At 67.2% G+C, this 55329-nt stretch carries 54 protein-coding genes (1 of these 54 only partly in view); 29 read left to right on the forward strand and 25 right to left on the reverse strand.

Annotated elements, in window-relative coordinates; all coding sequences use genetic code 11:
* Nucleotides 1-69 precede the first annotated feature (69 nt).
* From AC5P6A_RS11860 to AC5P6A_RS11875, 4 genes are read right to left on the reverse strand one after another with little or no spacing between them, the layout of a single operon-like run.
* Complete coding sequence (locus AC5P6A_RS11860; RefSeq protein WP_005414428.1) at nt 70-720, reverse strand: response regulator; 651 nt, start codon at nt 718-720, stop codon at nt 70-72.
* Between the two features lie 28 nt (nt 721-748).
* Nucleotides 749-1804, reverse strand: coding sequence for an ABC transporter substrate-binding protein (locus AC5P6A_RS11865; protein WP_155030096.1), 1056 nt, complete (start codon nt 1802-1804; stop codon nt 749-751).
* Nucleotides 1801-3192: a sensor histidine kinase N-terminal domain-containing protein gene (locus tag AC5P6A_RS11870; RefSeq protein ID WP_207048961.1), complete on the reverse strand. Its 1392-nt coding sequence runs from the start codon at nt 3190-3192 to the stop codon at nt 1801-1803. The genes AC5P6A_RS11865 and AC5P6A_RS11870 overlap by 4 nt, the downstream gene beginning before the upstream one ends.
* The gene (locus tag AC5P6A_RS11875) at nt 3185-3874 is read right to left on the reverse strand and encodes a response regulator transcription factor (protein WP_019662067.1); all 690 of its coding nucleotides are present in this window, start codon (nt 3872-3874) and stop codon (nt 3185-3187) included. Before AC5P6A_RS11875 ends, AC5P6A_RS11870 begins: the two co-directional genes overlap by 8 nt.
* A 232-nt stretch (nt 3875-4106) precedes the next feature.
* On the opposite strand from AC5P6A_RS11875, the gene AC5P6A_RS11880 reads away from it, so the two are divergent.
* The 3 genes from AC5P6A_RS11880 to phbB all read left to right on the forward strand — a co-directional run bounded on the left by AC5P6A_RS11880 (nt 4107) and on the right by phbB (nt 7414).
* A complete protein-coding gene (locus AC5P6A_RS11880) occupies nt 4107-5246 on the forward strand; it encodes an OprO/OprP family phosphate-selective porin (protein ID WP_134735771.1) in 1140 nt (379 codons plus the stop codon).
* 74 nt (nt 5247-5320) lie between these two features.
* Nucleotides 5321-6649, forward strand: a complete 1329-nt coding sequence (locus tag AC5P6A_RS11885) for a CitMHS family transporter (protein WP_029550722.1) — start codon at nt 5321-5323, stop codon at nt 6647-6649.
* A 24-nt stretch (nt 6650-6673) separates the two neighbouring features.
* Nucleotides 6674-7414: an acetoacetyl-CoA reductase gene (gene phbB / locus AC5P6A_RS11890; protein ID WP_021204361.1), complete on the forward strand. Its 741-nt coding sequence runs from the start codon at nt 6674-6676 to the stop codon at nt 7412-7414.
* 107 nt (nt 7415-7521) lie between these two features.
* On the opposite strand, the gene AC5P6A_RS11895 is transcribed toward phbB, so the two are convergent.
* The 4 genes from AC5P6A_RS11895 to rsgA form a co-directional block, all read right to left on the reverse strand.
* Complete coding sequence (locus tag AC5P6A_RS11895) at nt 7522-8517, reverse strand: DUF4274 domain-containing protein (RefSeq protein WP_180877772.1); 996 nt, start codon at nt 8515-8517, stop codon at nt 7522-7524.
* 96 nt (nt 8518-8613) lie between these two features.
* Nucleotides 8614-10905: a TonB-dependent receptor domain-containing protein gene (locus AC5P6A_RS11900; RefSeq protein WP_180877771.1), complete on the reverse strand. Its 2292-nt coding sequence runs from the start codon at nt 10903-10905 to the stop codon at nt 8614-8616.
* Between the two features lie 496 nt (nt 10906-11401).
* Entirely contained in the window at nt 11402-12655 is a 1254-nt protein-coding gene (locus AC5P6A_RS11905) for a flavohemoglobin expression-modulating QEGLA motif protein (RefSeq protein WP_058983574.1), read from the reverse strand.
* 126 nt (nt 12656-12781) lie between these two features.
* Entirely contained in the window at nt 12782-13891 is a 1110-nt protein-coding gene (rsgA, locus tag AC5P6A_RS11910; protein WP_021203922.1) for a ribosome small subunit-dependent GTPase A, read from the reverse strand.
* 114 nt (nt 13892-14005) lie between these two features.
* On the opposite strand from rsgA, the gene AC5P6A_RS11915 reads away from it, so the two are divergent.
* From AC5P6A_RS11915 to AC5P6A_RS11925, 3 genes are read left to right on the forward strand one after another with little or no spacing between them, the layout of a single operon-like run.
* Entirely contained in the window at nt 14006-15280 is a 1275-nt protein-coding gene (locus AC5P6A_RS11915) for a pyridoxal phosphate-dependent aminotransferase (RefSeq protein ID WP_058983579.1), read from the forward strand.
* Nucleotides 15281-15283: 3 nt separating this feature from the next.
* On the forward strand, nt 15284-15901 hold the full coding sequence (locus AC5P6A_RS11920) for an SGNH/GDSL hydrolase family protein (protein ID WP_019662073.1): 618 nt from the start codon (nt 15284-15286) through the stop codon (nt 15899-15901).
* 4 nt (nt 15902-15905) lie between these two features.
* A complete protein-coding gene (locus AC5P6A_RS11925) occupies nt 15906-16622 on the forward strand; it encodes a class I SAM-dependent methyltransferase (RefSeq protein ID WP_111098055.1) in 717 nt (238 codons plus the stop codon).
* Between the two features lie 75 nt (nt 16623-16697).
* Here AC5P6A_RS11925 and AC5P6A_RS11930 read toward each other — a convergent pair whose 3' ends face one another.
* Nucleotides 16698-17477: a polysaccharide deacetylase family protein gene (locus AC5P6A_RS11930; RefSeq protein WP_111098054.1), complete on the reverse strand. Its 780-nt coding sequence runs from the start codon at nt 17475-17477 to the stop codon at nt 16698-16700.
* Nucleotides 17478-17536: 59 nt separating this feature from the next.
* Here AC5P6A_RS11930 and grxD point away from each other — a divergent pair, with 59 nt between their 5' ends.
* The gene (gene grxD / locus AC5P6A_RS11935) at nt 17537-18463 is read left to right on the forward strand and encodes a Grx4 family monothiol glutaredoxin (protein ID WP_026347276.1); all 927 of its coding nucleotides are present in this window, start codon (nt 17537-17539) and stop codon (nt 18461-18463) included.
* Between the two features lie 108 nt (nt 18464-18571).
* On the opposite strand, the gene AC5P6A_RS11940 is transcribed toward grxD, so the two are convergent.
* Entirely contained in the window at nt 18572-19111 is a 540-nt protein-coding gene (locus tag AC5P6A_RS11940; RefSeq protein WP_006384394.1) for a DUF924 family protein, read from the reverse strand.
* A 43-nt stretch (nt 19112-19154) separates the two neighbouring features.
* A complete protein-coding gene (locus AC5P6A_RS11945) occupies nt 19155-19931 on the reverse strand; it encodes an AMP nucleosidase (RefSeq protein WP_058983588.1) in 777 nt (258 codons plus the stop codon).
* Between the two features lie 158 nt (nt 19932-20089).
* On the opposite strand from AC5P6A_RS11945, the gene AC5P6A_RS11950 reads away from it, so the two are divergent.
* From AC5P6A_RS11950 to AC5P6A_RS11970, 5 genes are all read left to right on the forward strand, one after another.
* Nucleotides 20090-21499, forward strand: a complete 1410-nt coding sequence (locus AC5P6A_RS11950) for an amidohydrolase family protein (protein WP_164144677.1) — start codon at nt 20090-20092, stop codon at nt 21497-21499.
* Nucleotides 21499-22761 (forward strand): amidohydrolase family protein, encoded by a 1263-nt coding sequence (locus AC5P6A_RS11955; RefSeq protein WP_019662079.1) that lies wholly within the window; start codon nt 21499-21501, stop codon nt 22759-22761. The genes AC5P6A_RS11950 and AC5P6A_RS11955 overlap by 1 nt, the downstream gene beginning before the upstream one ends.
* Nucleotides 22762-22786: 25 nt before the next feature.
* Nucleotides 22787-23419, forward strand: a complete 633-nt coding sequence (locus AC5P6A_RS11960; RefSeq protein WP_346715096.1) for a 2-hydroxychromene-2-carboxylate isomerase — start codon at nt 22787-22789, stop codon at nt 23417-23419.
* 94 nt (nt 23420-23513) lie between these two features.
* Entirely contained in the window at nt 23514-24455 is a 942-nt protein-coding gene (locus tag AC5P6A_RS11965; RefSeq protein WP_021203930.1) for a DegV family protein, read from the forward strand.
* A gap of 77 nt (nt 24456-24532) precedes the next feature.
* Nucleotides 24533-24871, forward strand: coding sequence for a hypothetical protein (locus AC5P6A_RS11970; RefSeq protein ID WP_006469105.1), 339 nt, complete (start codon nt 24533-24535; stop codon nt 24869-24871).
* A 153-nt stretch (nt 24872-25024) separates the two neighbouring features.
* Here AC5P6A_RS11970 and AC5P6A_RS11975 read toward each other — a convergent pair whose 3' ends face one another.
* From AC5P6A_RS11975 to frmR, 5 genes are all read right to left on the reverse strand, one after another.
* Nucleotides 25025-26470 (reverse strand): GGDEF domain-containing protein, encoded by a 1446-nt coding sequence (locus AC5P6A_RS11975; RefSeq protein ID WP_171952647.1) that lies wholly within the window; start codon nt 26468-26470, stop codon nt 25025-25027.
* A gap of 191 nt (nt 26471-26661) precedes the next feature.
* Nucleotides 26662-27492, reverse strand: a complete 831-nt coding sequence (gene fghA / locus AC5P6A_RS11980; protein WP_180878059.1) for an S-formylglutathione hydrolase — start codon at nt 27490-27492, stop codon at nt 26662-26664.
* A gap of 63 nt (nt 27493-27555) precedes the next feature.
* Nucleotides 27556-27912 (reverse strand): YqcC family protein, encoded by a 357-nt coding sequence (locus tag AC5P6A_RS11985; protein WP_346715097.1) that lies wholly within the window; start codon nt 27910-27912, stop codon nt 27556-27558.
* 8 nt (nt 27913-27920) lie between these two features.
* Nucleotides 27921-29030: an S-(hydroxymethyl)glutathione dehydrogenase/class III alcohol dehydrogenase gene (locus AC5P6A_RS11990; protein WP_019662086.1), complete on the reverse strand. Its 1110-nt coding sequence runs from the start codon at nt 29028-29030 to the stop codon at nt 27921-27923.
* A gap of 59 nt (nt 29031-29089) precedes the next feature.
* Nucleotides 29090-29365: a formaldehyde-responsive transcriptional repressor FrmR gene (gene frmR, locus AC5P6A_RS11995; RefSeq protein ID WP_180878058.1), complete on the reverse strand. Its 276-nt coding sequence runs from the start codon at nt 29363-29365 to the stop codon at nt 29090-29092.
* Nucleotides 29366-29552: 187 nt separating this feature from the next.
* Here frmR and AC5P6A_RS12000 point away from each other — a divergent pair, with 187 nt between their 5' ends.
* The gene (locus AC5P6A_RS12000; protein ID WP_019662087.1) at nt 29553-29972 is read left to right on the forward strand and encodes an Imm70 family immunity protein; all 420 of its coding nucleotides are present in this window, start codon (nt 29553-29555) and stop codon (nt 29970-29972) included.
* 10 nt (nt 29973-29982) lie between these two features.
* On the opposite strand, the gene AC5P6A_RS12005 is transcribed toward AC5P6A_RS12000, so the two are convergent.
* Nucleotides 29983-30888 (reverse strand): LysR family transcriptional regulator, encoded by a 906-nt coding sequence (locus tag AC5P6A_RS12005; protein WP_227844078.1) that lies wholly within the window; start codon nt 30886-30888, stop codon nt 29983-29985.
* A 130-nt stretch (nt 30889-31018) separates the two neighbouring features.
* Between AC5P6A_RS12005 and AC5P6A_RS12010 the strand changes: the two genes are divergently transcribed.
* On the forward strand, nt 31019-32122 hold the full coding sequence (locus AC5P6A_RS12010) for an oxidoreductase (protein WP_180878057.1): 1104 nt from the start codon (nt 31019-31021) through the stop codon (nt 32120-32122).
* 50 nt (nt 32123-32172) lie between these two features.
* Here the strand turns inward: AC5P6A_RS12010 and AC5P6A_RS12015 are convergent, their stop codons facing one another.
* Nucleotides 32173-32850, reverse strand: a complete 678-nt coding sequence (locus tag AC5P6A_RS12015; RefSeq protein WP_134731670.1) for an SMI1/KNR4 family protein — start codon at nt 32848-32850, stop codon at nt 32173-32175.
* A gap of 114 nt (nt 32851-32964) precedes the next feature.
* Here AC5P6A_RS12015 and AC5P6A_RS12020 point away from each other — a divergent pair, with 114 nt between their 5' ends.
* Nucleotides 32965-33381 carry a VOC family protein gene (locus tag AC5P6A_RS12020; RefSeq protein WP_180878056.1) on the forward strand — a complete coding sequence of 139 codons (417 nt, stop codon included), beginning with the start codon at nt 32965-32967 and terminating at the stop codon, nt 33379-33381.
* 12 nt (nt 33382-33393) lie between these two features.
* Here the strand turns inward: AC5P6A_RS12020 and AC5P6A_RS12025 are convergent, their stop codons facing one another.
* Complete coding sequence (locus tag AC5P6A_RS12025; protein WP_180878055.1) at nt 33394-34089, reverse strand: DAPG hydrolase family protein; 696 nt, start codon at nt 34087-34089, stop codon at nt 33394-33396.
* Nucleotides 34090-34165: 76 nt separating this feature from the next.
* On the opposite strand from AC5P6A_RS12025, the gene AC5P6A_RS12030 reads away from it, so the two are divergent.
* Nucleotides 34166-34828: a TetR family transcriptional regulator gene (locus AC5P6A_RS12030; protein WP_180878054.1), complete on the forward strand. Its 663-nt coding sequence runs from the start codon at nt 34166-34168 to the stop codon at nt 34826-34828.
* 77 nt (nt 34829-34905) lie between these two features.
* Here AC5P6A_RS12030 and AC5P6A_RS12035 read toward each other — a convergent pair whose 3' ends face one another.
* The gene (locus AC5P6A_RS12035; RefSeq protein ID WP_019336462.1) at nt 34906-35790 is read right to left on the reverse strand and encodes a LysR family transcriptional regulator; all 885 of its coding nucleotides are present in this window, start codon (nt 35788-35790) and stop codon (nt 34906-34908) included.
* Nucleotides 35791-35897: 107 nt separating this feature from the next.
* Between AC5P6A_RS12035 and AC5P6A_RS12040 the strand changes: the two genes are divergently transcribed.
* The gene (locus tag AC5P6A_RS12040; protein ID WP_061479602.1) at nt 35898-36956 is read left to right on the forward strand and encodes an NAD(P)-dependent alcohol dehydrogenase; all 1059 of its coding nucleotides are present in this window, start codon (nt 35898-35900) and stop codon (nt 36954-36956) included.
* A 92-nt stretch (nt 36957-37048) separates the two neighbouring features.
* Here AC5P6A_RS12040 and AC5P6A_RS12045 read toward each other — a convergent pair whose 3' ends face one another.
* A complete protein-coding gene (locus tag AC5P6A_RS12045) occupies nt 37049-38413 on the reverse strand; it encodes a glutamate--cysteine ligase (RefSeq protein WP_019662096.1) in 1365 nt (454 codons plus the stop codon).
* Between the two features lie 152 nt (nt 38414-38565).
* On the opposite strand from AC5P6A_RS12045, the gene AC5P6A_RS12050 reads away from it, so the two are divergent.
* From AC5P6A_RS12050 to AC5P6A_RS12060, 3 genes are all read left to right on the forward strand, one after another.
* Complete coding sequence (locus tag AC5P6A_RS12050) at nt 38566-39270, forward strand: VIT1/CCC1 transporter family protein (RefSeq protein WP_134735874.1); 705 nt, start codon at nt 38566-38568, stop codon at nt 39268-39270.
* Nucleotides 39267-40091 carry a helix-turn-helix transcriptional regulator gene (locus AC5P6A_RS12055; protein WP_111098043.1) on the forward strand — a complete coding sequence of 275 codons (825 nt, stop codon included), beginning with the start codon at nt 39267-39269 and terminating at the stop codon, nt 40089-40091. The genes AC5P6A_RS12050 and AC5P6A_RS12055 overlap by 4 nt, the downstream gene beginning before the upstream one ends.
* 687 nt (nt 40092-40778) lie before the next feature.
* A complete protein-coding gene (locus tag AC5P6A_RS12060; RefSeq protein ID WP_346715098.1) occupies nt 40779-41753 on the forward strand; it encodes an MBL fold metallo-hydrolase in 975 nt (324 codons plus the stop codon).
* Between the two features lie 98 nt (nt 41754-41851).
* Here the strand turns inward: AC5P6A_RS12060 and yihA are convergent, their stop codons facing one another.
* On the reverse strand, nt 41852-42454 hold the full coding sequence (yihA, locus tag AC5P6A_RS12065; protein WP_005411022.1) for a ribosome biogenesis GTP-binding protein YihA/YsxC: 603 nt from the start codon (nt 42452-42454) through the stop codon (nt 41852-41854).
* Nucleotides 42455-42610: 156 nt separating this feature from the next.
* Here yihA and AC5P6A_RS12070 point away from each other — a divergent pair, with 156 nt between their 5' ends.
* The 4 genes from AC5P6A_RS12070 to AC5P6A_RS12085 all read left to right on the forward strand — a co-directional run bounded on the left by AC5P6A_RS12070 (nt 42611) and on the right by AC5P6A_RS12085 (nt 45896).
* Complete coding sequence (locus AC5P6A_RS12070; RefSeq protein ID WP_019660638.1) at nt 42611-43411, forward strand: c-type cytochrome; 801 nt, start codon at nt 42611-42613, stop codon at nt 43409-43411.
* Nucleotides 43412-43516: 105 nt separating this feature from the next.
* On the forward strand, nt 43517-44167 hold the full coding sequence (locus tag AC5P6A_RS12075) for a thiol:disulfide interchange protein DsbA/DsbL (RefSeq protein WP_019660639.1): 651 nt from the start codon (nt 43517-43519) through the stop codon (nt 44165-44167).
* A gap of 107 nt (nt 44168-44274) precedes the next feature.
* Nucleotides 44275-45105 carry a thiol:disulfide interchange protein DsbA/DsbL gene (locus AC5P6A_RS12080; protein ID WP_134735977.1) on the forward strand — a complete coding sequence of 277 codons (831 nt, stop codon included), beginning with the start codon at nt 44275-44277 and terminating at the stop codon, nt 45103-45105.
* A gap of 53 nt (nt 45106-45158) precedes the next feature.
* Nucleotides 45159-45896, forward strand: coding sequence for an endonuclease/exonuclease/phosphatase family protein (locus AC5P6A_RS12085; RefSeq protein WP_005411026.1), 738 nt, complete (start codon nt 45159-45161; stop codon nt 45894-45896).
* Nucleotides 45897-45974: 78 nt separating this feature from the next.
* Here the strand turns inward: AC5P6A_RS12085 and AC5P6A_RS12090 are convergent, their stop codons facing one another.
* Nucleotides 45975-46850 carry an EamA family transporter gene (locus AC5P6A_RS12090; protein ID WP_346715099.1) on the reverse strand — a complete coding sequence of 292 codons (876 nt, stop codon included), beginning with the start codon at nt 46848-46850 and terminating at the stop codon, nt 45975-45977.
* A 72-nt stretch (nt 46851-46922) separates the two neighbouring features.
* On the opposite strand from AC5P6A_RS12090, the gene AC5P6A_RS12095 reads away from it, so the two are divergent.
* The 3 genes from AC5P6A_RS12095 to fhuE all read left to right on the forward strand — a co-directional run bounded on the left by AC5P6A_RS12095 (nt 46923) and on the right by fhuE (nt 50384).
* On the forward strand, nt 46923-47405 hold the full coding sequence (locus AC5P6A_RS12095) for an Lrp/AsnC family transcriptional regulator (RefSeq protein WP_346715100.1): 483 nt from the start codon (nt 46923-46925) through the stop codon (nt 47403-47405).
* A 77-nt stretch (nt 47406-47482) separates the two neighbouring features.
* Nucleotides 47483-48034, forward strand: a complete 552-nt coding sequence (locus AC5P6A_RS12100) for a M23 family metallopeptidase (RefSeq protein ID WP_155030119.1) — start codon at nt 47483-47485, stop codon at nt 48032-48034.
* A gap of 184 nt (nt 48035-48218) precedes the next feature.
* Nucleotides 48219-50384, forward strand: coding sequence for a ferric-rhodotorulic acid/ferric-coprogen receptor FhuE (gene fhuE / locus AC5P6A_RS12105; protein ID WP_346715101.1), 2166 nt, complete (start codon nt 48219-48221; stop codon nt 50382-50384).
* Between the two features lie 132 nt (nt 50385-50516).
* Here fhuE and AC5P6A_RS12110 read toward each other — a convergent pair whose 3' ends face one another.
* Nucleotides 50517-53378, reverse strand: a complete 2862-nt coding sequence (locus AC5P6A_RS12110) for a TonB-dependent receptor plug domain-containing protein (protein WP_495222317.1) — start codon at nt 53376-53378, stop codon at nt 50517-50519.
* A 178-nt stretch (nt 53379-53556) separates the two neighbouring features.
* On the opposite strand from AC5P6A_RS12110, the gene AC5P6A_RS12115 reads away from it, so the two are divergent.
* Entirely contained in the window at nt 53557-54081 is a 525-nt protein-coding gene (locus AC5P6A_RS12115) for a hypothetical protein (RefSeq protein WP_134731646.1), read from the forward strand.
* Between the two features lie 9 nt (nt 54082-54090).
* Here the strand turns inward: AC5P6A_RS12115 and AC5P6A_RS12120 are convergent, their stop codons facing one another.
* On the reverse strand, nt 54091-54498 hold the full coding sequence (locus AC5P6A_RS12120) for an ExbD/TolR family protein (RefSeq protein ID WP_021204654.1): 408 nt from the start codon (nt 54496-54498) through the stop codon (nt 54091-54093).
* Between the two features lie 151 nt (nt 54499-54649).
* Between AC5P6A_RS12120 and AC5P6A_RS12125 the strand changes: the two genes are divergently transcribed.
* Nucleotides 54650-55329 carry the beginning of a transglycosylase SLT domain-containing protein gene (locus AC5P6A_RS12125; protein ID WP_227844067.1) on the forward strand. Its footprint extends 1306 nt past the window's final position, so only the first 680 of its 1986 coding nucleotides appear in the window; it begins with the start codon at nt 54650-54652; its stop codon lies off the right edge, out of view.

A 55329-nucleotide genomic window follows, 5' to 3' on the forward strand; every position in this document is an offset into this window, starting at 1 on the left:
ACCTGCCCGGCCTCACCCATGAACTGCTCTACGTGCCCACCCACGAGGGGCTGCGCCGTTGGCTGGAAACTACAACCCGATGCCGGCGTCGCCCTCAGGCTCCAGCGCCTTCACCAGTACCGCTGCCTGTGTGCGGCTGTGGCATTCGAGCTTCTTCAGGATCGCAGTGACATGTACCTTCACCGTGTTCTCGGCCAACCCCAGCGTGTAGGCGATCTGCTTGTTGAGCAGGCCATCGGCCAGGCACAGCAGCACACGGAACTGCTGCGGGGTCAGCTGGGCCAGGCGGCTGGCCAGCAGTGCGTCGGCCTCGGAGCGTTCGGCGGCCATCGCCGGGAACCACAGGCCACCATCGAGCACCGCCTGCACCGCCTCGCCGATGGTCTCGGCCGGAGCAGACTTTGGAATGAAACCCGCCGCGCCGAACTGCTGGGCACGACGGATCACCCGCGGATGGTCGTTGGAGGAGAGGATCACCACCGGAATGTCCGGATGCGAGCCGCGCACGTGCAGCAGCGCGGAGAAACCGTGCGCGCCGGGCATGGTCAGGTCCAGCAGCACCAGGTCCACATCCGGGTGGGCATCCAGCGCTTCGGCCAATGCCTCGGCGCTGGCGACTTCGCGCACCTGCGCCAGCGGCAGGCTCTGCCGCAACGACTGCACCACCGCCGAACGCAGCAGCGGGTGGTCATCGGCGATCAGGATGGTGTATTCGCTCATGCCGCCATTGTACGGGCAGGTCGCCGCCTCAGCGCCCGGCCGGCTCGACGCTGCTGCGCCAGGCATCGAGGAACTGGCGACGCTTGAGCGCGTCCAGGTACACCAGCAGGCCCGGGCCGAGCTGGATCGGGCGGCGGCTGCGGCCCGGCGCATCATCGCCGCGCGCGTTGCCGGTCACGATCGGCATCAGCCGTGCCTCGCGCGACAGCACCTGCTGGCCGCGTGGCGACAGCAGGTAGTCGAGGAAGCGCCGGGCTTCTTCCGGGTGTGGGCCGGTACGCGGGATCACTGCGGTACGCAGCACCACCAGCGTGTAGTCCTCGGGCTCCACAATGCCCAGCGGCGCGCCGGCATCAACGCGCGCCTGCGCGTAGGAGCCAAGCACGTTGTAGACCAGCGACAGCTGGCCACTGGCCACCTGGTCCAGCAGCACGCCAGTACGCTCCTCGCGCACCACGTCGTTGTCGCCGAGCGCGCCCAGCAGCGCGCCGGCAATGCTGCCGCGCTGCGCGTCCTGGGTCGCCAACAGGTAGCCGACGCTGCTGCGCTCGATGTCATAGGTGCCGACCCTGCCGCGCAGGGGTGCACCTTCAGCACGCAGCCGGTCCAGCAGCTGGCGGCGCGTGTGCGGCACCTTGGCCGAAGGAATCGCGCGGGTGTTGTAGACCATCACCACCGGCTCGTAGCTGATGCCGAACGCCTCGTTGCGCCACTGTGCCCAGGCCGGCAGCGCGGCGGTCTGCGCCGAACGGTGTGGCAGCGCGTGACCGTCATTGACCAGTTTGGTCTGCAGGTCCATGCCGCTGGAGATCAGCAGGTCCGGTGATGCCGGTCCGCCGCGGTCGTGCAGGAAACGTGCGTACAGGTCCTGGGTGATGATGTCCTCGTACACCACCTCGGTGCCGGGGTGCAGGCGCTGGTAGTCGGCGATGACCACCGCGAACACTTCGATGTCGGTGGTGCCGTGGATGCGCAGCTGAGCGGTGGCCGCTCCCTGTGCGGGAAAACGGCGCACATCGCCGGGCGCAGCCAACACCGGCAGGGCCAGCAGCAGCGCAACAGTCGTGGCGAACAAGCGGATCATGGACTGCTCCGGGGCAGGCGGATGGTGGCGACCAGCCCGCCCTGCGGGCGGTTGCTCAGGTCAATGCGGCCGCCATGGCTGTCGACCACGCGCTTGACGATGGCCAGGCCCAGCCCGGCACCACCTGAGGGCGCGCCTTCGCCACGGGCGAAACGCTCGAATACGCGCTCGGCATCGGCCGGGGCGATGCCCGCGCCGTGGTCGGCGATGGTCAGCACGGCCTGCTCGCCTTCCACGGTAAGGGCAATCTGCAAGTCGCCGTCACCGCCGTACTTCAGTGCGTTGTCGACCAGGTTCTTGATCGCCTCGCGCAGCAGCAGCGCATCGCCGTGCACCAATGCCGGTTCGGCGGTCATCGCCAACTGCACGCGCGGCGCCGGACCGGCCTGCGGCAGCGCTTCATGCAGGGCCTGGTGCACGGTCTCGGCCAGGTCCACCGCTGCAAAGCGCTGCAGATGCGAACGATGGATCACGCTGGCATCGCTGAGCAGCTGGTTCAGCAGCCGGCTCATATGGGTGGCGTTGCGCTCGATCGCCTGCAGGCTGCGCCGCATGTCCTCCGGATCGTCATCATCCAGCGCCAGCTGTGCCTGTGCGCGCAATGCCGCCAGCGGCGTGCGCATCTGGTGCGCAGCCTCGGCCATGAATGCGCGCAGTGTCTCGTTGCTGCTGGACAGGCGTTCCATGAAGCGGTTCAACGCCGCCACCATCTGGTCCATCTCGCGCGGCACGCGCGCGTCGAGGGGCTTCAGGTCGGACGGTTCGCGGCGCGACAGCTCGCGTTCCACCCGCACCAGTGGGCGGAACGCGCGGTGCACGCCAAACGCCACCAGCGCCAGCAGCAGGCCGGACAGCACGCCGATCGCCAGCAGTGCGCGATTGACCATGTCCTGCGCGACGGCTTCGCGCGCACGCCGGGTCTGGCCCACCTGCACCTGCACCTCGCCCTGCGCCGAGGCCGCGGCGAAACTGCGGCCGACCACCACGAAGCGCACGGCCTCGCCGCTGTACGCCGCATCAAACAGTTGCGGCTGCGTGCCCGGACGGCGCGGCGGCGACGGCAGATCGCCATAACCTGTGATCAGGTTGCCGCGGCTGTCGGCCACCCGATAGAACACGCGGTCTTCCGGGGCCATCGCCAGGAGGTCCAGCGCCGCATAGGGAAGATCGACCTGCCACTGGCCGTCGACCAGCGCCACCGAATCGGCGATGGACAGCGCCGAAGACACCAGCAGGTGATCGTAGGAACGGTTTGCCGCACGCTGGCCATAGTCGCGCGCGGCGAACAGCAGCGCCACCGCGAATACCGCCAGCAGCGCGCCGAGGTAGAGCAGCAGCGTGCGCCGCAGCGAACCCGGTGCGGCGTTCGCAGCGCGTGCGTCAGCCATCGGCGTCGGCGCTGCCATCGCTGGCTTCCAGCAGGTAGCCGACACCGCGCACCGTGGTGATGCGCAGCGGTGCGCCGGCCAGCTTTTTCCGCAGGCGGCCAACATACAACTCGATGGCGTTCGGGCCCGCTTCGTCATCGAAACCAAACAGGCCGTTGCCGATCTCGTCCTTGCCGACCACCTGGCCAAGACGGCCGACCAGGATCTCCAGCAGGCGGTACTCGCGATTGGGCAGTTCGATCGGCTCCCCGTCGAGGCTGACCCGGTGCGCAGCGTTGTCGAACTGGAAGCCGCCAATCTGCACCACTTCGCTGGCCTGCCCACGCGCGCGCCGCAGCAGTACGCGGCAGCGTGCTTCGAACTCGCGGAAGTCAAAGGGCTTGCCCAGGTAGTCGTCGGCGCCCACATCCAGCGCCTGCACGCGATCCTCGATGCCATCGCGCGCGGTCAGCATCAGCACCGGCGTGCTGTCACCGCGCTCGCGCATGCCGGCCAGCACGCGCAGGCCATCGAGCTTGGGCAGGCCGATATCCAGCACCACCAGGTCGAAGCTCTGGTAGCGCAGCACGCTGGCAGCGGCCAGGCCGTCGGCCTGCCAGTCCACGGCATGGCCACTGCGACGCATGCGACGGATGATCGCATCGGCCAGATCCGGGTTGTCTTCGACCAGCAGCAGGCGCATGGGCACGACGGTGGGAGGGGAAGCGAATGCTACCGCATGACGCCGGGGCCGCCCGCCGGGCCATGCCTGGCGACCATTTACGCTGCACCGCACAAACCGCTGACAGGACGATGACAGCTACGGCGACCCAGACTGCGGCCGCGCACCGTCCGGTGCCCACGATTGCCGCGCGCCTGGCGCGCACCTGGGAGGGTTTGTGGAATTCACGTTTGCCTGGCGGCGTCCTGCCGCCATGATGGCGCTGGCTGCCCTGTCGGCGCCGGCCTTCGCTGCCGAAGACGACCGCCCGGTCACGGCCACCCTGGGTGGCCGCCTGCACCTGGACTTCGCCACCTTCGATAATGACAACCGGGGCACCCCGAACAAGGACGACACCGAAATCCGCCGTGCGTGGGTTGACGTGTCCGGCAAGTTCTTCGTGGTCGACTACAAGCTGGAAGCCGATTTCTCCGGCGACCGCGTCGAGGCCAAGGACGTGTACCTGGCGCGCAGCTTCGGCAAGGCCGGCAAGCTGACCGTCGGCCAGTTCAAGCAGTACTTCTCGCTGGATGACCGTACCAGCTCCAACTACGGCAGCTTCCTGGAGCGCGGCAACGCCGGCACCACGCTGGCGCCGCTGTACCGACTGGGCGCGTCGTGGCAGGCCAATCCGGGTGACTTCACCTGGGCCGCCAGCATCTACAGCCTGGAAAGCATCGACGCTTGGCAGGTGAAGGGGCGTGCTGCCGGTGGCCGTGTCACCTGGGCGCCCTCGCCCGCCGATGGCGACGTGCTGCACCTGGGCCTGTCGCTGGCCCGCGAGGCCTATGACAACCCGGGCGCGAACGGCGTTCCGGGCCTGAAGATCCGTCCGCGCCCGGCCGGCCACCTGTCCGACAACAGCCGCCTGACCCTGGTGGACTTCTCCGCCGGCCGCGATACCGATGTCAACAAGTGGTCGCTGGAGTACGCCCAGGTGCGCGGCCCGCTGTCGTGGCAGGGCGAGTTCAGTGGCGCCACCTTCGATGACGGTGCGCAGCGTGGCGACGTGATGGCCGCCTACGGCATGGTCAGCTGGTTCGTCACCGGCGAAAGCCGCGCCTACGACCGCAAGACCGGCCGCTTCGCGCGGGTGAAGGACATCCGCCACAAGGCCGGCGCGTTCGAAGTGGCGCTGCGCTACGACCAGATGTGGGGCGCGCAGCATCTCGATGGTGCGCCGGACCTGCGCCGCGGCAGCACCGAGGCGTGGACGCTGGGTGGCAACTGGTACCTGCGCGACAACCTGCGCTTCATGCTCAACGTGATCGAAAGCCGCAACCGCGACCGCTTGGCCGGGGTGACGGTGGACCGCACGCGCGCGGTCACCGGCCGCCTGCAGTACGACTTCTAGGCCCGACATTCCGGGCATTCCGCCCGGGCCCCTTCCACTCCCCACGTCCTGTTTTCGCAAGGAGTCCGCAGATGATGCTGAGCATCCTCGGCTTTGGCATGGTCATTACGTTCATGTACTTGATCATGAGCAAGCGCCTGTCGCCGCTCGTCGCCCTGATTACCATCCCCATCCTGTTCGCGCTGATCGGTGGCTTCGGTGCCGGCATCGACGAGATGATGCTGGAGGGCATCAAGAAGATCGCGCCGACCGGCGTGATGCTGATGTTCGCCATCCTCTACTTCGGGGTGATGATCGATGCGGGCCTGTTCGATCCGCTGGTGCGGGTGATCCTGCGCTTCGTCAAGGGCGATCCGATGAAGATCGTGCTCGGCACCGCGGTGCTGGCGATGCTGATCTCGCTCGATGGCGATGGCTCGACCACCTACATGATCACCGTCTCGGCGATGCTGCCGCTGTACCAGCGGTTGGGCATGAACGCGCTGAACATGACCTGCGTGACCATCCTTGCCGGCGGCGTGATGAACCTGACCCCGTGGGGCGGCCCGACCGCACGCGCGGCCACCGCGCTGCACGTGGACCCGGCCGACGTGTTCGTGCCGCTGATCCCGTCGATGGTGATCGCCTGTGCCGGCGTGCTGCTGCTGGCCTGGTACCTGGGCCTGAAGGAACGCCGTCGCCTGGGTGTTGTGACCCTGCCCAAGGGCGGCAGCTGGATGGACAACAGCGTGTCCGACGACAGCAACGCGCTGCCGACCGTGGAAGATGCCGAAGACATCAAGCGGCCGAAGCTGCTGTGGGTGAACCTGGCACTGACCGTGGCGCTGATGACCGCGCTGATCATTGGCGTGCTGCCGATGCCGGTGCTGTTCATGGTCGGCTTCGCCATCGCCCTGGTGATCAACTATCCGAACCTGGCCGAGCAGCGCCGCCGCGTGGTCAACCACGCCGGCAACGTGCTGTCGGTGGTGTCACTGATCTTCGCCGCAGGCATTTTCACCGGCATCCTCAACAACACCGGCATGGTGGAGGCGATGTCGCACAGCTTCCTGGCCGTGATTCCGGAATCGTGGGGCCCGTACCTGGCGGTGATCACGGCGGTGGCGTCGATGCCGTTCACCTTCTTCATGTCCAACGACGCGTTCTACTTCGGCGTGCTGCCAATCCTGTCCGAGGCCGCCGGCAATTACGGCATCACCCCGGTGGAAATGGCGCGCGCCTCGCTGGCCGGCCAGCCGGTGCACCTGCTCAGCCCGCTGGTGCCGTCCACCTACCTGCTGGTGGGCCTGGCCAAGGTCGAATTCGCCGACCACCAGAAGTTCACCCTGAAGTGGGCCATCGCCATCTCGATGCTGCTGATGATCGGCAGCCTGCTGTTCGGCCTGTATCCCCTTGCCGCCTGACCCTTTGCCAAGGAGCCTTCTGCAATGACGCTTCGAATCGCTTACGTCACCAGTGGAATGGGCAGTGTCGGCACTGCCATCTGCCAGAGCTTGGCCCGCAGCGGCCACACCGTGGTTGCCGGCTGCGCGCCGAACTCGCCGCGCAAGGCCAACTGGCTGCGCGAGCAGCGCGAACAGGGCTTCGACTTCATCGCCTCCGAAGGCAACGCGACCGACTGGGCCTCGACCAGCGCGGCGTTCGCCAAGGTCCGCGCCGAAGTCGGTGAGGTCGATGTACTGGTCAACAACTCCGGCGGCAGCCGCGACCTGCTGTTCCGCCAGATGACGGTGGAGGACTGGAACGCGGTGATCGCCTCCAACCTAAACGCGCTGTTCAACCTCACCAAGCAGGTGGTCGACGGCATGGCCACGCGCGGCTGGGGCCGCATCATCAACATCGGCTCGGTCAGCGCCCACAAGGGCCAGATCGGCCAGGTCAACTACGCCACCGCCAAGGCCGCGATGCATGGCTTCAGCCGTGCGCTGGCTGCCGAAGTTGCGTCGCGCGGGGTCACCGTCAACACGCTGTCGCCGGGCTACATCGCCAGCCAGGCGATCAGCAGCTTCCCGCCGGATGTGCTGGACCGGCTGGCCGCCTCGGTGCCGGTGCGCCGCCTGGGCCGGCCAGAGGAAGTGGCCGGGCTGGTGGGCTGGCTGGCATCGGACGAGGCTTCGTACGTGACCGGCGCCGATTACGCGGTCAATGGTGGGTTGTACATGGGCTGACCCCCGCGCGTTGCAGTAGATCCACGCCATGCGTGGATGCTCGGTCGCCCCTGGGGTCAGATCCCTTTCGCATGCGAAAGGGCTCTGACCCCGATGCGCTCCGCGGTCTATCCGCGCGCCTGCGCGAGTGCGCCAGCCACCTCCTCCGGCAGGCCGGAGATGAAATCCACCTCGTCGGACTCCTCCACGATCTGGCCGTCGCGCGGCAACCACATCGCCTCGGGAACCGCGCGCAGCACCGGCCGGCCGGGCCAACGGGCCGGGAAGCGTGGCCGGTTCTGCGCCAGGTCGAAGCCCAGGCCCTGGTCAGCGTAGCCGCCCTCGGCCAGCCGTTGTTCGATGCCACGCAGCACCGCGGCGGTGTGGCGGTGCGATGCAGGCACATCGTCGACCGTGGCAAACGGCACGTACCAGGACGCCCCCAGGTTCCAGTACAGCGCCAGTGCGCTGGATGCGGCCAACGACGGCTGTTCAAGCAGCCATTGCAGCGCATCGGACAGGGTGTGGGTGTCGGCGAACAGCATCAGCTGATGGCGCTGCTGCGGCGTGGCCTGCTGCAGAAACGAGACGAGCAGCGGCCAGCCCGGATCCGACGCGGTTGCTACGGGTGAGAGTGCTGGGGGCACGACCTCCGCCCAGATATCGACATCACCTGCGGTGGCATCACCGAGTGCCGGGCCGCGTTCGGGTTCAAAGGCCGCGGCCAGATCGTGCAACTGCTGCGCGATCGGGAACGGCAGGCCATCGTCGTACGCATCATCGACCGCCTCGGCAAACGGATCGAAGTCCAGCCCATGGTCGGCGTAGAAGCCATCGAGGCACCGCTGCTCGATGCGACGGACCAGCGCGTACGCCGCCTGCTCGTGGCCGGGCACCTCGCTGGCGTCTGTGTACTGGGCGAACCGGCCTGCGCCCAGTGATGCGTGCATCAGCAGTGCCGTGGCACGGTCCAGATCGCGTTGCTCTGCCAGCCAGGCCAGCACGTCGGGGCTGTCATCGTAGTTGCGCCGTGCAACGTAGATGTGGCGCTGCTCGGGCGAAGCGGTGTGCAGGTAGTCCTGCAGCAGGCGGCTGCAGGACGCGTGGTAGTCGTCGGGGGTCACGTGGGGTGTCCGTTGCTCAGTGCCCGTGCAGTCTAGCGGCCCCTTGCACCGGGGTCAGATCCCTTTCGCGCGCGAAAGGGCTCTGACCCCATCGCATCAGAACTCGGCGGCGACGGTCATGAACACCTGGCGCGGTGCGCTGGCGTGGATCGCGTAGCGCGTGCCGTTCGGGTCCGTGGGTGCGAACGAACTCAGCTGGCCGGCATAGCGCTTGTTGGTCAGGTTGGTCGCGTTCAACGACACCCGCACGTTGCGCAGGCCCAGGCCCGGGCCGAAGTCGTAGCCTGCACCAGCGTCGAAGGTGGTCACGCCCGGCACCGACTGGTCGTTGGTGTAGGTGTAGTAGCGCTTGCCGGTGTACTTGGCACGCAGGTTGGCGAAGAAGCCGTCGCGGTTCCAGCTGATCTCGCTGGAGGCCATGCGCTGCGGCGTATCCACCGTGATCTTGCCGGCCACCGGTACGATCGCACCGCCCGAGGTGTAGTCATCCTCGTAGGTGGTCTTGTTCCAGGACAGCGCGTTGTACCACTGCAGGCCATCAATCGGCTTGAGGATGAAGGTCAGTTCCGCGCCATGGCTCTTCACCGAACCGACGTTGATGAAGCGCGTCACGCACTCCGGGCGCGTGCCGACTTCGATGCTCGAACACGGGTTCAGCGACAGCAGGCGGTTGTCGAACTTGACGTTGTATGCAGCGATCGAGGCCTGGTACTTCTCACCGAAAGTGCGGAAGCCGGCTTCCAGGCTCCTGGACTTCTCCGGCTCCAGCCCGGCGCTGGCCGCGAACGATTCCGGCGACACCTGCAGCGGGCCGCCGCTGCCACCGCCGACGAAGGCGGCGATGTTCTCGGCGTAGGAGGCGAATAGCTCGTTGTTGGCGCTGAGCTTGAAGCCCAGGCCCACCTGCGGCAGCACCGATTCCTTGGCGGTCAGCGTGCCCGAGGCGATGCGGGTTTCCACGCCCGGCTGGGCGGTGGCGCGCATGCGGGTGTTCGGGCTCTTGATGCCCACATCCACGGTCAGGCGCTGGCCCAGGAAGCGCATGCGGTCCTGCACGTAGAACTGGCGCGTGCGGATGTCGAAGTCCTGGTTGAAAAGCAGGCGGTCGGGGTTCTTCAGGTACAGGTCGTCCAGGAACGGGCCACTGATGTAGTAGAAGTTGCGCGACACGTTATGGTCGTTCTGCTCGTACCACAGGCCGGCTTCCAGTTCGTGGATGCCCACCGTCCACGACAATGCGGCGGTCAGGCCATCGCGGTTGATCGTGTAGTTGGTGCTGCGGATCGAGATCGGCAGCATCCTGTCGGTGCCCGGGTAGGATGGCTGGCCCGGTGCCCACCAGTGGCCCTGGCCACGGTTGTCGTGGTGGTAGGCCAGCAGCTTCAGGCGGCCCTGCTCGCCCAGGCGAAGGTCGGCATCGACCGAATAGAGATTGTCGTCGCGCAATGCGCGGCTCTGGTAGTAGGCATCGTCGATGCTGTTGACGCCGCCGCTGAACTTGCAGCGTGCCTTGTTGTAGGTGCCCGGCGCGCAATAGGCTGCGGCGACAGCACGGTCCCAGTCCGGTGCGTAGATGTTCCAGTCCCAGCCCAGGCCACGCGCCAGCATGTCCTTGGACAGGTAGGCATAGTTGGCCTGGCTGGCGCGCGAGGTGGCCACGAACGCACCGAAGCGATGGTCGCCCACGTTCCATACGGCCTTGGCGTTGAACTGGCGGGTGGTCTGGTTCTGGTAGGGCGCGGCCCACATGTCCTGGTCCTGGTGCACGCCGGACACATAGGCCGAGAAGCCGTTGATGTCACCGGTATCCACGCGCAGGTAGCCACGGCGCTGGCTGTCGTCGCCGACGGTGACGCTGGCGCGGCCACCGAACTCGGTGGACGGGTCCATCGAGAAGTACTGGATGGTGCCGCCCAGGTTGCTGGTCGAGGCCACGCCCAGCGAACCGATGCCCTGCGACAACTCGGCACCGGCCAGATTCTCGGCGATGATCGCGCGGGCGATGCTCAGGCCGTTGTAGTTGCCGTAGCTGTTGTCGCCCAGCGGGATGCCGTCCAGCGTATAGCCGAGGCGGCTCTTGTCGAAGCCGCGCAGGCTGATGGTCTGCGATTCTTCGTTCGCGCCGAAGGCATCGTTGGACTGCACCGACACGCCCGGCAGGCGGTCGAGGATCTTCTGGCCACTGGTACCTGGAGGCAGCACCTGCTTGTCGACCGCGGTGATGCGCTGCACCTGGCGGGTCTCGCCCTGGCCGATCACGGAGACGGTATCCAGCGTCTGCGCGCTCAGCGCGGCATCGGTGCTGGCGTCGGTGGTTTCGGCGGCATGGGTGCTGGCGGCGGCGGAAAGGGCAATTGCCACGGCGATCGTCAGGTATCGGGTCTGCATGTGAGTCCATTGCATGGGGGAAGACCGACGCGTCTGCGCGCGGCGCGCCGCCACTATGCGAATGGAAGATGAAAGGTTGTTTACGAAGCGGCGCGCGTGTTGCGGGCGGTGACGCGCGTCTCGTTTGTGGGTGTGGGGGTGGGTGTGTCGGCAGGGCTGCCGCCCTGCACCTGCTCACGGCAACGTCAAAAGCGTGCATTCCGTGGGAGGGCGGGGTGGGTCCGGTTGCGGGGGACGCCGCAAGTACGTCCGTGTAGGCTTGGCCGCGGCATCCATGCCGCGGACACCCCCGCAACCGGACCCACCCCGCCTTCGACAGTTGGCCGCGAGCTGTTGGAATGGCATGGGGTTGATCCCGTTGCGTAGCAACGGGCTCTGACCCCATGTTGTTTATCGATATCTGACAGATTTCATCCACGCATGGCGAGGATCTACTGTAGATCCTCGCCATGCGTGGATACATTTCGCGGGGATCCGACCCCGGCTCTGAACGCTATTACTCCGGCGCCAGCTGGTCCATGCGGATGCGGTTGGCGAACAGCGAAAACGCCAGCATGCCGGCCAGGCCGTTCGCCCGGCTCACCCAGTGCGGCAGCCAGCGCGGCGGCTTCAGCACACCCGCTTCGAACAGCGGCGCGAACGCGATCGCATCGGCCAGGCTCATCTTGCCGGCGAACAACCAGCGGCAGACCTGCAGGCGGTCCTCGGCCAGCATGTGCCGGAAGAAGGTATGCACCGACACCAGCCCGCGCAGATACACCGTGTCCTTGGTGAACGCCAGGCCGCCATTGGGCGGCACGCCACGGAACACGCGCTGTGCCGAGGCGAAACTCTCCTCCGGGTTCTGCCCGGCATCGCAGAAATAGCGGAACACTTCGATGAAGTCGGCGCCTTCGCGTGCCATCGCGATCGCTTCGGTGCGCAGGCTGATCCGCTTCAGGCGCTCGATGTCGATGCTGCCGGTGATCTGCTCGGCGAACGTGGCCAACCCTTCCTGGGTCGCCGTCACCCGTGGCGAGGACAGTGCCAGGCTGGGCAATACCGGCTGGCCGCGACCGTTCAATGCGGTGAGCGAATGCACCAGCGCTTCATGGTGGAACAGCTGCGCGCGGTCGTAAGCGCTGAAGCGCGCGCTGGTACGCAGGCGGATGCGGGTCGGTCCGGCAGCGGCCTTGGACACCAGCTCTGGATCGAGCTGCACCTGGATGATGCGCGATTCGAAGAACGCATCCAGGTCATTCTGCAGCTGCAGCTGCAGGGCAATGGCCGAGACCGGCACCTGCTCTTCCGGCGCCAGCAGTTCGTGATCGAGTTCGGTAGCGATCTGGATGAAGTGGCGCGCTGCGTCGCGCGTGCTCGGACCATTGCCCGGCAGCGGCTGCTCGGGTGCGCCGAACAGCTGCACCGAACAGGTATCGACTGCCGCAGTGCCCAGCCCCTCCAACAGCTGCGCGGCCAGATCCCAGCTCTGCGCCGACTGCTGCACATAGTGGCCCAGCGGGTGGCTGTCATCGCAGTCGCCGGCGATCGCGGCCAGCGCACGGCGCTCCTCGCTGAAGTCGAGCCGGGGGTAATCCACTTTCGGCAGCACCGGCTGGCCGCGCGCCACGCTTTCCAGGAACGGGGCCTGCACCGTGGCCGGCCAGCTGGTCAGGCCCAGCAGGCGGATGCCCCCCACGGCCTCGACCAGGCGCGCATCGAGCGCTGCATGGTGGGCCACGTCACGGTCCAGCGTCGCAGTCGGTTCCATGCGCGGACTATAACGCCCTGCCGTGCCCGGCGCGGTGCGCCGCCGCCCGAGCATTGGCTCGGGCGCTACATGAAATGACTCCACCGCGGACCAGCTGTAGAGCCGAGCCCATGCTCGGCTGCCTTGTTACCGCCTACGCGGCTTCCCCGCCGGCCGGAACTGCTGGCCCTTGCCCTTCCTGCCGCCGCGTTCCTGCGCGGTCTCGGCCTGGCGTACGGCCAGCTTCGCTGCGGCCACGGCCACTTCTTCCTTCAGCTTGAAGTAGTTTAGCAGCCGGCTCTCTTCAATCTCGCCCGCGTCGATCGCTGCGCGAACAGCACAGCCCGGTTCCTGCTGGTGCTTGCAGTCGTTGAAGCGGCACTGTGCGGCCAGCGCTTCGATATCGGCGAAGCCGCCTTCGGACAGCGTCTCTTCACCGGTCGGCTTCAGCTCGCGCATGCCGGGGGTGTCGATCAGGCAGGCACCGGTCGGTAGCGGCATCAGCGCGCGGTGCGTGGTGGTGTGGCGCCCGCGCGAATCGTTGGCACGCACCGCGTTGGTCCTCATCCGCTGCTCGCCGAGCAACGTGTTGGTCAACGTGGACTTGCCGGCACCGGAGGAGCCGACCAGCACCACCGTGCGGCCGGGGCCCAGCCACGGTTGCAGCACCGCCACGCTGTCGGCGTCCAGGCCGTTGATCGCATGCAAGGCGATGCCCTGCATCTCCAGTTCTTCCAGCACTGCCAGCGCGTCCTCGCTGTATTCGGTCTGGTCGGCCTTGGTCAGCACCACCACCGGTTCGGCACCGCCACCGCCGACCAGCAGCAGGTAGCGCTCGATGCGGCGCGGATTGAAGTCAGCGTCCAGGCCACAGACGATGAACACCGTATCGATGTTGGCCGCGATCACCTGCTGGTGGTAGTGCTCACCCGCGGCACCACGCTTGATCGCGGTGCGCCGTGGCAGCAGGGCGACGATGCGGATGCCATCGAGCAGCACCCAGTCGCCCACCGCCGGCCGTTCATGGCTGGGGAAGCGCGGGCGCTGCCATTCCGGCAGCGACTCGGCCTTGATCGACGCATCCGGGCCATCGGCCACCACGTAGTGCGTGCGGTGCTGCTCGATCACCCGCGCCGGGCGGGCCTGCGGATGCGTGGCCATCGCGGCCTGCCAGTCGGCCTGCTGCGCCGGGCCCGGCCAGGGCCAGCCAATGGTCTGCAGGGCGATGAAATCGGGGGTCTGGGTCATCGCGGCCATTCTACCTGTGCCGACGCCCTGCCAGCCCAGCAATGGCGGGCCCGGAGCCCTTGCCATGCAGTGCAGCAATTCCGGTAGGATGGAAGCCCCAAGCCTTTTGACGGCCCAGCTCCCATGTCCACCACCTCGCCCAAGCCCCTGGCCATCCGCGAGCGCCTTTCCGAAGTGCGCTACGAAATCCGCGGAGAACTGGCGCGGCGAGCCCGGGAACTGGAGGCGCAGGGCCGCAAGCTGATCAAGCTCAACATCGGCAACCCGGGCAACTTCGGTTTCCGTGCGCCCGAGCACCTGCAGCGCGCGATTGCCGATGACATGGGCCGTACCGACCCTTACACCCACCAGCAGGGCCTGCCGGTCGCACGCGAAGCCATTGCCGCCGCCTATGCGCGCCGCGGTGCGCCCGATGCGCATCCGGACCGGGTGTTCGTCGGCAACGGCGTGAGCGAACTGATCGATCTGTCGCTGCGGGCGCTGTTGAACCCGGGCGATGAAGTGCTGGTGCCCTCGCCGGACTACCCGCTGTGGTCGGCCGCGGCCATCCTCAACGACGGCCGCCCGGTGTACTACCGCTGCGCGCCGGAAAACGGCTTCCAGCCCGACCCGACCGAGATCGAGACGCTGGTGTCCTCGCGCACCCGCGCCATCGTGCTGATCAACCCGAACAACCCCAGCGGCGCCAGCTACCCGCGCGAACTGCTGGAGCGCGTGGTCGAGATCGCGCGCCGCCACAACCTGTTGCTGCTGGTCGACGAGATCTACGACCAGATCCTGTACGACGACGCGGTGTTCCAGCCGGTCGCGCCGCTGGCCGGCGACCATCCGTGCCTGACCTTCAGCGGCCTGAGCAAGGTGCACCGCGCCTGCGGCTGGCGCGTGGGCTGGGCGCACCTCAGTGGCGATGACGCACGCCTGGGCGATTTCCGCGCCGCGCTGGACCTGCTGAGCGCGCTGCGCCTGTGTGCCAACGTGCCGGGCCAGTACGCCATCGACGCGGCAGTGAACGGCCCGGACACCATTTCCGAGCTGTGCGCCCCCGGCGGCCGTCTGTATGAAACCCGGCGCGCGGTGATCGAGGCCTGCGAGGCCAGCGAACACCTGTCGCTGGTTGCCCCGGCCGGCGCGCTGTACGCGTTCCCGGCCGTGGTCGGTGCCGCCGCCAAGGGCTTCGACGACCACACCTTCGCCCTGGACCTGATGAACAACGAAGGCGTGCTGGTCGTACCGGGCTCCAGCTTCAACGTGCCTTACCGCCATCACTTCCGCGTGACCCTGCTGCCGGAAGCCTCGGTCATGCGCGATGTGTTCGCACGCATCGACCGCGTGCTGGCCCGCCGTGCCGAGGACGCCACCAAGGTCGTGCCGCTGAAGCCGCGCCGTTCGGTGGCCTGAGCCGTGGCGTTGTCCTACCTGGCGCTGGGCGACTCGTACACCATCGGAGAAGCGGTTGCCGTCGAAGGCCGCTGGCCGCACCAGCTTGCCGCCGCCCTGCGTGCGCAGGGCATTGAGCTGTCCGATCCGCAGACCATTGCAACCACCGGCTGGACCACCGACGAACTCGATGCCGGCATCGATGCGGCCGCGCCGCAGGGGCCGTTCGATTTCGTCAGCCTGCTGATCGGCGTCAACAACCAGTACCGCGGGCGTCCGCTGGACGAGTACCGCAGCCAGTTCCGGGCCCTGTTGGAGCGGGCGATCGGCTTCGCCGGCGGTGATGCCGGGCGCGTGCTGGTGCTGTCCTTCCCCGACTGGGGTGCAACCCCGTTTGGTATCGGCAGCGGCCGTGACCTGGCCGCGATCGAGATCGAGACCGACGAGTTCAATGCCGCTGCCGAAGTGATCAGCACCCAGCAGGGCGTGGCCTTCGTCGACATCACCGATATCAGCCGTGACCAGGGCGACAACCCGGCGATGATCGCCGACGACGGCCTGCACCCTTCAGCACGGATGTACGCGCTGTGGAGCGCGCGCGCGCTGCCGGTCGCCGCCCACCTGCTCGGCGGAACGGACTGAGGCGATGGACGGCACGCCACGGAACGGCCCGCCCCTGCCCTGCACTCCCCTGGCCGCACCGCAGGCCCGTGCGATCGCCGAGGCATTCCGCCCCGCGCACGCCTGGGCCAGCCGCCGCGACTACTACTACACCCGCAGCAAGCTGGGCAGCGACCCGCTGTATGACGGCGTGCTGCAGCACCTGCCTGGCGACGGGCAACCGGTGCTGGACCTGGGCTGCGGGCTGGGCCTGTTCGCCCACGTGCTGCGCCAGCGCGGTGGCTCCCAGCCCTACCTGGGCGTGGACGTGGATGCCGGCAAGATCGCCCGCGCCCAGCGTGCCGCCACCGGCCTGCCCGCTGTGCGCTTCGACTGCCTGGACGTGCAGGCGCCGCTGCCGGCGCAGGCCGGGCATGTGCTGCTGCTGGATGTGCTGCAGTACCTGGACGCGGGCCCACAGCAGGCACTGCTGCGTGAGGCCAGTGCACGGGTAGCCCGCGGTGGCCGCCTGCTGCTGCGCACGCCGCTCGCTACCGGCGATGGCCGCGACCGCACTACCCGGGTGGCGGACCGGCTGGCCTGGCTGATCGGTTGGATGGGCACCCGCCCCCGTCATTACCCGGATCCGCAGGCGCTGCAGGCAACGCTGGTCGAAGCCGGATTACAGGTGACCCCCCCGCGTCCCCTGCATGGGCGCACGCCGTTCAACAGCTGGTTGCTGGTGGCACGCCGGAACCTGTAGCGCCGGGCCATGCCCGGCGAGCGCAGCGGCACCTGTGGCATCCGCCGGGCATGGCCCGGCGCTACCGCATACGTATCAGCCGGTAGGCAGCCGCGCCTTCAGCCCCCGCTCGTCCAGCGCCTGCAGCACGCGTTCGATGATCGCCAGGTTGTGGCCGTGGGCGGCCCCCTCATGCAGCAGCACGATGGCGCCCGGGCGCAGGTCCGGCAGCAGCCGCGACAGCACGCCCTCCGGCGTGCAGCCGACACCGTCGTAGCCACGGGCGCTCCAGCCCACGCGCACCAGTCCCAGCGCCTTCAACACCGGCGCCACGAACGGATTGGTCATGCCCACCACCGAGCGGTACCAGCGCACCGGGCGACCGCCCACCGCCTGCAGCGCATGCTGGCAGCCCTCGATCTCGGCACGCATCGCTGCCGGGCCCAGCCGCCAGAAGCGCGCCTGTGGATGACTGTGGCTGTGGTTGCCCAGGTCGTGGCCCCGGCGCAGGATCTCCTGCACCAGCTCCGGCTGCGCCAGCGCCCGCTCGCCGACCAGGAAGAACGTGGCACGTGCCTGGTGGCGATCCAGCAGATCGAGCACGGCCCGGGTCTCCGGGCCGGGACCGTCATCGATGGTCAACCAGACGCTGTTGCCGGCCTCCGGTACCCGGCTCAGCACCGGTGCGTAGAAGTGGCAGTTGGGCAGGAACACCGGCACCAGAAAGAGCGCGTGGCTGGTCACCATCAGCGGCAGGCCCCACCGCCAGCCCGCCAGCGACCAGACCAGGATCACGGCCAGCTGCGACGCCACCAGCCAGGGCAGCCAGCGCCAGGGCCGGGTCGGGATGCGATGCAATGTTCCTGCGTTGCTCATCCCCCATGATGCCATGAGGGGTAGAATTGATGATTCGAATTCCCGGAACCCCGACGTCCATGTCCCTCGATCCCGCCCTGCGTTCGCGCATCGAATCCATCCTCAACGCCAACCGCGTCGTGCTGTTCATGAAGGGCCAGCCGTCGATGCCGCAGTGTGGTTTCTCGGCCAAGGCCGTCGGCGCCCTGCAGGACCTGGGCGTCGAGTTCGCCCACGTCAACGTGCTGGCCGACCAGGAAATCCGTGAAGGCATCAAGGCCTATGGCGACTGGCCGACCATTCCGCAGCTGTACATCGACGGCGAACTGGTCGGCGGCAGCGACATCGTGCTGCAGATGGCCGCCAGCGGCGAGCTGAGCAGCGTGCTGGGGCTGCCGGCACCGGACCGTACCCCGCCGAGCATCACCGTCACGCCGGCGGCCGTGGAAATGCTCAAGGGCGCGCTGGCCGATGCCCCGGGCGCGGCCCTGCAGCTGACCATCGACGCCCGCTTCCAGCCCAACTTCCAGCTGGCCCCCCACGACGAAAGCGCCATCGCCGCCGAGTCCAACGGCCTGCGCGTGCAGTTCGACCTGGCCAGCGCGCGTCGCGCCAACGGCATCACCATCGACTGGGTGGACGACATCCGCGGCAAGGGCCTGGCCATCGACAACCCGAATGCGCCCAAGCCGGTGCAGGAAATCAGCGTGCGCGATGCCGACGACCTGGTGCGTGCCGGCAACATCACCCTGGTGGACGTGCGCCCGGCCGACGAGCGCGAGATCGCTGCGGTGGGCGTGCCGTTCAAGACCTTCGACGGCAACGGCCGTGCCGAGCTGGAAGCCCTGCCCAAGGACACCGCACTGGCCTTCATGTGCCACCACGGTGGCCGCAGCGCGCAGGCCGCCGAACAGTTCCGTGCGCTGGGCTTCACCAAGGTGTTCAACGTCACCGGCGGCATCAATGCATGGTCGGAAGACGTCGACAACGGCGTGCCGAAGTACTGATCGGCCGCAGCATGGGGTCAGAGCCCTTGCCGCAGGAAGCGGCTCTGACTCCAGTACAGAAAACGCCGGCATTCGCCGGCGTTTTCTGCATTCACGCCTGGCGTGGATCTACCCGGCGAAACCGCCTTCGGCCAGGTAATCCAGTTCTTCCGGGGTGGGGATGCGGCCCAGCACGGCATTGCGGTGCGGAAAGCGCCCGAAGCGACGGATGATGTCGCGGTGCAGCTCGGCGTACTGCAGGTATTCCTTGTCGCCCAGCACATCGAACATCGCCACCGAACGGTCCTGGTCCAACGGGTCCTCGGAGTGCTCGAACGGCAGGTAGATGAAGGCGCGCAGCTTCGGTACCAGCTGCAGGTCCAGGCCTTCCTCGATGGCGCGCATGGCGTAGTGCCGGGCCAGGCCATCGGTGGCATAGGAATGGGCAGTACCGCGGAAGCAGTTGCGCGGGAACTGGTCCAGCAGCAGCATCAGCGCCAGTGCGCCCTCGGCACTGCCCAGCCAGTGTTCACGCCCACGCGAAGCGGCGGCGAAATGCTCATCCAGAAACAACTGGCGGAACTGCGCGTCGAACGCGTCGTCGCGGGCGAACCACTTCGCAGGGCCCGCCTCCTTCCAGAATTCCACCACTTGCGCGGCAACGTCCATTACCTACTCCCAGGCCCGGACGCCCCGCGTCCGGCCTTCATCATCATTCGTCGAAGCGCAGGTGGCGGACCGACTTGCCGTTGCGCCGGATAAGCTTAAGCGCCTCGATACCGATCTGGATATGGTTTTCCACGAACTGGGAGCTGACCTTGGCATCGGAGGCCTCGGTCTTGACCCCGTCCGGGATCATCGGCTGGTCCGACACCAGCAGCAGCGCGCCACTGGGGATGTGGTTGGCAAAGCCGGCGGCGAATACCGTGGCCGTTTCCATGTCGATGGCCATGCAGCGCATCGCCCGCAGCCGCTCCTTGAAGCCCTCGTCGTGTTCCCACACCCGGCGGTTGGTGGTGTAGACAGTGCCCGTCCAGTAGTCGTGGCCGCGGTCGCGGATCATGGTGGACACCGCACGCTGCAGCGCGAACGCCGGCAACGCCGGGACTTCCGGCGGCAGGTAATCGCCCGAGGTACCCTCGCCACGGATCGCTGCGATCGGCAGCACCAGGTCACCCAGCTGGTTCTTGCGCTTGAGGCCACCGCACTTGCCCAGGAACAGTACCGCCTTGGGCATCACTGCCGACAGCAGGTCCATGATGATCGCGGCATTGGGGCTGCCCATGCCGAAGTTGATCATGGTGATGCCATCGATGGTGGCACTGGCCATCGGCCGGTCCAGGCCGATGACCGGCGCGCCGGTCAACTCGGAAAAGGTGTGCAGGTAACCGCCGAAGTTGGTCAGCAGGATGTGCTGGCCGAACTGGTCCAGCGGCACGCCGGTGTAGCGCGGCAGCCAGTTGTCGACGATTTCCTGCTTGCTCTTCATGGGCGGTGGTCCGGTGCACGACGTGGGAACCGGCTATTTTCAGCCAGCCGGGCGGCCCCGTCGAGGCACTGCCGATGCACCTGTGAAGAAGGTCACTTGGCAAGCCCACCACCGCCCGGCTAGCGTCGGCGACTGGATCACGTTGCGAGGGGAACTGCATGGCATCGTCGTTGTTGCGCGCCGGAGTGGCACTGGCACTGCTTTCATTGAGCACCGCGCCTGCGGTGGGGGCGTCGCGCTTTGTCACCGATCCCTACCCCAGCACCTACCAGGCCCATCCCGATGCGCCGGTACTGATCCAGAACGCCACCGTGCTGACCGGCACCGGCCAGCGCCTGGACAACGCCGACGTGCTGCTGCGCGAGGGCCGCATCGTTGCCGTCGGCCGCCAGTTGCAGGCCGATGCTGGTGTCACCCGCATCGATGCGCAGGGCAAGTGGGTCACTCCGGGCCTGATCGACGTGCACTCGCACCTGGGCGTGTACCCCAGCCCGGGCGTCGGCGCGCACAGCGACGGCAACGAGATGACCGCGCCGGTTACCGCCAACGTCTGGGCCGAGCACTCGGTGTGGCCGCAGGACCCGGGTTTCGCCACCGCACTGGCCGGCGGCGTGACCAGCATGCAGGTGCTGCCGGGCTCGGCCAACCTGGTCGGTGGTCGTGGTGTGACCCTGAAGAACGTCCCCGCCATCACCTACCAGGCGATGAAGTTTCCCGGCGCACCGTGGGGACTGAAGATGGCCTGCGGCGAGAACCCGAAGCGGGTGTACGGCGGAGGCAAGGGCGTCGCTCCGGCCACGCGGATGGGCAACGTTGCCGGTTACCGCGCCGCCTTCATCGATGCCGCCGACTACATCGCCAAGAACAAACCGAAGCCGGCCAAGCGCAAGGGCTGGTTCGGCAGCGACAAGGGCGACAGCGCCGGTGATGCCGGCGGCAAGCGCGATCTCAAGCTGGACACGCTGGCCGGTGCGATCGAGGGCGACATCCGCGTGCATATCCATTGCTACCGCGCCGACGAGATGGCCACCATGCTCGACCTGGCCAAGGAATTCGGCTTCAAGGTGGCCGCCTTCCACCACGGCGTGGAGGCCTACAAGCTGGCCGACCGGCTGGCCGCCGACGGCGTCTGCGGCGCGCTGTGGGCCGACTGGTGGGGCTTCAAGATGGAAGCCTTCGACGGCATTCCGGAGAACATCGCACTGGTCGATCGGCCGAAGAACAGCTGCGCCATCGTCCATTCCGATTCACCCGAAGGCATCCAGCGCCTGAACCAGGAAGCGGCCAAGGTGATCGCCGCCGCGCGCCGCGCCCACATGCCGGAGATCACCCCCGAGCACGCCATCACCTGGATGACTGCCAACGCCGCCAGGGCGCTGGGGATTGAAGGCCAGACCGGCACTCTGGAGGCGGGCAAGATGGCCGATGTGGTGGTCTGGAACGGCAACCCCTTCAGTTCCTACGCGCTGGCCGAGCAGGTCTTCATCGACGGCCGCCGCCTGTACGACCGCAGCGCACCTGCGGCCACGCCACGTTCCGACTTCCAGCTTGGCCAGGAGGTGCACTGATGGGCGCGTTGAACAAGCGTCGCCGGGCATGGCTCGGCGCTACGGTCATGGTGCTGGCCTGCCTCTCCGCATCCGCGCAGGCGCAGGACCTGCTGGTGCGCAACGCGACCGTGCATACGGCCAGCACGCGCGGCAGCCTGCAGCACGCCGATGTGCTGGTGCAGGGCGGGATCATCCGCGCAGTCGGCAGCGGGCTGTCCGCCCCGGCCGGGGCCAGCGTGGTCGAGGCCGATGGCCGCCCGCTGACACCGGCGCTGTTCGGGGGCATCACCGAGATCGGCATCGAAGAGGTCTCCGGTGAAGCGAGCACGGTCGACAGCACGTTGAAGATCGGCGAACAACCGTTGCGCCCCGAGTTCGATGTCACCCTGGCGTACAACCCGGCCTCGGTGCTGATCCCGGTGGCACGCCTGGACGGCATCGGCTTCACCGCCCTGGGGGCGGCCACCGGCGGCGGCTTCGTTGCAGGCCAGGGTGGCGTGATGCGGCTGGACGGCAGCGCCGATCCCCTCGGGCCGCGCGCGCTGTTCCTGCGCCTGGGGTCGGCCGCAGTGGAGCTGACCGGGCAGTCGCGTGCAGCGCAATGGATGCTGCTGCAGCAGATGGTGGACGAGGCGCGTGGCCAGGTTGCCGCGGACTCACCGCACGCGCTGCTGACGCCGGCCGGGCGCCGCACGCTCAGCCGCTACCTGGCCGGGCACGGCCGCATCGTGGTGGAGGTGGACCGCGCGGCGGACATTCGCCAGCTGCTGCGCTGGGCCGCCCGCGAAAAGGTGAAGATCGCCATCGCCGGTGGCAGCGAAGCCTGGCAGCTGGCGCCGGAGCTGGCCGCCGCACAGGTACCGGTGTTCGTCGATGTGTTGTCCAACCTGCCGGCGAGCTTCGACCAGATCGGCGCCACCCTGGAAAATGCGGCACGCCTGCAACGTTCCGGCGTGGCGGTCTCGTTCGTGCAGCGTGGCGACGCCTCGCACAACGCCCGCAAGATGCGCCAGCTGGCCGGCAATGCCGTGGCCAACGGTTTGCCCTGGGCCGACGGCCTGGCCGGCCTGACCCGGGTGCCGGCGCAGGCGTTCGGCGTGGCCGACCAGATCGGCAGCATCGAGCCGGGCAAGCGTGCCGACCTGGTGCTGTGGGAGGGCGACCCGCTGGACGTGGCGCACTATGCCGAACAGGTCTGGCTGGGCGGCCGGGCGATGCCGATGCGCTCGCGCCAGACCGAACTGCGCGACCGCTACCTGCAGCGCAACGCGCAGCCCTGACCTCCAGTTATTCAAGGAAACCTGCATGGCCACCCTGCGCTGGTACTTCGACTTCGTCTCGCCCTATTCCTACCTGCATTGGCAGAAGCTGAAGCAGCTACCCCAGTTCGCACAGATCCAGACCGTGCCGATCGCCTTCGGTGCCGTGCTGCATCACCTGGGCAACCTCGGGCCGGCCGAGATTCCGGCCAAGCGCCGCTTCATGTACCGCCAGCTGCTGTGGACTGCGCAGGCCGAAGGAACACCGCTGCGGTTCCCGCCGGGCCACCCGTTCAACCCGTTGTCTGCCCTGCGGCTGTGCCTGGCCGCCGGTGGCAGCGTGCAGGCGGTGGACGTGCTGTTCGACTGGATCTGGCGCGACGGCAATGCCGCCGATAGCGCCGAGGCCCTGCGCGAACCGGCTGCGCGGCTGGGGATCGAGGATGTCGCCAGCGCCATCGCGGCCCCCGCGGCCAAGGAGCAGCTGCGGAGGAACACCGAGGCCGCCATTGCTGCCGGCGTGTTCGGCGTACCAACCCTGGCCATTGATGACGAACTGTTCTGGGGCAACGACGCCCATCCGTTGATGGCCGCCGTGCTGGCCGATGCCGCCCTGCTGCATCAGCCCGAGTGGCAGCGCCTGGCCGAACTTCCGGTGGCCGTGCAGCGCAGTCGCTGAACAGGGCCTGGCGCATTTCCCTCGCGCGCCACGCCAGAATTGAGATAGATTTCACGTTTCCGAACCTACAACCGCCCTGGAGGGGGAGCCGCGGATGCGCATCGGAATCGTCGTCGACTCGGCCTGCGACCTGCCGCAGGACTTCATTGCCGAGCACAACATCGTGCTGCTGCCGATCACCGTCCGCATCGGCGAAGCCGTGCTGGCCGATCACCGCGATGAGCAGGCCACGCTGAGCTTCCTGCACGCGCACGTGGCCGAACACGGCGCCGAGGCGGAAACCATTCCCTTCAGCGTCAACCAGATCCGCGACCTGTTCCTGCAGCAGCTGGTCATCGATTACGACCACGTGTTCTGCATGACCATCACCAAGACCCGCAGCCCGATCCATGACAACGCGCTGCAGGCCAGCTTCGCCATCCTCAACGACTACAAGCCGGTGCGCCAGGCGGCAGGCTACAACTCACCGTTCGCGCTGCGCGTGCTCGATACCCAGAACCTGTTCGCCGCGCAGGCGGTTACGGCGGTGGAAGCCGTGCGCCTGCGCGAGAGCAACGCCAGCGTGCAGCAGATCCGCGAGCGGCTGGAGGAACTGTCCGGCAACGTGCACGGCTATATGGTCACCCGTGATCTGTACTACATGCGTGCGCGCGCACGGCACAAGGGCGACCGCAGTGTCGGCCTGCTCAGTGCGGCGCTGGGCAGCGCGCTGGACATCAAGCCGGTGCTGCACGGCTACCGCGGCGAGACCGGGCCGGTGGCCAAGATCAAGGGCTTCGACAATGCCGTGCAGAAGCTGTTCGCGGTGGTCGGCCAGCGCGTGCGTGCCGGGCTGATGACACCGACGGTGTGCGTCAGCTACGGCGGAGAACTGGACGAGCTGCGCACGCTGCCCGGCTACGCACAGCTGAAAGAGGTCTGCGCCACCCATGGCGTGACCGTGTACGAATCGGTGATGAGCCTGACCGGCATGGTCAACGTCGGCAAGGGCGCGGTCACCGTAGGCTTCGCCGATGGGCCGCATCGGTTCGAATGAGCGCTGGCCACGGCCGGAATCTGCACATCGATTCCACTGCGGTTGTGCCAGTCTTGCCGCACTTCAAGGAGAACTTCATGCCTGCGCAGTACCACATCAGCCTACCCGACCCGTCCAAGGCCCGTGGCAATGACCCTGACCTGTCCTTCCACTCGCAGGGCGCCGCCGGTTTCGCCGAAGAGCTGCAGGATGCCCTGCGCAGCGGCACGCTGTTCGAGCGCTGGAAGGCCAAGCAGCCCGACCCGGACGCGGTGGAACCGCAGTGGGGCGTGACCGATCCGGACGCCACCGTGACCGGCGAGCAGAAGGACCTGCGCATCAACCTGGTCGCCACCACCCGTATCGACAGTGACGTGTTCAAGCAGCGCCTGCGCCTGCTGGCCGGCCACCACTGGGAACTACGCGACGTGCGTTGAGGCCACGCCGGCACTACCCAGCGCGATGTCGCTGGACGGGTGGCCGCCCAACAGGCTGGTTCTGTACGACCAGCGGCGAACCGGATTGGCCTGGCCGAACAGGATGAGGCGGTTTGGCGGCAATGGGCAGCAGCGCGTGACGGGCGGGTCCGCTCAGCAGTCCATCGTTCCGTGCGCGTTGCCCTCGTCATCCAGCACGTGTGCGTGCAGGACCACCTGGTTGCGGCCAGCCCGCTTGGCGGCATACAGGCCGGCATCGGCGTCTGCCAGCAACTGATCGGCACTGGCCAGCGCCGGCGGATGCAGGTAACCCACGCCGACGCTGATGCTGACCGGGCCTTCCGGCAATGGCAGCGCTTCGACCGCTTCGCGCAGCCGCTCGGCCAGCGCCAGCACGCCCGACAACGGGCTTCCGGGCACAATGACGGCGAACTCTTCACCGCCATAACGCGCAACGCTGTCACCGCCGCGACCGGCTATGGCCTTCAGCACCCCGGCCACCGCCTGCAGGCAACGATCACCGGCCGGATGGCCGTGCTGGTCGTTGAAGGCCTTGAAGTGGTCGATATCCACCAGCAGCAGGCCAAGCTCGGTGCCGCTGCGCCGTGCGCGATTCCACTCGGACGTCAGCCGTGCGTCGAATTCGCGACGGTTGGCCACGCCGGTGAGGCCATCCTGCCGCGCCAGTTGATCCAGTGCTGCCTGGCGTTCCAGAAGATCCGCCTGGAGCAACACGCTGCGCAGGCCGAAGCCAAGGGTGGCTACGACGAAGCCCGCGACAGCCAACGGCCGCGCATGATCGACCACCAGCGTGCCGACCACCAGCAGCAGCAATGGCAGGATCATCGGACCAGCGGCCTGCACCGTCCTCGCCAGCCGCGGGTGTGCCGCAGTGCCTGTGTGCGGCGCCGTTTCCAGCGCCAGGCAGGCGATCAGCAGAAAAGGTACGTCGATCAGCAGATCGTTGAACGCACCGAATGCATCATCGGAGGTGTAGTGGTTGATGTAGTAGGCCACCAGCAGATAGGCCAGTGCGTACAACGCCAGTGCACGGAAGAACCTGCGCCGTTCGGGCACGTCGCCGGCCAGCCATCGCACCACGGCGAACGCGGCGATACACAGGTTCTGGATATCGAACATGCGCTGCATGTTGGACATCGCATGGGCGTCGACCTCGACACGGGCGGCGAACGATGCGGTGTGCACGAAGAACAGCACACCCAGCAGCGCCGCCATCGCCGCGTCGATCAGGCTGATGCTCAGGCGCTCGCGGCGTGCCCGGGCCAGGATGAACACCAGCGGCACGCCATACAGCACGTACAACAACAGGCTGATGCGTGGGGTGAAGTCAGCCCGGCCAGCGCCCAGCGCATCCACCATGTTGAACGTCATGCCGCCGGCCCACAGCAGCAGTGCCATCGCGGTAGAACGCCAGCCCAGAGCGGCGCGGTCACGTTGCGCCCGCACCAGGCACGCGGCGGCGGCCAGCAGCGGTGCGCCGGTCAGGAACAGGAAAGAGCCCACGCCCGCCGGGCTCGGCCAGAACGCCACGGCCAGCCCATGGCAGAGCACGTACAGCAGCGCCATCACTACCGGCATGCATCCCCCCGATCCGCAAGGCCGTATGGCCGCACCATAGCGCGCCGGCATGCCACAGCGGCGTGATCCACTGCGGCAAAACGACACTCCGCGTGCGCCGCCATGGTAGTGCCGGCCGCTGGCCGGCAATCCCGGGGAATCCCTGGGCGTTCCGGTGGTGCCGGCCAGCGGCCGGCACCACCGGAACGCGCTCAGCCCTGCAGGGCGCGGGCGTGGTGGGCGATGTGCTCGCCGATGAAGCTGGCGATGAAGTAGTAGCTGTGGTCGTAGCCCGGCTGCAGACGCAGGGTCAGCGGATGGCCGGCGGCCGCGCAGGCCTGCTGCAGGCGCTGCGGCTGCAGCTGGGTCTGCAGGAACTCGTCCGCCTCGCCCTGGTCGACCAGCAGCGGCAGGCGCTCGTCAGCCATAGCGATCAGCTCGCAGGCATCCCATTGCGCCCAGTCGGCCGGGTTGTCGCCCAGATAGGCATGGAAGGCCTTCTGCCCCCACGGCACGTGGCTGGGCGCGACGATCGGCGAAAACGCCGACACGCTGCGATAGCGCCCGGGGTTGCGCAGCGCGATCAGCAGCGCGCCATGGCCGCCCATCGAATGGCCACTGATCGCGCGCGCATCGGTGACCGCGAAGTTCGCCTCGATCAGCGCCGGCAGCTCCTGCGCCACGTAATCATGCATGCGGTAGTGCTCCGCCCAGGGCGCACGGGTGGCGCTGAGGTAGAACCCCGCTCCCTTGCCGAGATCGTAGCCTTCGGCATCGGCCACATCATCGCCGCGCGGGCTGGTATCCGGCGCAACGATGATTACGCCGTGCTCGGCTGCATAGCGCTGCGCACCGGCCTTGGTGATGAAATTCTGCTCGGTGCAGGTCAGGCCGCTCAGCCAGTACAGCACCGGCAGCTTCTGTGTTTCCACTTGCGGTGGCAGGTAAACGGCGAACTGCATGTCGCAGCCCAGCGTGGTCGAATGATGGCGGTACACGTCCTGCCAGCCGCCGAAACAGGCGCGGTGTTCAATGCGTTCCATGGTGCTCTCCTGCGCGGCGCGTCAGCGCACGCGTGCTTCTGGTAGATGCCGACCTTGGTCGGCTTATCCACGCCCGGCGTGGATGCCTTGGTTGATCAGTTCATCCAGCTGTGCCAGCAGGCGCAGCAACGATTCGACGCCAGGCTGGCCATCCAGATTGCGGTACGCCGCCACCGCCACGTCGCTGCGCGGTGGCCACTGACCGTCGACGCGGGCCTCGTAGAGGCGCGGCAGAAATACCTGCGCAAGCCACTGCTCGAACGGCATTTCATCAATGCCGAAGGGTGAGTCCACTGCGCGCGGCGGACCCACCTCGCCGTCGACCCAGCCCAGCGCGCGCAACGCCTGCTCGATTGGCGCCACCAAGGCCGCGCGCGGATCTTCCGCACGCGGCCTGCGCAAGGTATCGAACCAGCCCATGACGCGGCTCAGTAATGGACCACCGAACGGATCGACTTGCCTTCATGCATGAGGTCGAAGGCGTCGTTGATCCTGTCCAGGTCCATGGTGTGGGTGACGAACGGCGCCAGTTCGATATCGCCCTTCATCGCGTCCTCGACCATGCCCGGCAGCTGGCTGCGGCCCTTCACGCCACCGAAGGCGGTACCCATCCACTTGCGCCCGGTCACCAGCTGGAACGGGCGGGTGGAGATCTCCTGCCCGGCACCGGCCACGCCGATCACCACGCTCTGGCCCCAGCCACGATGCGCGCATTCCAGCGCCGCGCGCATCACGTTGACGTTGCCGATGCACTCGAAGCTGTGGTCCACACCCCAGGTGGTCATTTCCACGATGACCTGCTGGATCGGCTTGTCGAAGTCCTTCGGGTTGATGCAGTCGGTGGCGCCGAATTCGCGCGCCAGTTCGAACTTGGACGGATTGGTGTCCACCGCGATGATGCGGCCGGCCTTGGCCTGGCGCGCACCCTGGATCACCGCCAGGCCGATGCCACCCAGGCCGAACACCGCCACGCTGTCGCCTTCCTGCACCTTGGCGGTGTTGTGCACCGCGCCGATGCCAGTGGTGACGCCACAGCCGAGCAGGCAGACGTGTTCCGGGTTGGCGTCCGGGTTGATCTTCGCCAGCGAGACTTCGGCCACAACGGTGTACTCGCTGAAGGTCGAGCAGCCCATGTAGTGGTACAGCGGCTCGCCGTTGTAGCTGAAGCGGCTGGTGCCGTCGGGCATCACGCCCTTGCCCTGGGTGGCGCGCACGGCCACGCACAGGTTGGTCTTGCCGCTCTTGCAGAACAGGCATTCGCCACACTCGGCGGTATACAGCGGAATCACGTGGTCGCCCGGCTTGACGCTGGTCACGCCCTCGCCCACTTCCACCACGATGCCGGCGCCTTCATGGCCCAGCACCACCGGGAACAGGCCTTCCGGGTCATCACCGGACAGGGTGAACGCATCGGTGTGGCAGACACCGGTGTGGGTAATCTTCACCAGCACTTCGCCCTTCTTCGGCGGGGCGACGTCGATCTCGACGATCTGCAGCGGCTGGCCGGGACCAAAGGCGACGGCGGCACGGGATTTCATGGGTGGACTCTCCAGAGACAGGCAATGACAGGATGGGCGGCGCCATGTTGCGCCGTCGTTTACTTCAGGTACGAGCGGATCAACGCGCTCATGTCGCGCACGCGTTCGGCGCGTTGTTCGTCGGAGGCGGCGGGCTGGCGGAATTCCTCGCGCAGATGGGCCTCCATCACCTCGGACATCAGGCCGTTGACCGCGCCACGGATGGCGGCGATCTGCTGCAGCACCGGCCCGCAGTCGGCGCCGGCTTCCAGCGCGCGGTCAAGCGCATCGCACTGGCCGCGGATGCGGCGCACGCGGGCCAGGACCTTCTTCTTCTCTTCGGGGGAGTGCGGCATGGCGGGCCAGCTCGGAACTATACTGGGGGATAGTATACATGCGTATTGGCAAAGTGACGGAAATGGCATCTCCCGCCTCCGCAATAGTGCCGTTGAATCCTTTCATATCAATCAATTACAGCAATTACGCTTCTACCGTTAATGCATCGGGGCATGCTGTAGGATCGGCAGAATCAGGAACCAGACAATGGGTGTTGGCATCCAACTCGGGCGCATCACCGATGAGATCGGCAGTGGCGCGTTTCTCCATGCCTTCTTCTCGACCATATCCGGCAACCTGGAGCCGAATGGCTGGGGAAGTCGATTCCCAATCCTCTTGAATCAGCTATACGCCGGCAGACTGCAGCAATCAGATGCTGCCGCCGCGCTGGCCGAACTACATAGGGTCCGCCGAGAGCTGGCCGAGCTTGCGCCAGCCCGTGTCATATGGTCGTTCGAGGATAGAACCCAGCGTCCACCGTGGGGAGACGATATCGCTGGCGACATCGACAGCCTGGCGACCTACTTCGTCACCTCACATGGGCACGATCTGATCGCGCTTCTGGCCGAGGTGTTTGAAGCACTTCAGGAAGGCGAAGACACGTCCGCCCGGATCATCAACTACTGATGCCCTACGCTCAATCAAACACGCCCTGAGCCGCCAACCGCGCCAGCTCATCCACCACGTAGCGCACCTTGGGCCGCAGGTGGCGGGTCGGTGGCCACAGCGCATGGATGTCGATATGCCGCTGCATGTGCGCATCCAGCACCGATTGCAGCGCCCCGGATTCCAGATGACGGCGTACCAGTGAAACGGGCATCTGGCAGATGCCCAGCCCAGCGATGGCCGCATCGATCACCGCGTCACCATCGTTGAGCTGGTAGGTCGCATTCGGGATGAACGTTCCCTCGGCATCGTCCCTGCCGATCCGCCACGCCACCGGCTGGCCGTGGCGGAAACCAACGACGCTGCGGTGCTGCGCCAGATCCTCCACGGTGGCCGGCACGCCATGCGCCTGCAGGTACTCCGGCGATGCGCAGGTGACCAGTCGTTGGCGACCCAGCCGGCGCGCGACCAGATGCTCGGCCTGGTGCAATCCGCCGAAGCGGATCAGCAGGTCGATGCCCTCTTCGACCGGATCGACGAAGTGATCGGTGAAGGTCATCGTCAGTTGCAGGTCCGGGTATTGCCGGCACAGGCGCAGCAGCACCGGCAGCACCACCAGGCGCCCGAACGAGGATGGCATGTCGATGCGCAGCCGTCCGCTGGGCAGGCCGGCCGACCCCAGGCAGGCCTCGGCGGCGGAGATTTCTTCCAGCGCCGCCGCACACGATGCGTAGTACGCTTCGCCGTCGGTGGTCAGCGCGATGCGCCGCGTGGTGCGGTGGAACAGGCGCACGCCCAGCCGCGCTTCCAGCCGGGCGATGGCCTTGCCCACCGCCGAGCGTGAGATGCCCAGCGCGTCGGCAGCCTCGGTGAAGCTGCCTGAGCGGGCCGTGGTAACGAACGTGACCAGGCCATTCAATGATTCCAGCGGCAGCATCTATCGCGCTCCATTGGGGACAAATAGTCCCGCACCTAGGGAGATCGAAGCGCTTTATGCGCCTGCATGTCAACTCCATTCTGTGTGCATCGCGCCGCTGGCGCCTCCTCCCCGCACCAAGATGACCGACATGACCGCCGCCCTGTTCCGCCCCTTCGATCTGGCAGGCATCGCCCTGCGCAACCGCATCGTGATGGCCCCGATGACCCGCGCCCGCAACCCCGGCGCGGTGGCCAATGAACTCACCGCGCAGTACTACCGGCAGCGCGCCAGCGCCGGCCTGATCATCAGTGAGGGCACCCCGGTCTCGCCGCAGGGCCAGGGTTACATCGACGTGCCGGGTATCTGGTCGGCCCAGCAGGTTGCCGGGTGGAAGCTCGTCACCGAGGCGGTGCATGCCGCACAGGGCACGATCTTCGCCCAGCTCTGGCACGTCGGCCGCATGTCGCATTACTCGCTGCAGCCCGACGGTGGTCAACCGGTAAGCGCCGGTACCCGGCCGGTCGCCAGCGCACCGAAGAACACCTCGTTCGTCTATCTGGACGACGGCAGCCGCGGCCACGCCGATCCCACCCCGGCACGTGCGCTGGCCACCGAAGAGATCCCCGGCATCGTCGGCGACTTCGCGCGCGGCGCCGACAACGCCATCGCCGCCGGTTTCGATGGCATCGAACTGCATGCCGCCAACGGATACCTGTTCGAACAGTTCCTCAACCCTCTCATCAACCAGCGCGAGGACCGCTATGGCGGCTCGCTGCCCAATCGTGCGCGCTTGATCCTGGAGACCGTCGATGCGATGACCCAGCTCATTGGTGCGCAGCGCATCGGCGTGCGCCTGGCGCCGAACAACCTCACCTTCGACATGCCGTTCTACCCCGACAACGAGGCCACCTACCTGTACCTGGCCGAGGAGCTGGGCAAGCGCGGCCTGGCCTATGTGCATCTCAACGACAACCTGCAGGCGGGCCAGTCGGTGCTGGGCGAGGTGTTCCTGCGGCAGTTCAAGCAGGCCCACGGCGGCACCGTCATCCTGGCAGGTGGCATGACCCGCGAACGCGCCCTGCAGCTGGTCGAAGCGGGCACCATCGACCTGGCCGCGTTTGGCCAGCCGTTCATCGCCAACCCGGATCTGGTCGAGCGCCTGCAGCGCAACGTCGCGCTGGCCACGCCGGACCGCAGCACCTATTACGGGGGCGGCGAGGCAGGCTACCTCGATTACCCGGCCGCAGGCTGATCCCGCACGGTGTCGGATCCCCGCCGCCGGCGGGGCTCCGACCCATGTCCTCAGGCATCCTCGCGCACGTACGCGAACGACTCGTCCAACCGCTCGCAGCCGATCACTTCAACGACGATGGCCTGTGCGTCGTCTTCGCTGATGTTTCCTTCTTCAATATCGTCAACGCGGGCAAACAGCTGCTGCAACGCCGCGTACTGGTCGTCGCGAAGGAAGGATTGGTGGGACTGCAACCAGCGCTGCAGATTGCCGGCCAGCTCGCCGTGCGACAGCAGCGTATACGGCGCTTGGTAGTCGGCAACGGCTTCGACCATCTTGCGGAACAGGAAATCCTGGTAGTTGGCGGCCAGCACATCGGCACGATCATCGTCATGCCACACCAGCACGACGGGGGGCTCGGCAAAGCCGGGCGCGTTGCTCCAGAAGCAGTAGCTGTCGCCGCCGCCGGTCCGCGCAAACGGCAGGAGCTGCAGGTCGGGACGCAGGGGATTGTAATGATCCTCGGCGGTCAGCTCCTGCCACGCCTCCAGCAGCTCGTCGTGTTCCAACGGCTCGTAGTCCTGGGCGTACAGCAGCACCGGCGGATCCGCCTGCAGCGTCGGGAATACCACCTCGGACCATTCCGGATGGGGAGCACCCCAACTCAACCGACCCGCTGCGTGCAACTGCTTGAACAGGGGCGGGAAGGACTGGCCGGTGGCCTGTTCGATGCCGGATAGCGCGCTCATGGATGTCCTTGTCGATAGAGACCGCCCAGCTTGCCCGAATCCGCGCAGGAGATGAACCGGCCACAGCACGCGGCAGGACTAGACTGCGACCACCGGATGCCACCCATCGCTGCCATGAACGCCACTGCCCACAGCTTCATCGTCAACCTCGACGTCCCCGACCTGGCCGCCGCCGAAGACTTCTACATCCGGGCCTTCGGCCTGCGCATCGGCCGCCGTCTCGGCCCGGGTGCCGTGGAGCTGCTCGGTGGGCCAACGCCGCTCTACCTGCTGCACAACGACGCCGGCAGCGCCGCCACCGAAGACGGCGACGTGCGCGACTACGAGCGCCATTGGACGCCGCTGCACCTGGATTGGGTAGTGGATGACATCGATGCCGCGCTGGTACGTGCAGTCGCAGCCGGAGCGATGCTCGAGCAGTCCGTGCGCGAGCGTCGCTGGGGACGCATCGCCGTGCTGGCCGATCCGTTCGGCCACGGCTTCTGCCTGATCCAGTTCAGTGCTGAAGGCTACGACGCGCTGGTCGAATGACCGTTGCACCACTCACCACGGCAATGGCACTGCCTCGCCATTGGCACGCTCGCCGTAGTACAGCGACGGCAGCAAGCGCGAGAGGAAACTGAACTCCGTATAGCAGTGCTTGAGCAGGCCCAGGCCGACCGCATCGCCGGCGTCGCGGTGCGGATCGGCGCTGTCCAGGCCGAGCACGAAGCGGCTGCGCAGCACACAGCCAAACGGCGTATCACGCGCCACGTGCAGCATCTGCCCGTCGCAGGGATCACCGTTTGCATCCAGGCGGACGTGGTCGCCGAAGCCCATGCGCGCGGCGATCACCGCCGATACATCGCCTGCATCCTGTGCCGCTTGCAGGCGCTGGGGCACCAGCAGCGTGCGCGGGTCATGGAACTTCAGGCGTGCCGCCACCGGCGGAATGTCGGCCAGCGATTCCACCGCATGGATGCTGGCACCGTGGTAGCTGCGCCCGCGCTGCCACGCCGCGTCCCAGCCGCGATGCTCGACATGATCGACCGGATGCCACCAGCGGATGTGCTGGGTGGTCTCGAAGAAGGTGAACCACCAGTCCAGCATGCGGCCCTTGCAGCCGTGCAGATCGCTACGCACCGCCACCAGCAGGGTGCCGTCTTCGCGGCGCTGGATGCCGGTCTCCAGGTGCATCGGCGCCGGGTCGAGCAGATCGTGGTGGTCCAGCCAGGCGCGTGCGTTCACAGCGGTATCCATCGGGGTCTCCTGCGGTGTTGGGAGACCCGACAATACGGAAACGTTATGCGTTTCTCAATTAGCCGGATGCGGTAAGATGGGCACAATGAACAGCACGACCCTGTCCGAGTCCACAACGCCGACCCGCCGCCGCGGCCGCCCTGTGCGCCCGGAGGCGGAAGTCCGCCACGCGGTACTGCAGGCCACCCTGGAGCTGCTGCTGGCACAGGGTTACGAGGCCACCACCATCGAAGCGGTGGCGGCGCACGCCGGGGTGGCGAAGAAGACGGTGTATCGCCACGCCAGCAATCGCGAGGAACTGGTTGGGCTTGCGGTGCGCGAATGGACCGACGGCTTCGCGCCGCAGCTGCAGCGCGATGCGCACGGTGCCGACGAGGTGCTGCCGTTGCTGCAGGACATCCTGCAGGCGGTGTGCACGCAGGCACTGTCGGCGCAGGCGGTGCAGGTGTTCCGGCTGCTGGCTACCGATTTCCCCGGCAAGGATGCGCTGCTGCAGGCCTATCTGGACAATGGCATCGAACGCGGCCGAGCGCTGCTGGCTGACTGGCTGGAACGGCAGCAGCAGCGTGGGCTGCTGCGTGAGGGGGATTCCGCACGCATGGCGCGACTGATCCTGGCAATGGCCGTGGCCGAGCCGCTGCGCGAACGCGTGATCGGCGTGGTGGCCGAGGATGCGCCGGTGGAGGTGCACCTGCGTGAGTGCATGGCGTTGTTGGCGCCGGTGTTGCGGGTGCCGTAGGGTTGCCCCATCCGCGCATGGACGACAGTGGGTGGTGGGTGCCGTCCGTTGGTCGGCACCACATCATCCATCGCAGCTCATTCGCGCAGCATATCCACGAACGCGCGCAGCGCACCGGGCATCTGCCGCTGCTTCGGGTAGTACAGCGCGAAGCCGGCGAACGGTTCGCTCCAGTCTTCCAGCACTGCCACCATCTGGCCGGATTCGATATACGGCCGCGCCGTGTCTTCCAGCACGTAGGCCAGGCCGATGCCATCAAGCACTGCACCCACGACGGTGCCCTGCTCACTCAACGTGAGCCGGCCCGGCACATCGATCTCCAGCGCTTGCCCGCTACGCTCGAACTGCCACTTGTAGAGATGCCCGCTGGCGAAGCGGAAGCGGATGCATTCGTGTGCCGCCAGGTCCCGCGGATGCTGTGGTGCCGGGTGTCGCCGCAGGTAGTCCGGCGAGCCGACAATCAGCCCGCGCAGCGGTGGCCCCATCGGCACCGCCACCATGTCCTCGGGCACGAACTCGTGCAGGCGCACGCCCGCGTCGTAGCCCTCGGCGACGATGTCGACCAGGCCATCGTTCTCGGTCAGCTCCACCCGCACGTCGGGGTGAGCGTGCAGGAAGCGCGCCAGTCGCGGCCCCAACTGGGTCGGTACCGCCGCGCGGGTGGCGTTGATGCGCAGCAGGCCGGCCGGGGCGGCACGGAACTGGTTCATCTCTTCCAGCGCGTCATGCACCTGGCCCAGCGCCGGCTGCAGGCGCTCCAGCAGGCGCTGCCCGGCCTCAGTCAGGGCCACGCTGCGGGTGGTGCGATGGAACAGGCCCACCCCCAACCGTTCTTCCAGCGCGCGGATCGCATAGCTCACTGCCGAGGTCGACAGCGCCAGCTCGGCACCGGCGCGGCGGAAGCTGCGGTGGCGGGCGACTGCGGCGAACGCGGCCAGGTGGGTGAGATTGTCAGTGGCCATGATTGTGCAGTTCCACTTGATGAATCATGCCGATATCCACGCTTCTTGCCATTGCGAACGCGGCGTATTGTAAAGCGCCTTTCGATAAACCCTGCCAAGGATTCCCCATGTCCCTCGCCCGTGGTTACGCCGCCCATTCCCATACCGCCCCGCTGGTCCCCTATGAGTTCGAACGCCGCGCGGTCGGCCCGGACGATGTGCGCATCGAGATCCTCTACAGCGGCATCTGCCACTCCGACCTGCACCAGGCCCGCGACGACTGGGGTGGCTCGATCTACCCGATGGTGCCGGGTCACGAGATCATCGGCCGCGTCACCGAGGTCGGCAGCAACGTCACCCGCTTCAAGGTCGGCGACCACGCCGGCGTGGGTTGCATGGTCGACTCCTGCCGCCACTGCGACGCCTGCCAGCACGACCTGGAGCAGTACTGCGCCGAGGGCGCGACCTGGACCTACAACGGCCGTGAACGCGAAAGCGGCGCACCGACCTACGGCGGCTATTCCGACCACGTGGTGGTCGAGCAGCGCTTCGTGGTGAAGGTTTCCGACACCCTCGACCTGAAGGCGGCCGCACCGCTGCTGTGCGCCGGCATTACCACGTGGTCGCCGCTGCGCCATTGGAAGGTCGGCCCGGGCCAGAAGGTCGGCGTGATCGGCCTCGGCGGCCTCGGCCACATGGGCGTGAAGTTCGCCAAGGCGCTCGGTGCGCACGTGGTGATGATCACCACCACCCCGGAAAAGGGCGCCGATGCCAAGCGCCTGGGCGCCGATGAGGTGCTGGTCTCGCGCGATGCGGCGCAGATGAAGGCGCACGCCGGCAGCTTCGACTTCCTGCTCAATACCATCCCGGTCAGCCATGACACCAATCCGTACATGGGCCTGCTCAAGCGTGAAGCCACCATGTGCCTGGTCGGCGTGCTGACCGAACTGGACCCGCCGTTGACCGGTGGCAGCGTGATCTTCGGCCGCAAGCACCTGACCGGCTCGGCGATCGGCGGCATGGCCGAAACCCAGGAAATGATGGACTTCTGTGCCGAGCACGGCATCGTCAGCGATGTGGAGATGATCGACATCAGGAACGTCAACGAAGCCTGGGAGCGCATGGCGAAGAACGATGTGCGCTACCGCTTCGTGATCGACATGGCGACGTTGAAGAACGCGGCCTGAGCCAAGACGGATCTGGAAATGAAAAACCCCGGCAATGCCGGGGTTTTTCTTTTGGGTAGTGCCGGCCGCTAGCCGGCAACCCCGCATGACGGTCAGTACGCGAACTCGCGGAACACCGGATCGACGTCGCCGTGCCAGCGGCCATGGAACAGCGCCAGCTTGCGCTCGGCCGGGGTCAGGCCGGATTCGACGATCTCCTGCAGCACGTCCAGGAACTTGCTCTCGTCCTGGCCATCGGCATTACGTGCGGCGCGACGCTTGAGGCCTTCCACCGAGATCTTGACCGCCTCGCCGGCGAGGTCACGCACGGTGCCATTGCGGAACGGCAGGTTCATCGCATGCTTCGGCACGCCGTCACGCAGCGCATGGCGCTCGGCCAGGGTGAAGTCACGCACCAGGTCCCAGGCGGCATCCAATGCGGTGTCGTCATACAACAGGCCCACCCAGAATGCCGGCAGCGCACACAGGCGGCTCCACGGGCCACCATCGGCACCACGCATTTCCAGGTACTTCTTCAGGCGCACTTCCGGGAACGCGGTGGTCATGTGGTCCGACCAGTCGCGCAGCGTCGGCAGCGCACCCGGCAGCACCGGCAGCCTGGCCTGCATGAAATCGCGGAAGCTCTGCCCGCTGGCGTCGTGGTAGATGCCATCGCGGTAGGAGAAATACATCGGCACGTCGAGCAGGTAGTCGACATAGCGCTCGTAACCAAAACCATCCTCGAACACGAAGTCGAGCATGCCGGTGCGGTCGGCGTCGGTGTCGGTCCAGATGTGCGAGCGGTAGCTCAGGTAGCCGTTCGGCTTGCCTTCGGTGAACGGCGAATCGGCGAACAGCGCGGTGGCTATCGGCTGCAGCGCCAGCGACACGCGGAACTTCTTCACCATGTCCGCTTCGGTGGCGTAGTCCAGGTTCACCTGCACCGTGCAGGTGCGGGTCATCATGTCCAGGCCCAGCGAACCGACCTTGGGCATGTACGAGCGCATGATCTTGTAGCGCCCCTTGGGCATCCACGGCATTTCATCGCGCTTCCACTTCGGCTGGAAGCCCATGCCGAGGAAACCCAGCTGCAGTTCGCCGGCCACCTGCGCCACTTCATTGAGGTGGGTGCCGGTCTCCACGCAGGTCTGGTGGATGGTTTCCAGCGCCGCACCGGACAGTTCCAGCTGGCCGGCCGGTTCCAGCGTCACCGAGGCGCCATCGCGCAGCAGGGCAATCGTGCTGCCGTTCTCCTGCACGGGCTCCCAGCCGAAGCGGACCAGGCCGTTGAGCAGCGCTTCGATGCCGCGCTCGCCCTCGAAGGTCGGCGGGCGCAGGTCATCCAGGCGGAACCCGAACTTCTCGTGCTCGGTGCCGATGCGCCACTGCGCGCGGGGCTTCTCGCCGGAGGCGATCACCTCCACCAGCTGCGAGCGGTCGGTAATGGGGGTATCGGCGACGTGGCTGGGGCTCGACAAGGGAGAGGCTCGCTGGACGGTGGCGGGGGATGTGGGGCTCGCGGCCTTCCATCGCAAGGGCGCACTATAGCGTGGCACCCCGTTGCGTCATGCGACGGTGACGGGTTTCAGCATCCTACCGACGCCCTCTTGACCCTCGTACACTCAACGTCATGAGCCGCCATTCACGACACCCCGAACTGCACCGCTCCGAACGCGTCGGCTGGCTGCGCGCCGCCGTGCTGGGTGCCAACGATGGCATCGTCTCGGTGGCCGGGCTGGTGGTTGGCGTGGCGGCCAGCGGCGCCTCGGCTGCAACCATTCTGGCCACCGGCGTGGCCGGCACCGTAGCCGGCGCGATGTCCATGGCTGCCGGCGAGTATGTGTCGGTGCAGACCCAGGCCGACACCGAAGCAGCCGACCTGGCGATGGAGAAGCGCGAACTGCGCGACAACCCGCACAGCGAGCTGGAAGAGCTGGCTGCGATCTACCGCCACCGTGGCCTGGAACCTGCATTGGCCCGGCAGGTAGCCGAACAGCTCACCGCCCACGATGCGCTGGGCGCGCATGCGCGCGACGAACTGGGCATCACCGATACCCTGCGCGCCCGCCCGCTGCAGGCAGCGCTGGCCTCGGCCGGTGCGTTCGCCTGCGGTGCGGCGCTGCCAGTGCTGGCCGCCCTGCTGGCGCCGGTCGACAAGGTCGCACTGATGACCACGGCCAGTACCCTGCTCGGCCTGTGCCTGACCGGCGCGGTGGCAGCCCAGGCCGGCGGCGCCCCGCCGGTACGCGGCGCAATGCGTGTGATGTTCTGGGGTGCACTGGCAATGGCCGCCGCTGCAGGCGTCGGTCGCCTGTTCGGCGCCCAGGTGACATGACCGGCATGCTGCCGCCAGTTACCGCACTGCTGGCCGAGATGGCCAGTCTGGCCGGCTGCGCACGCGCCGAAGGTTATGCGTGCATCACCGCTCGGCGCGAACATGGCGCCAGCTCGGTGGAGATTCCGCAACCCCAGTTCGCGATCCTGCTGGAAGGCCGCAAGCAGGTGCGTACCGCGCACCAGTCGCTGGAGTTCATCCCCGGCGACATCCTGCTGCTGACCCAGCGATGCCGCATCGATGTAGTCAACACCCCCGACCCACGCAGTGGCCGCTACCTCAGCGCCATCGTGCCGCTGTGTGCCGAAGTGCTGGCGGCCGCACGCACGCTGTGGAGCGGGGAGCTTCCCGCCGCTGGTCATGCGATGGCGCGACTGCCGTTGATCGATCATGGCGCGGTGCTGCGCCAGTGGCGGCAATCGCTGCAGGACGGCCGTTACAGCGAAGCGCGGCTGGCCCTGGCCTCGTTGGTACTGACCCTGTGCCGGCGGGGCCACGGCAACCTGCTGCTGCCGCAGGCGCCGAGCCTGGGCGAACAGATCCGCGACCGCATCGCCGCCGAACCGGCCCGCGACTGGCAATCGCGTGATGTGGAAGCGCTGTTCGCGCTGAGCGGCGCGACCCTGCGCCGTCGCCTGGCGGCCGAGGACACCAGCCTGCGCCAGCTGCTCACCGAGGCCCGGCTGGCGCATGGCATGCAGCTGCTCTACACCACGGACCTGCCGTTGAAGACCGTGGCCGCACGCGCGGGCTATCGGTCTGTGGCGAGTTTCAGCAAGCGCTTCGCCGAGCAGTACGGGCTGGCTCCCACAGACATTTGAGGGGGTTCGGCAGGGCTGCGCCCTGCACCCGCCGAAGCGAGTGCAAGAGCCGGAGCAACAGCAACAGCAACAGCGTGCATTCCGTGGGATGGCGGGGCGGTGTGGGTGGGCAGGACACGCCGTAAACCCGTCCCTGGGGGCTCGATGGCGCCATCCATGGCGCCAACGGTCCTGCCCACCCACACCGCCCCACCTTCGACAGGTTCACTCGGCTGTTGGCAACTGCGGCTTTGTTCCGCGCGGCTGTTGGTAGGTGTCGACCTTGGTCGACACATCTGTCAGATATCGAATGAGTCATCCACGCATGGCGTGGATCTACTGTATCGACCAAGGTCGACACCCACCGAGGCAATACGTCGTTCCAACAGATCGCGGAAAACTGTCGAAGGCGGGGTGGGTCCGGTTGCGGGGGCGTGAGCCGCATGGATGCGGCGACCGAGCTTACAGGGACGTACTTGCAGCGGCCCCCGCAACCGGACCCACCCCGCCATCCCACGGATAGCCCGCTGTCGCTGTTGCTTCGGCTGTTGCTGTTGCTTCGGCTGTTGCCGTTGCCTCTGCGGGTGCAGGGCGCAGCCCTGCAGCCCCCCTTCCCTGAGCATTCCACGTAGTGGTTTGAGCGCCGCGCACACGCCAGCCACGGCACGCTAGGCCAACGGAACCGCCCGTCATCCACCGAGACCCCTCATGACCCTGCGCCACCTTCCCCTTCGCTCCGCCCTGCTGCTGGCTCTCTCCTCCCTGCCGCTGGCCGCGCTGGCCGAAGCCACCTCGCCCGCCCCCACCCGACAGGTACCGGGCGTCTACCACCTGCGCGTCGGCGCCTTGCAGGTCACCGCCCTGTTCGATGGCGTGGTCGCGCTGGGCCGGCAGGAAGTGGTGGACGTGCCGCCCACCCTGGTCAGCCGCCTGCTGGAAGGCCGCTACGTGCCCGAAGACAAGAAAGGCCTGCAGACCGCGATCAACGCGTTCCTGATCCGCCAAGGCAACCACCTGACCCTGGTCGATACCGGCACCGCGCAGTGCTTTGGCCCCGGCCTGGGCCAGGTGCTGGGCAATCTGCGCGCCTCCGGCGTGGATCCGGCCGAGGTGGACGAGGTGCTGTTGACGCACGCCCATCCGGACCATCTGTGCGGCGTACTCGACGCGCAGGGTACGCCGGCCTACCCCAATGCCACGGTGTGGCTGTCCAGGGCCGATGCCGATTACTGGCTCAACCCGGCCAGCGAGGCCACCGCGCCGAAGGGCGTGCGCTTCGCCTTCCCGCTGGCACGCAACGCGGTGGCGCCGTATCAGGCCAGCGGCCACCTGCGCACCTTCAGCCCCGGCGATGCCCTGCCCGGCGGCGCGGTGGCGATGGACACCCATGGCCACACCCCCGGCCATGTCTCCTACCGGTTCGACAGCCAGGGCCAGTCACTGCTGGTATGGGGCGATGTGCTGCACTTCCACGCGGTGCAGTTCGCGCATCCGGAAGCGGCATTTGAGGCGGATTCGGACCGCAAGGCGGCCACCGCCAGCCGTCGCAGTCTGCTGCAGCAGGCCACGGCCAATGGTTGGTGGGTGGCCGGTGCGCACCTGCCGTTCCCCGGCCTGGGCCATGTGCGTGGCGAGGGCAAGGCCTATGCGTGGGTGCCGGCGGAGTATTCGCCGTTGAAATGACCCGTGTAGAGCCGAGCCCATGCTCGGCTACCGCGCTCAGCGTGCCGGGATTCCACAGCCGAGCGTAGGCTCGGCTCTACAGGAAGGCAGGGGATGCCTTACTCCAGCCCCAGCCAGCCGCCGATCACGCCGCGGGCTTCGTCCACGCCGGTACGGTCTTCGCCGGAGAACACCTGCACGCTGACGCTGTCACCGTAGGCCGATTGCAGTTCCTTGCGCACCTTCTGCAGGGACTGCATCTGCTGGCTGCGGCTGAGCTTGTCGGCCTTGGTCAGCAACGCGTGCGCCGGCAGGCCGCGCTGCACGGCGTAGGACAGCATCTGCCGGTCGTAGTCCTTCAGCGGATGGCGGATGTCCATCACCACCACCAGCCCCTTCAGGGCTTCGCGGGTGCGGAAGTACTTGTCGATGAAGGCCTGCCAGTGCGCCTGCAGGTCCAGCGGCACCTTGGCGTAGCCGTAACCTGGCAGGTCGACCAGATGCGCTTCCGGGGTGACCTGGAAGAACACCAGCTGCTGGGTGCGGCCAGGGGTCTTGGAGACACGGGCCAGGGCGTTCTGGCGGGTCAGCGCGTTGAGCGCACTGGACTTGCCGGCGTTGGAGCGGCCGGCGAAGGCCACTTCAGCCCCTTCGTCGGGCGGCAGCTGCCGCACGTTGTGGGCCGAAAGGTGGTAACGGGCGCGTTCGATGAGCAATGACATGTGCCTAGGATCGCATGTTGCGGCGCCGCGCGCCCGTGCCGGCGGCCGCTGCGGCCATTTTGCTGCACTGCTGCGTTGACCGTGCGCAGAAACGGCGTTGATAATCCGGGCGATGCCGGCGGCCGCCGCCCGGCCCGGTCCATACGGAGCTTCAGCATGCGCCACGCTCGCGTTCTTGCCGTATCCGCCCTTGCCACTGCTGTAGTCGTTGCCGCTGCTGCGTTCGCGCAGACCACGTTGACCCCGCTGCCCGACAACGGGCCGATCAATACCGCCTCGCTGGAGGTGGATTTCAGCAAGACCCACTGGGGCGATGCCAAGGCCGGCCAGGCCAAGGCCTCGGCCTGCGCGGCCTGTCATGGCGTCGACGGCAATTCCACGGTGGAGATGTATCCGTCCATTGCCGGCCAGAGCGAACGCTACGTGGCCCAGCAGATGGCGCTGATCGCCAATGGTCAGCGCAGTTCCGGCGCAGCAGTGGCGATGGTGCCGTTCGTGCAGAACCTCACCCCGCAGGACATGCGTGATATCGGCGCCTACTTCGCCACGCAGAAAGCCAACGCCGGCATCGCCGATGACACGGCGGTCACCGAGGGCCCCTACAAGGGCATGAAGTTCTACGAGATCGGCCAGCAGCTGTACCGCGGCGGCGATGCCAAGCGCGGCCTGCCGGCCTGCATGGCCTGCCATGGCCCCAGCGGTGCCGGCAATCCCGGCCCGGCCTATCCGCATCTCGGTGGCCAGCACGCCAGCTATGTCGCGCGCCGCCTGCAGGAGTACCAGGCCGGCCAGACCAACGAGACCGACAAGGCACACTTCCAGATCATGGCCACGGTCGCGCAGAAGCTGAGCGAGCAGGAGGTGCAGGCGCTGTCGAGCTACCTGCAGGGCCTGCACAACAAGGCCGACGACGTGGCCGCTGCAGCTACGCCGACGCAACCGGCTGCCGCCCCCTGACCACCACTGGTCGGCCTGGGCCGCCACGTCGGCCCACGGCTGCGGTATGTTCCTTCACGCCGGCGGCTGCGCCGGCGTTGCTTTTTTCAACGGAGATGCGTGTCGATGAGGTTGATTTCCCGCCTGCTGTTGTCCGTGCTGGTACTGCTGCCGCTGGCAGCCTGCGCCGCCACACCCGCCAATGCCCCGCTGGTCGAGGGCAAAGACTACGAGCGCATCGCGCAGCCGGGCCCGTTCCAGCCGTTGGCCGGCAAGATCGAGGTGGTCGAGGTCTTCGGCTACACCTGCCCGCATTGCGCCCACTTTGAACCGCAACTGGAAGCCTGGGCGGCCAAGCTGCCGGCCGACGTGCGCTTCACCCCGGTGCCGGCCGCCTTCGGTGGCGCCTGGGATGCATGGGCCCTGGCCTACTACGCCGCCGACGAAGTCGGCGTGGCCAAGCGCAGCCACGCGGCGGTCTTCAAGGCCCTGCACCAGGATGGCTCGCTGCCGATGCAGAACGTTTCGGCCGATGAGCTTGCCACCTTCTACAAGGCCTACGGGGTGACCCCGGACCGTTATCTGCAGGCCCTGCGCGGCGATGCCGTACAGAAGAAGGTCGATGCCGCCCGTGCGTTCGCCCAGCGCACCAGGATCCCGGGTACCCCGGCGCTGATCATCAATGGCCAGTACCTGGTGCGCGGCAACAGCTTCGACGACCAGCTGCGCATCGCCTCGGCCCTGATCGCCCAGGCCCGCGCCGCCCGCGGCCGCTGAACCAACACACACCATCGACACGGCGCTGTCGCCGCCGCATGTCATCATTTCCCCCTGGCTGGCGCTTGGCGCCGGCCCCCACCTTTCCAGATGCTGGAGACGTTTCCATGAAGATCCGTTACGCCCTCGCCCTCGCAGCGCTGCTGCCGATCCTGGCGGCCTGCAAGGCCGACGACGGCAGCACCAACACCACCGCGGCGCCGGCCGAACCGGCTGCAGCTCCGGCGGCCACCGAACCGGCCGCTCCGGCCGCGGGCAGCGAAGGCACCGCTCCGGCGGCCGCCGAAGGCGAAAAGGCCCCGGCCGAAGCCGCCCCCGCCGCGGCGCCGGCCCCGACCACCGCCGCGCTGACCGGCCCGGCCCCGGTGGAAGGCGCCGATTACCAGGTGATCCCGAACGGCCAGCCGTTCCAGCCGGCTGCCGGCAAGATCGAAGTGACCGAGATCTTCGGCTACGTCTGCCCGGCCTGCGCCGCATTCCAGCCGCTGGTCGGCCCGTGGAAGGCCGGCCTGCCCAGCGACGTGAACTTCGTCTACGTGCCGGCCATGTTCGGCGGCACCTGGGATGACTACGCCCGTGCCTTCTACGCCGCGCAGACCCTGGGCGTGCAGGAAAAGACCCACGAAGCGCTGTACGCCGCCATCCACTCGCAGAAGACCCTGAAGGGCGAGCGCGGCCGTGACTCGGTGGAAGACATCGCCAAGTTCTACGCCGCCTACGGCGTCGATCCGAAGCAGTTCGCCGCCACCATGGGCAGCTTCGCGGTGAATGCCAAGACCAACTCGGCCAAGCAGTTCGCCCAGCGCAGCCAGATCAGCGGCACCCCGTCGATCATCGTCAACGGCAAGTACCTGGTGAAGGGCAAGAGCTTCCCGGACATGCTGCGCATTGCCGACCACCTGATCGCCCGCGAACGCGGTGCGGCCCAGGCTCACTGATCCAAAGGACGTTGTTCCCGGCCGTGAATTCCCCCCGCACACGGACCCTGCGTTTGCTGACGGCCAACATCCAGGCCGGCTCAAGTACCCGCCGCTACAGCGACTATGTGACCCGCAGCTGGTCACATGCGCTGCCGGCGGGTCGCAAGCGCAGCAGCCTGGACGCGATCGCCACGCTGGCGCGCGACCATGACATCGTCGGCCTGCAGGAGGCCGACCCGGGCAGCCTGCGTTCGGGCTTCACCAACCAGACCCACTACCTGGCCCAACGCGCCGGCTTCAACTACTGGAGTCACCAGCCGAACCGGCGCATGGGCGGGGTCGCATCCAGCGCCAATGGCCTGCTGAGCAAGCTGGAACCGGTTGAAGTGCAGGATCACGCCCTGCCCGGCCGCATCGGCGGGCGCGGCGTGCTGCTGGCCAAGTTCGGCGACGGCGCCGATGGCCTGGCGGTGGCAGTGGCGCATCTGTCGCTGGGCGCGGGATCGCGGATGTCGCAGCTGGGCTTCATCGCCGAGCTGTTGTCCGACCACCCGAACGCCGTGTTGATGGGCGATTTCAACTGTCTGGCCGAGCGCCCGGAAATGCAGGTGCTGTACCAGAAGACCCGGCTGCAGCCCCCGGGCTGCATCGTGCCCACCTTCCCCAGCTGGCGCCCCGACCGCGCCATCGACCACATCCTGGTCAGCAGTGGCCTGCAGACTCGTACCGTGGAAGCCGTACCAGCCGCGTTCTCCGATCACCTCGCCCTGGCGATGCAGATCGACGTCCCGGCCGACGCCCTGCGCTGAACGCTCCTGGCAGGTGCCAACCTTGGTTGGCACGCCGCTCTGGTGGGTGCGGACCGTTGGTCCGCACGCTCTCTGCCGCTACCCGGCCTGCACCACCGGCACCTTCAACCGCCGCGCGGTCATCGTGCTGCCCACCGAGGCCAGCACCGTGCAGCCGATCGCCAGCCACTGCAATCCATGCAGGTGCTCGTGCAGCAGCAGCATCGCCCACAACGCGGCCACCGCCGGTTCCATGCTGATCAGGATGCCGAACGTTTCCTTCGGCAGGCGCTTGAGCGCCATCATCTCAAGCGACATCGGAATCGCGCTGGAGACCAGCGCCACCAGCAGGCCGGCCGCCAGGATCTTCGGCTCGAGCAGCGCGGCGCCGGCATGCACCACCCCCACCGGCACCACCACCAGCGACGCGGCCAGCAGCCCCAGCGAGACCGAGTGCCCAGCGTGCAGATGACCGGCACGCTTGCCGAACACGATGTACAGGCCCCAGCACGCCGCTGCGCCCATCGCATACAGCACGCCAGCCGGATCCAGCGCCGGGCCACCGCCCAGCGGCAGCAGCAGCAACAAACCCACCACCGCGCAGCCCACCCAGACGAAGTCGATGGGGCGTCGTGATGACAGCATCGCCACCGTCAGCGGCCCGGTGAACTCGATGGCCACCGCGATGCCGAAGGGAATCGTGCGCAGGGCCATGTAGAACAGCAGGTTCATCAGGCCCAGGGTGAGCCCGTAGCGCAGGATGGTGATCGCGTCCACGCGGCTGGTCCTCCAGCGCCATGGCCGCCAGAACATCAGCAGCAACAGGGCCGAGAAGCCCACACGCAGCGCGCTGGTGCCCTGGGCGCCGATCAGCGGGAACAGGTGTTTTGCGTAGGAGGTGCCGATGGCCAGCGAGGTGACCGAGCCGAGCACCGCCAGCGCCGGCAACATCGGCGCAAATCGTGAGGTCTGCATGCGCAAAGTCTATTGCGCCAGCGCCGAGCACTTGGCTCAATTGACAGCCCGTTCGTGCAACTTCTGCTCGCCATGGCCACCGCCCCCGTGCTCGACAGCTTCGACCGCGCCATCCTCAACCTGCTGCAGCGGGACAACACCCTGCCGCAGCGCGAGATCGCCGAGACCGTGCACCTGTCCACCCCGGCCGTGCAACGCCGGATCAAACGCCTGCAGGACAGCGGTGTGATCTCGGCCAACGTGGCGGTAGTCGCCGCAGCCAAGGTCGGGCGACCGCTGACCATCATCGTCGAAGTGCGCGTGGTCAGCGAGCAGCGTGATCACGTGGCGCCGTTCAAGCGCCGCGTGCAGGACGACCCGGCGGTGCAGCAGTGCTACTCGATCACCGGCGACGGCGATTTCCTGCTGCTGGTGTCGGCCGCGTCGATGGAGGAGTACGAGGCGATCACCGAGCGGTTGTTCGGCGGCGATGACAACATCGAGCGCTTCCGCACCTCGGTTGCACTGGGAACGTTGAAGCGCAGTTTCGAAGTGCCACTGGACCCGGTTCTGTAGCGCTGAGCCATGCTCGACTGCGCTTTGACCGCAAAGCAACAGCCGCCGAGCATGGCTCGGCGCTACAGTCGGAGACCATGAACACATCGCCCTCCCCCGCCCGTCGCCTGCGCCGCTGGCTGCTGCGCGGCCTGTGGCTGGTCATCGCGATCGTTGCCGCCATGGCACTGTGGAACAGCCCATGGGCCGCTGCACCGAAACTGCTGTGGACACTCTCGCGGATGCCTCCGGCCACCGAGCTTCCGGTGCCGGTGGAAGGCGTGCGGCCCCGCCAGATCGCCGATACGTTCGGCGCTCCGCGCGGCCGTGACCGCTCCCACGCCGGCATCGACATCTTCGCCAGGCGCGGCACCCCCGTGCGCAGTGCCACCGCCGGCGTCGTCGTGGATGTCAGCGAGCGCGGCCTCGGTGGCCGCCAGGTCTGGGTGATCGGGCCCGGGCGTGAACGTTACTACTACGCCCATCTGGACGACTGGGCCGAGGGCCTGGCGCGCGGCCAGGTGGTCCAGGCCGGCGACCTGCTCGGGCATGTAGGCGACAGCGGCAATGCCAAGGGCACGCCGCCCCACCTGCACTGGGGCATCTACGGCGCCGATGGCGCGCGCGATCCGCTGCCGCTGCTGCGCTGAACCCAATGCGCTGCGTCGCGGCCCGCGTGAGTGCCTACCTCGTTCATGATTTGTAAATAGGAATAGTTCGTATTACCATTTCTTACGTTTCCGGTGGTGCCAGGACGGCCTGCCCGCCCGTTTCCCCCCGTAGCGCCTCGCCTTCTGGATGCCGGCCGAGCGCGCGTGCTCGTCCAGGACCCCCATGACCTGTTCCGCCTTCCGTATCCCGCAGCCGCAGCGGCTGTCCGTTGCCGTACTCGTTGCACTCTGCGCCCTGACCCCGGCCCCGGCCGCCTTCGCCGACACCGCCGCCGACCCGACCACATTGGACAAGGTGGTGGTCAAGGGCGAACGCGCCGAAGGCTATTCGGTGCGCCGCACCTCGGCCGGTACCCGCTTCGACCTGGCACCGCGCGAGATCCCGCAGTCGCTCAGCATCATCAGCCACCAGCGCATCGAAGATCAGAACCTGGACGACATCATCGACGTGCTGGCCAACACCACCGGCGTGACCAGTACCCAGTCCGACAGCGAGCGCACCGAGTTCTACGCACGTGGGTTCTACATCGACGCCTACCAGTTCGATGGCCTGCCCACGCAGATGGTGCAGAACTGGAGCTACGGTGATTCCGGCCTGGACCTTGCGCTGTATGACCGCGTTGAAGTGGTGCGTGGCGCCACCGGCCTGCTCAGTGGTGCCGGCAATCCGTCCGCGTCGGTGAACCTGATCCGAAAGCATGCCGACAGTGCCGAGCTGGCCGGCAGCGTGTCGGTGAACGTCGGCAGCTGGGGCCGCACCCGCACCACCGTGGACGTAGGCAGCGCGCTCAACGCCAGTGGCACGGTGCGCGGCCGCGTAATCGGCAGCTACCTGGACACCGATGGCCAGATGGACCGCTACAACCAGCGCAAGACGCTGGGCTATGCCGTCATCGACGCCGACCTGACTCCGGACACCCAATTGAGCGTGGGCTACGACTACCAGCAGAAGCGCGCCAACGGCGCGACCTGGGGCGGTTTCCCGATGCTGTATTCGGATGGCTCGCGCACCGGCTACGACGAATCGTTCAACGCCAGCCCGGACTGGACCTACTGGGACACCACCAGCAAGCGCGCCTTCGCCACCCTGCAGCACGCCTTCAGCAATGGCTGGAAGTTCAAGGTTGGCGCCACGCACGATGAGACCAAGGCCGACGACAAACTGTTCTACCCGGCCTACAACGACTGGACCACGGGCGAATCGAACTTCGACAGGACCACCGGCGCGGGCATCTCGCCATCCGCAGGCTTCTACAACACTGAGCGCAAGGTCACCGGCGTTGATGGCTACATTGACGGCCCGTTCCAGCTGTTCGGCCGCGAGCACCAGCTGATGGCCGGCCTCAGCTACAACAGGCGCGAGTACGCCAACTACGGCGACTACCAGGTCGGTGGCCCGGGCCAGACCTGGGATCCGTTCGCCAGCTATCTGAACTGGACGGGCAAGATCGGTGAGCCGAACTGGAACCCGCTGGCCCTGGCCAGCGAGGGCACCATCACGCAGAAGGCCGGTTACGCGGCCGCGCGCCTGTCGCTGGCCGATCCGCTGAAGCTGATCATTGGCGCACGCTACACTGACTGGAAGAGCGAGGGTGAAGGCGCCGACCGCGCGCACAAGGTGACCACGCCGTACGCCGGCCTGGTCTTCGACATCAACGGGACGTACTCGACCTACGCCAGCTACACCGAAATTTTCCAGCCGCAGACGCTGAAGGACCGCAATGGCGGCTACCTCGATCCGGTCGATGGCAAGAGCTACGAAGTTGGCGTCAAGGGCGCGTGGTTCGACAACCGCCTGAACGCCTCGCTGGCCGTGTTCCGCATCGAACAGGACAACGTCGGCCAGGCCACCGGTGAGCCGGTGCTGGGCAGCCAGAACGAGTTCGCCTATCGCGCTGCACGCGGCACCGTCAGCCGCGGCTTCGAGTTCGAGGTGAACGGCGAACTGGCCCCGGGCTGGAATGCGACCTTCGGTGCGTCGCGCTACGTGGCCAAGGACATCAACGACGCCGACATCAACACCAACCTGCCGCAGACCGCACTGAAGCTGTTCACCAGCTACACCCCGCAGTCGCTGCAGGCACTGACCGTCGGTGGCGGTGCCAACTGGCAGAACCGCATCTACTACCCGGTGCCGGCCTACGGCCGCATCGAGCAGAGCGGCTACGCACTGGTCAGTGCCTTCGTGCGCTACCGCATCTCGCCGGAGTTCAGCGTGCAGGCCAACCTCAACAACCTGCTGGACAAGAAGTACCTGTCGCAGATCAACGGCTACGGTGCCTACGGCGATGGCCGCAACGGCTCGCTGACGTTCACCTGGGCGTTCTGATCAGACGCGGGGTACGACCGCGCCGCACCTGTAGAGCCGAGCCCATGCTCGGCTCAGAGAATCAGCCGAGCGCGGGCTCGGCGCTACATCCGCAAGGCAGCGCCGGAACTGTCCGGCGCTGCCACCCTCACATCAGAAGCGCAGGTCCGCGCGCAGGTACCAGTAACGGCCACGCGGGATGTCGTAGGTCGAGGCGTCGTAGCCGTTCAACGAGCACGACAGGCAGATCGGCGGATCCTTGTCGAACACGTTGTTCAGGCCGGCGGGCAGCTGCAACCCCTTCATCCAGTCGATCTTGTAGCCCACCTGCATGTCGTGGAAGGTGGTGGCCGACAGCGTGTTGGTACCCGCAGCCTGGTTGCTGCACACCGGGAATGCCGCGGCATCGCCACAGTTCTCGGTCAGCTCGGAGATGTGCCGCACCGTCCAGTTGGCGCTCCAGCGGTCCAGCGTCCAGCCGATGCTGGCGTTGCTGGTCCATTCGGGAATCGAACTGTCAGCCACTTCCACGCCGGGCTTCTGCGGCTGCTTCTGCCCGGCCGCGCCGGTGGCCTCGTAGCGGCCGACAAAGGTGTTCTTCCAGCCCAGCTTGAACTGGCCGATGGACGTCTGCGGCAGCGTCCAGAACAGATCCACGTCCCAGCCGTCGGTCTTGATCGACCCCAGGTTGGTCAGGCGGTTGTTGAAGCTGCTGACCGCACCGGTGCTTGCACGGGTAATGCCATCACAGTAGATCGGGTCCAGCGTCTCCACGCACAGGTCCAGCTGGGTCTGCGCGTTGATTGCCTGGATCGCACCGTCGATGGCATGGCGGTAGAAGGTCACCTCCACATCGAAGCGCTCCGACCACGAGGCATTGTTGCCGAACCACGGGCTCCACACGAAGCCGGCACTGAAGCTGCGCGAGCGCTCCGGGTCCAGCTCGCGGTTGCCGCCGGTGGTCACCGAGATCTGCGAGTTGGCCTGCTGGAAGCCGGCCGGCACGCCCAGCGCGGCACAGTTGGCGGCGCTGCCACGCGGCGGCGTGCCGCCCAGGCCCACCGAGCACGGATCGAACAGCTGCAGGTCGGCACGCGCCGCCGAGCCGTACAGTTCACCGATCGACGGCGCGCGGAAGCCCTCGGCGTAGGTGGTGCGCAGCACGAAATCATCGGTCACCTGCCAGCGCAGGCCGTACTTGGGCGTGAACTCGCCACCGAAGGTGGAGTAGTCCGAATAACGGCCGGCCAGGCTCAGGTCCAGCTTCTTGCCGAACGAGGAATCGGCGAAGATCGGAACGCTCAGCTCCAGGTAGGCCTCATTGACGTCGTAGGAACCGGAGGTCGGCTGCGACGGCACGCCGTTGTAGTGACCAATCACCGTCAGCGGATCGGGCTGATAGGAGCCCTTGTACTTGCGGTACTCGAAACCGGTGGCGAAGGATACCGGACCTGCCGGCAGCGAGAACAGCTCGCTGGACAGGTTGGCGGTGAACAGGCTCAGCTCGTTCTGGCTGCGGTCACGCACCACCGGCTGGATCCACTTCAGCATGTCCGGGGTGATCGAACCGACGCCACCAAAGATGTTCAGCGGCACGCAGCCCGGCGTGGCCGCGCACACCGCCGGATCGCCCAGCGCCATGTTCACCTTGTAGATGTCATAGCTGCCGTAGTTGGTCTGTTCGGCCTTGTTCTTGCTGTACATGCCGTTGACATCCCAGTACCAGCTGCGGTCAGCCGCCTGGAAGTTGCCGACGAAGCCGGTGGCGAAATACGTGGTGTCCACTTCCTGCTTGAACACGCGCGCGCCGCCTTCCACCGGGCGGCGGCCGATCAGGCTCAGGTTGTCACCCGAGACCAGGTCGAAGCCGAACGGGTTGTACGGATTGAGCGCGGACACGGTGATGTTGTCGGCCAGCGGATTGCCGGTGGCGCCATCGGGGCCGAAGAACAGCGGCTCCGGGCCGGCCTGGTTGGTCGACTCACGACGGTTGCCCAGTGCCTTGACGTACCACTGCACGTTGTCGGTGATGTCGAAGCGGAACTGACCGAACAGGCCCTTACGCTCCGAGGGCGTCAGCACCATGTTGTACTCGGCGAAATTGAACCGGTCGGCGCTGGTGAAGCAGTGATAGTCATCGGTGCGCGCGCAGCCGGCGCTGCCGTCGTAGCGCGGGTTGCTCACGCCGGTATTGGGCACGATGTTCTGCACCGCGCCGGTGTTCGGGTCGGTGAACATGAAACGACCCTGCGGAATGCCACCGCTGCCGAACGCCAGCCCGGTGCCGGGAATCGGGAAGCGCGACTGCTCGCGGTCCTTGGCAAACACCGGATCCTGCTTGGTCCAGCTGGCGCCCAGGAACAGGCTGAAGCGGTCGCCGCTCTTGCCCCAGGCCAGGTCCACGCCCTTCTGCGTGCCATCGCCCTTGCTGTACTCGCCATAGTTCAGGGTCACCTGGCCGCCATCGAAGTCACGGCGGGTGATGATGTTGACCACGCCGGCAATGGCGTCGGAACCGTACAGCGACGACGCGCCATCTTCCAGCACTTCGATGCGCTCGACGATGGCCAGCGGAATGGTATTGAGATCGGTGGCCGAGCCGACGCCGGACGCGGATGACTCATTGACCCAGCGGATGCCGTCGACCAGCACCAGCACGCGCTTGGCGCCCAGGTGGCGCAGGTCCACCTGCGCCGAACCGGCACCCACGCCACTGCCATCGGGCGGGAAGCCGAAGTTGCCGGACGAGTTGAACTTGGCGTTGAGCGCCGAACCGGAACCGGTGAGCTGCTGCAGCACTTCGCCGATCGAGGTCAGGCCGGTGCGTTCGATATCGCCGCGCGTCAGCGTCTGGATCGGCACCTGGCCCTCCACCTCAGCGCGCTTGATGCGGGTACCGGTGACTTCCACCGCATCCAGGTTGGTGGTGGATTGTGCAGCGGCACCCAACGGTGCCAGGGTCATCACGCACAGCGCGACGGCAACCGCCAAAGGGCGGTGGTGCAGGTGATTCATTCGCTCTCTCTCCAAAGGAATGTCGGGACATGGACTGCCGCGCTCCCCCCTGCATGGCGGCAGCGTCTCCTTTGTAAACAAGTGGTAAAAGGCCCGGCGTGACGGTCGACACTCTTTCACGTGGAATTGACGCAATTACAGGCGCTTTGCGTCAGATAGCTGCAGTTATGACCTTGCGATGGTGTTCACGGCACGCGGCCTTGATGCCGGCCGCGACATCGCGCGCCGGGAGTTGCCGCATTTATCGAACAGGTCTTTGCCGAACCATTTCAGAAGTAGTCTGAAATTGCTTGATTCAGAAGGCCCCGCTGATCGGTCCGGTGCAGACTCGAACCTCCAGCCAATCGCAGGAGGATCGATCATGAAACCAGCAAGTGGCGCGCCGGGCATTACGATGGTGATGACGCTGCTTCTTTTCCTGGCAGGCGAATCGAGAGCGGGCGGCGTAATCGAGTGCAACGACTGCCCCTCTCCCAGCAATGCGGCCTTGGCCTCGGGAGAGGGACTGACGGTTGTGGTGGATTTCGAGAGAGCCGAGTTGACTGCTTTCGACGTTGAACATGACCCTGAGAGCGGAAAGTGGCGAGCAAATCCGACCCCGGTTCCAGCGCAGATTGAAATGGCTTTTCTGCGGATCCTGGATGCGACGCTGTCAGCGGGGCAAGCGCCGCTCATGCAGCAATCACCGCATGAGCGGCAGTGAGACAACGCTCTATCGCACGAAGGCAATCCGCTCCATACCGGTCGCCTCGGCCGCGGCCAGAATCCTCGCCATGCCTTCGTACTCGGCCGCCGGATCGGTGGCGATGCGCAGCTCCGGCAGGTTGCCGGCATGTTCGCCCACCTGTGCCTGCAGGCGCGCCTGAAGCTCGCTGATCGTCATGGGCTGGCCATTCCAGCTGAGCTGGTTGGCAGCATCCAGGCGCAGCTCGATAGGCGGCGGCGGTTCGGGGCGATCGATCGTGCGATCGGTGGCCTGTGGTAACTGCACGGCAATCGGCCGGGCCACGATCGGCGCGGTCACGATGAAGATGATCAACAGCACCAGCATCACGTCCACCAGTGGCGTGACATTGATGTCCGCCAGCGGACCGCTTCTTCCTGCGCTACTGAACGCCATGTGCCGCTCCCTGCAGCCGGGCCGTTCGCCCAAGGCCGACGTTACGACGCCTCCCGTCCCCTGCGGCAGTGGCCTGCGCGGGGTCATTCAGCTGTCGTTGCCGATGCTCGGCGTGCACGCAATGCGAAACTGAATTCAGCCATCGCCCGCTATGCTGGTCGCCATGACCCGACGCACTTCAACTGCCCTGTCCCTGCTGCCCTTGGCCACCACGCTGCTGATCGGCTGCGCCAACGCCCAGTCCCTCGACGCCCAGAACGCGCAGCTGAAGGCTGCGATCGCGGCCGCCGAACGCGGCCAGTTCGATCCCGGCCAGGCCGCTGCACTCAGCCGCCATCCGGCTTACGGATGGCTGGAGTACGCCAACCTGCGCCGCAACATCGACACCGTCGATACCGCGCAGGCACAGGCCTTCCTCAAGCGCTATGACGGCCAGGCCGTGGCCAACACGTTCCGCAGCGTGTGGCTGCCCTCGGTCGCACGCCGCCAGGACTGGCCCACCCTGCTCGCCAACTGGGTGCCCACCGACAACGCCGGCCTGCGCTGTGCGCAGCTGACCGCGCGCCAGGTGACGGGCAAGGTCGATCCGCAGTGGATCAGCGAGGCGCAGGACCTGTGGCGCAAGAACGGCAAGTCGCTGCCGGACGGCTGTGATGCCGTTTTCGCCGTGCTGCAGGCGCAGGGTGGCCTGAGCGACGCCCTGCGCTGGGAACGCATCGATGCCGCCGCCGACGCCCAGCAGCCGGCCGTGATGCGCAGCGCCGCACGTGGCCTGCCTGCCACCGACCTGGCGCTGGCGAACAATTACGCTGCCTTTGTCGACAAGCCCAA

It is taken from the genome of Stenotrophomonas sp. YJH_SMC_20 (genome assembly GCF_059367845.1).

What these genes read in the sequence shown, in the direction of transcription:
- AC5P6A_RS11975 (WP_171952647.1), bottom strand. Translation starts at nt 26,470, where the DNA reads ATGCCGGTAGTGATGGCGCTGCTGTACGTGCTCTGCCATGGGCTGGCC.
- yihA (WP_005411022.1), bottom strand. Translation starts at nt 42,454, where the DNA reads ATGTCATTGCTCATCGAACGCGCCCGTTACCACCTTTCGGCCCACAAC.
- frmR (WP_180878058.1), bottom strand. Translation starts at nt 29,365, where the DNA reads ATGCCGCACTCCCCCGAAGAGAAGAAGAAGGTCCTGGCCCGCGTGCGC.
- AC5P6A_RS12060 (WP_346715098.1), top strand. Translation starts at nt 40,779, where the DNA reads ATGACCCTGCGCCACCTTCCCCTTCGCTCCGCCCTGCTGCTGGCTCTC.
- AC5P6A_RS11880 (WP_134735771.1), top strand. Translation starts at nt 4,107, where the DNA reads ATGATGGCGCTGGCTGCCCTGTCGGCGCCGGCCTTCGCTGCCGAAGAC.
- AC5P6A_RS11865 (WP_155030096.1), bottom strand. Translation starts at nt 1,804, where the DNA reads ATGATCCGCTTGTTCGCCACGACTGTTGCGCTGCTGCTGGCCCTGCCG.
- AC5P6A_RS12050 (WP_134735874.1), top strand. Translation starts at nt 38,566, where the DNA reads ATGAGCCGCCATTCACGACACCCCGAACTGCACCGCTCCGAACGCGTC.
- AC5P6A_RS12120 (WP_021204654.1), bottom strand. Translation starts at nt 54,498, where the DNA reads ATGGCGTTCAGTAGCGCAGGAAGAAGCGGTCCGCTGGCGGACATCAAT.
- grxD (WP_026347276.1), top strand. Translation starts at nt 17,537, where the DNA reads ATGTCCCTCGATCCCGCCCTGCGTTCGCGCATCGAATCCATCCTCAAC.
- AC5P6A_RS12005 (WP_227844078.1), bottom strand. Translation starts at nt 30,888, where the DNA reads ATGCTGCCGCTGGAATCATTGAATGGCCTGGTCACGTTCGTTACCACG.
- AC5P6A_RS12015 (WP_134731670.1), bottom strand. Translation starts at nt 32,850, where the DNA reads ATGAGCGCGCTATCCGGCATCGAACAGGCCACCGGCCAGTCCTTCCCG.
- AC5P6A_RS12040 (WP_061479602.1), top strand. Translation starts at nt 35,898, where the DNA reads ATGTCCCTCGCCCGTGGTTACGCCGCCCATTCCCATACCGCCCCGCTG.
- AC5P6A_RS11905 (WP_058983574.1), bottom strand. Translation starts at nt 12,655, where the DNA reads ATGGAACCGACTGCGACGCTGGACCGTGACGTGGCCCACCATGCAGCG.
- AC5P6A_RS11990 (WP_019662086.1), bottom strand. Translation starts at nt 29,030, where the DNA reads ATGAAATCCCGTGCCGCCGTCGCCTTTGGTCCCGGCCAGCCGCTGCAG.
- AC5P6A_RS12075 (WP_019660639.1), top strand. Translation starts at nt 43,517, where the DNA reads ATGAGGTTGATTTCCCGCCTGCTGTTGTCCGTGCTGGTACTGCTGCCG.
- AC5P6A_RS12020 (WP_180878056.1), top strand. Translation starts at nt 32,965, where the DNA reads ATGAACGCCACTGCCCACAGCTTCATCGTCAACCTCGACGTCCCCGAC.
- AC5P6A_RS12090 (WP_346715099.1), bottom strand. Translation starts at nt 46,850, where the DNA reads ATGCAGACCTCACGATTTGCGCCGATGTTGCCGGCGCTGGCGGTGCTC.
- AC5P6A_RS11970 (WP_006469105.1), top strand. Translation starts at nt 24,533, where the DNA reads ATGCCTGCGCAGTACCACATCAGCCTACCCGACCCGTCCAAGGCCCGT.
- AC5P6A_RS12110 (WP_495222317.1), bottom strand. Translation starts at nt 53,378, where the DNA reads ATGAATCACCTGCACCACCGCCCTTTGGCGGTTGCCGTCGCGCTGTGC.
- fghA (WP_180878059.1), bottom strand. Translation starts at nt 27,492, where the DNA reads ATGGAACGCATTGAACACCGCGCCTGTTTCGGCGGCTGGCAGGACGTG.
- phbB (WP_021204361.1), top strand. Translation starts at nt 6,674, where the DNA reads ATGACGCTTCGAATCGCTTACGTCACCAGTGGAATGGGCAGTGTCGGC.
- AC5P6A_RS11915 (WP_058983579.1), top strand. Translation starts at nt 14,006, where the DNA reads ATGTCCACCACCTCGCCCAAGCCCCTGGCCATCCGCGAGCGCCTTTCC.
- rsgA (WP_021203922.1), bottom strand. Translation starts at nt 13,891, where the DNA reads ATGGCCGCGATGACCCAGACCCCCGATTTCATCGCCCTGCAGACCATT.
- AC5P6A_RS11960 (WP_346715096.1), top strand. Translation starts at nt 22,787, where the DNA reads ATGGCCACCCTGCGCTGGTACTTCGACTTCGTCTCGCCCTATTCCTAC.
- AC5P6A_RS12035 (WP_019336462.1), bottom strand. Translation starts at nt 35,790, where the DNA reads ATGGCCACTGACAATCTCACCCACCTGGCCGCGTTCGCCGCAGTCGCC.
- fhuE (WP_346715101.1), top strand. Translation starts at nt 48,219, where the DNA reads ATGACCTGTTCCGCCTTCCGTATCCCGCAGCCGCAGCGGCTGTCCGTT.
- AC5P6A_RS11870 (WP_207048961.1), bottom strand. Translation starts at nt 3,192, where the DNA reads ATGGCTGACGCACGCGCTGCGAACGCCGCACCGGGTTCGCTGCGGCGC.
- AC5P6A_RS12080 (WP_134735977.1), top strand. Translation starts at nt 44,275, where the DNA reads ATGAAGATCCGTTACGCCCTCGCCCTCGCAGCGCTGCTGCCGATCCTG.
- AC5P6A_RS12000 (WP_019662087.1), top strand. Translation starts at nt 29,553, where the DNA reads ATGGGTGTTGGCATCCAACTCGGGCGCATCACCGATGAGATCGGCAGT.
- AC5P6A_RS11940 (WP_006384394.1), bottom strand. Translation starts at nt 19,111, where the DNA reads ATGGACGTTGCCGCGCAAGTGGTGGAATTCTGGAAGGAGGCGGGCCCT.
- AC5P6A_RS12025 (WP_180878055.1), bottom strand. Translation starts at nt 34,089, where the DNA reads ATGGATACCGCTGTGAACGCACGCGCCTGGCTGGACCACCACGATCTG.
- AC5P6A_RS12095 (WP_346715100.1), top strand. Translation starts at nt 46,923, where the DNA reads ATGGCCACCGCCCCCGTGCTCGACAGCTTCGACCGCGCCATCCTCAAC.
- AC5P6A_RS11945 (WP_058983588.1), bottom strand. Translation starts at nt 19,931, where the DNA reads ATGAAGAGCAAGCAGGAAATCGTCGACAACTGGCTGCCGCGCTACACC.
- AC5P6A_RS11985 (WP_346715097.1), bottom strand. Translation starts at nt 27,912, where the DNA reads ATGGGCTGGTTCGATACCTTGCGCAGGCCGCGTGCGGAAGATCCGCGC.
- AC5P6A_RS12010 (WP_180878057.1), top strand. Translation starts at nt 31,019, where the DNA reads ATGACCGCCGCCCTGTTCCGCCCCTTCGATCTGGCAGGCATCGCCCTG.
- AC5P6A_RS11925 (WP_111098055.1), top strand. Translation starts at nt 15,906, where the DNA reads ATGGACGGCACGCCACGGAACGGCCCGCCCCTGCCCTGCACTCCCCTG.
- AC5P6A_RS11885 (WP_029550722.1), top strand. Translation starts at nt 5,321, where the DNA reads ATGCTGAGCATCCTCGGCTTTGGCATGGTCATTACGTTCATGTACTTG.
- AC5P6A_RS11955 (WP_019662079.1), top strand. Translation starts at nt 21,499, where the DNA reads ATGGGCGCGTTGAACAAGCGTCGCCGGGCATGGCTCGGCGCTACGGTC.
- AC5P6A_RS12115 (WP_134731646.1), top strand. Translation starts at nt 53,557, where the DNA reads ATGGTGTTCACGGCACGCGGCCTTGATGCCGGCCGCGACATCGCGCGC.
- AC5P6A_RS12100 (WP_155030119.1), top strand. Translation starts at nt 47,483, where the DNA reads ATGAACACATCGCCCTCCCCCGCCCGTCGCCTGCGCCGCTGGCTGCTG.
- AC5P6A_RS11950 (WP_164144677.1), top strand. Translation starts at nt 20,090, where the DNA reads ATGGCATCGTCGTTGTTGCGCGCCGGAGTGGCACTGGCACTGCTTTCA.
- AC5P6A_RS11860 (WP_005414428.1), bottom strand. Translation starts at nt 720, where the DNA reads ATGAGCGAATACACCATCCTGATCGCCGATGACCACCCGCTGCTGCGT.
- AC5P6A_RS11875 (WP_019662067.1), bottom strand. Translation starts at nt 3,874, where the DNA reads ATGCGCCTGCTGCTGGTCGAAGACAACCCGGATCTGGCCGATGCGATC.
- AC5P6A_RS11930 (WP_111098054.1), bottom strand. Translation starts at nt 17,477, where the DNA reads ATGAGCAACGCAGGAACATTGCATCGCATCCCGACCCGGCCCTGGCGC.
- AC5P6A_RS11900 (WP_180877771.1), bottom strand. Translation starts at nt 10,905, where the DNA reads ATGCAGACCCGATACCTGACGATCGCCGTGGCAATTGCCCTTTCCGCC.
- AC5P6A_RS12030 (WP_180878054.1), top strand. Translation starts at nt 34,166, where the DNA reads ATGGGCACAATGAACAGCACGACCCTGTCCGAGTCCACAACGCCGACC.
- AC5P6A_RS11965 (WP_021203930.1), top strand. Translation starts at nt 23,514, where the DNA reads ATGCGCATCGGAATCGTCGTCGACTCGGCCTGCGACCTGCCGCAGGAC.
- AC5P6A_RS12055 (WP_111098043.1), top strand. Translation starts at nt 39,267, where the DNA reads ATGACCGGCATGCTGCCGCCAGTTACCGCACTGCTGGCCGAGATGGCC.
- AC5P6A_RS12070 (WP_019660638.1), top strand. Translation starts at nt 42,611, where the DNA reads ATGCGCCACGCTCGCGTTCTTGCCGTATCCGCCCTTGCCACTGCTGTA.